The 57,671-nt window shown below is 57.7% G+C and carries 45 protein-coding genes and 1 pseudogene (1 of these 46 running past the window's edge); 22 read left to right on the top strand and 24 right to left on the bottom strand.

Annotation, left to right across the window (positions count from 1 at the left end):
- From MEB48_RS20420 to MEB48_RS20405, 4 genes are all read left to right on the top strand, one after another.
- Positions 1 to 106 carry the final stretch of an ATP-binding protein gene (locus MEB48_RS20420; protein WP_237885737.1) on the top strand. It extends 1,700 nt beyond the left edge of the window, so the window shows 106 of its 1,806 coding nt (coding positions 1,701-1,806); the start codon falls outside the window, past its left edge; it ends in the stop codon at positions 104 to 106.
- 493 nt (positions 107 to 599) lie between these two features.
- Positions 600 to 1,313 (top strand): hypothetical protein, encoded by a 714-nt coding sequence (locus tag MEB48_RS20415; RefSeq protein ID WP_237885736.1) that lies wholly within the window; start codon positions 600 to 602, stop codon positions 1,311 to 1,313.
- Positions 1,314 to 1,502: 189 nt separating this feature from the next.
- Positions 1,503 to 4,730, top strand: a complete 3,228-nt coding sequence (locus MEB48_RS20410; protein ID WP_237885735.1) for a hypothetical protein — start codon at positions 1,503 to 1,505, stop codon at positions 4,728 to 4,730.
- 558 nt (positions 4,731 to 5,288) lie between these two features.
- Positions 5,289 to 7,055 (top strand): hypothetical protein, encoded by a 1,767-nt coding sequence (locus tag MEB48_RS20405; protein WP_237885734.1) that lies wholly within the window; start codon positions 5,289 to 5,291, stop codon positions 7,053 to 7,055.
- Positions 7,056 to 7,554: 499 nt separating this feature from the next.
- Here MEB48_RS20405 and MEB48_RS20400 read toward each other — a convergent pair whose 3' ends face one another.
- Positions 7,555 to 7,881, bottom strand: a complete 327-nt coding sequence (locus MEB48_RS20400) for a hypothetical protein (RefSeq protein ID WP_237885733.1) — start codon at positions 7,879 to 7,881, stop codon at positions 7,555 to 7,557.
- Between the two features lie 306 nt (positions 7,882 to 8,187).
- On the opposite strand from MEB48_RS20400, the gene MEB48_RS20395 reads away from it, so the two are divergent.
- The 3 genes from MEB48_RS20395 (at position 8,188) to MEB48_RS20385 (ending at position 10,695) form a co-directional block, all read left to right on the top strand.
- Complete coding sequence (locus MEB48_RS20395) at positions 8,188 to 9,654, top strand: hypothetical protein (RefSeq protein WP_237885732.1); 1,467 nt, start codon at positions 8,188 to 8,190, stop codon at positions 9,652 to 9,654.
- A 248-nt stretch (positions 9,655 to 9,902) separates the two neighbouring features.
- A complete protein-coding gene (locus MEB48_RS20390) occupies positions 9,903 to 10,118 on the top strand; it encodes a hypothetical protein (protein WP_237885731.1) in 216 nt (71 codons plus the stop codon).
- 196 nt (positions 10,119 to 10,314) lie between these two features.
- Positions 10,315 to 10,695 (top strand): hypothetical protein, encoded by a 381-nt coding sequence (locus MEB48_RS20385; RefSeq protein ID WP_237885730.1) that lies wholly within the window; start codon positions 10,315 to 10,317, stop codon positions 10,693 to 10,695.
- A 172-nt stretch (positions 10,696 to 10,867) separates the two neighbouring features.
- Here the strand turns inward: MEB48_RS20385 and MEB48_RS20380 are convergent, their stop codons facing one another.
- The gene (locus MEB48_RS20380) at positions 10,868 to 11,488 is read right to left on the bottom strand and encodes a tyrosine-type recombinase/integrase (RefSeq protein WP_237885729.1); all 621 of its coding nucleotides are present in this window, start codon (positions 11,486 to 11,488) and stop codon (positions 10,868 to 10,870) included.
- A gap of 540 nt (positions 11,489 to 12,028) precedes the next feature.
- Between MEB48_RS20380 and MEB48_RS20375 the strand changes: the two genes are divergently transcribed.
- Together MEB48_RS20375 and MEB48_RS20370 are read left to right on the top strand one after the other, a co-directional pair.
- Positions 12,029 to 12,328: a hypothetical protein gene (locus MEB48_RS20375; protein ID WP_237885728.1), complete on the top strand. Its 300-nt coding sequence runs from the start codon at positions 12,029 to 12,031 to the stop codon at positions 12,326 to 12,328.
- A gap of 28 nt (positions 12,329 to 12,356) precedes the next feature.
- The gene (locus MEB48_RS20370) at positions 12,357 to 12,785 is read left to right on the top strand and encodes a hypothetical protein (protein WP_237885727.1); all 429 of its coding nucleotides are present in this window, start codon (positions 12,357 to 12,359) and stop codon (positions 12,783 to 12,785) included.
- Positions 12,786 to 13,154: 369 nt separating this feature from the next.
- Here the strand turns inward: MEB48_RS20370 and MEB48_RS20365 are convergent.
- The 6 genes and pseudogenes from MEB48_RS20365 to MEB48_RS20340 form a co-directional block, all read right to left on the bottom strand.
- Positions 13,155 to 13,469 (bottom strand): annotated as a pseudogene (locus tag MEB48_RS20365) (response regulator); the annotation flags it as partial.
- Positions 13,470 to 13,725: 256 nt separating this feature from the next.
- The gene (locus MEB48_RS20360) at positions 13,726 to 14,130 is read right to left on the bottom strand and encodes a response regulator (protein ID WP_237885726.1); all 405 of its coding nucleotides are present in this window, start codon (positions 14,128 to 14,130) and stop codon (positions 13,726 to 13,728) included.
- Positions 14,131 to 14,299: 169 nt separating this feature from the next.
- Entirely contained in the window at positions 14,300 to 15,631 is a 1,332-nt protein-coding gene (locus MEB48_RS20355) for a deoxyguanosinetriphosphate triphosphohydrolase (protein WP_237885725.1), read from the bottom strand.
- Between the two features lie 223 nt (positions 15,632 to 15,854).
- Positions 15,855 to 16,196: a hypothetical protein gene (locus MEB48_RS20350; protein WP_237885724.1), complete on the bottom strand. Its 342-nt coding sequence runs from the start codon at positions 16,194 to 16,196 to the stop codon at positions 15,855 to 15,857.
- Positions 16,193 to 16,582 carry a phage holin family protein gene (locus MEB48_RS20345; RefSeq protein ID WP_095055478.1) on the bottom strand — a complete coding sequence of 130 codons (390 nt, stop codon included), beginning with the start codon at positions 16,580 to 16,582 and terminating at the stop codon, positions 16,193 to 16,195. The genes MEB48_RS20350 and MEB48_RS20345 overlap by 4 nt, the downstream gene beginning before the upstream one ends.
- A 1-nt stretch (position 16,583) precedes the next feature.
- Positions 16,584 to 16,898, bottom strand: coding sequence for a DUF883 family protein (locus MEB48_RS20340; protein WP_008009371.1), 315 nt, complete (start codon positions 16,896 to 16,898; stop codon positions 16,584 to 16,586).
- A 305-nt stretch (positions 16,899 to 17,203) separates the two neighbouring features.
- Here MEB48_RS20340 and MEB48_RS20335 point away from each other — a divergent pair, with 305 nt between their 5' ends.
- Positions 17,204 to 18,412 (top strand): ammonium transporter, encoded by a 1,209-nt coding sequence (locus tag MEB48_RS20335; RefSeq protein ID WP_237885723.1) that lies wholly within the window; start codon positions 17,204 to 17,206, stop codon positions 18,410 to 18,412.
- A gap of 1 nt (position 18,413) precedes the next feature.
- On the opposite strand, the gene MEB48_RS20330 is transcribed toward MEB48_RS20335, so the two are convergent.
- A complete protein-coding gene (locus tag MEB48_RS20330) occupies positions 18,414 to 20,126 on the bottom strand; it encodes a cation:proton antiporter (protein ID WP_237885722.1) in 1,713 nt (570 codons plus the stop codon).
- A gap of 209 nt (positions 20,127 to 20,335) precedes the next feature.
- Between MEB48_RS20330 and MEB48_RS20325 the strand changes: the two genes are divergently transcribed.
- The 3 genes from MEB48_RS20325 to MEB48_RS20315 all read left to right on the top strand — a co-directional run bounded on the left by MEB48_RS20325 (position 20,336) and on the right by MEB48_RS20315 (position 22,022).
- Entirely contained in the window at positions 20,336 to 20,578 is a 243-nt protein-coding gene (locus tag MEB48_RS20325) for a glutaredoxin family protein (RefSeq protein ID WP_032835369.1), read from the top strand.
- 160 nt (positions 20,579 to 20,738) lie between these two features.
- Positions 20,739 to 21,059, top strand: coding sequence for a hypothetical protein (locus MEB48_RS20320; protein ID WP_007895054.1), 321 nt, complete (start codon positions 20,739 to 20,741; stop codon positions 21,057 to 21,059).
- Between the two features lie 72 nt (positions 21,060 to 21,131).
- Positions 21,132 to 22,022: a pseudouridine synthase gene (locus MEB48_RS20315; RefSeq protein ID WP_237885721.1), complete on the top strand. Its 891-nt coding sequence runs from the start codon at positions 21,132 to 21,134 to the stop codon at positions 22,020 to 22,022.
- Positions 22,023 to 22,111: 89 nt separating this feature from the next.
- Here the strand turns inward: MEB48_RS20315 and MEB48_RS20310 are convergent, their stop codons facing one another.
- Positions 22,112 to 22,333, bottom strand: a complete 222-nt coding sequence (locus MEB48_RS20310) for a YgdI/YgdR family lipoprotein (protein WP_237885720.1) — start codon at positions 22,331 to 22,333, stop codon at positions 22,112 to 22,114.
- Between the two features lie 76 nt (positions 22,334 to 22,409).
- The gene (gene mobA, locus MEB48_RS20305) at positions 22,410 to 23,012 is read right to left on the bottom strand and encodes a molybdenum cofactor guanylyltransferase MobA (RefSeq protein WP_237885719.1); all 603 of its coding nucleotides are present in this window, start codon (positions 23,010 to 23,012) and stop codon (positions 22,410 to 22,412) included.
- An 81-nt stretch (positions 23,013 to 23,093) separates the two neighbouring features.
- On the opposite strand from mobA, the gene moaB reads away from it, so the two are divergent.
- Both moaB and MEB48_RS20295 read left to right on the top strand, forming a co-directional pair.
- Complete coding sequence (gene moaB, locus MEB48_RS20300; protein ID WP_237885718.1) at positions 23,094 to 23,633, top strand: molybdenum cofactor biosynthesis protein B; 540 nt, start codon at positions 23,094 to 23,096, stop codon at positions 23,631 to 23,633.
- On the top strand, positions 23,617 to 24,843 hold the full coding sequence (locus MEB48_RS20295) for a molybdopterin molybdotransferase MoeA (protein WP_237885717.1): 1,227 nt from the start codon (positions 23,617 to 23,619) through the stop codon (positions 24,841 to 24,843). The genes moaB and MEB48_RS20295 overlap by 17 nt, the downstream gene beginning before the upstream one ends.
- Before the next feature lie 65 nt (positions 24,844 to 24,908).
- On the opposite strand, the gene MEB48_RS20290 is transcribed toward MEB48_RS20295, so the two are convergent.
- Positions 24,909 to 25,217 carry a hypothetical protein gene (locus MEB48_RS20290; protein ID WP_237885716.1) on the bottom strand — a complete coding sequence of 103 codons (309 nt, stop codon included), beginning with the start codon at positions 25,215 to 25,217 and terminating at the stop codon, positions 24,909 to 24,911.
- Positions 25,218 to 25,539: 322 nt separating this feature from the next.
- Between MEB48_RS20290 and yegS the strand changes: the two genes are divergently transcribed.
- The gene (gene yegS / locus MEB48_RS20285) at positions 25,540 to 26,457 is read left to right on the top strand and encodes a lipid kinase YegS (RefSeq protein ID WP_237885715.1); all 918 of its coding nucleotides are present in this window, start codon (positions 25,540 to 25,542) and stop codon (positions 26,455 to 26,457) included.
- On the opposite strand, the gene MEB48_RS20280 is transcribed toward yegS, so the two are convergent.
- The 3 genes from MEB48_RS20280 to MEB48_RS20270 all read right to left on the bottom strand — a co-directional run bounded on the left by MEB48_RS20280 (position 26,441) and on the right by MEB48_RS20270 (position 28,888).
- On the bottom strand, positions 26,441 to 27,100 hold the full coding sequence (locus tag MEB48_RS20280; protein WP_237885714.1) for a response regulator: 660 nt from the start codon (positions 27,098 to 27,100) through the stop codon (positions 26,441 to 26,443). The genes yegS and MEB48_RS20280 overlap by 17 nt on opposite strands.
- Complete coding sequence (locus tag MEB48_RS20275) at positions 27,097 to 27,990, bottom strand: sensor histidine kinase (protein WP_237885776.1); 894 nt, start codon at positions 27,988 to 27,990, stop codon at positions 27,097 to 27,099. The genes MEB48_RS20280 and MEB48_RS20275 overlap by 4 nt, the downstream gene beginning before the upstream one ends.
- 427 nt (positions 27,991 to 28,417) lie before the next feature.
- Positions 28,418 to 28,888: a hypothetical protein gene (locus MEB48_RS20270; protein WP_237885713.1), complete on the bottom strand. Its 471-nt coding sequence runs from the start codon at positions 28,886 to 28,888 to the stop codon at positions 28,418 to 28,420.
- Between the two features lie 464 nt (positions 28,889 to 29,352).
- On the opposite strand from MEB48_RS20270, the gene MEB48_RS20265 reads away from it, so the two are divergent.
- Positions 29,353 to 30,291: a chemotaxis protein CheV gene (locus MEB48_RS20265; RefSeq protein WP_237885712.1), complete on the top strand. Its 939-nt coding sequence runs from the start codon at positions 29,353 to 29,355 to the stop codon at positions 30,289 to 30,291.
- Positions 30,292 to 30,483: 192 nt separating this feature from the next.
- Positions 30,484 to 31,290, top strand: a complete 807-nt coding sequence (locus tag MEB48_RS20260; protein WP_237885711.1) for an MOSC domain-containing protein — start codon at positions 30,484 to 30,486, stop codon at positions 31,288 to 31,290.
- Between the two features lie 74 nt (positions 31,291 to 31,364).
- Here MEB48_RS20260 and ppnP read toward each other — a convergent pair whose 3' ends face one another.
- The 8 genes from ppnP to MEB48_RS20220 all read right to left on the bottom strand — a co-directional run bounded on the left by ppnP (position 31,365) and on the right by MEB48_RS20220 (position 40,781).
- Entirely contained in the window at positions 31,365 to 31,649 is a 285-nt protein-coding gene (ppnP, locus tag MEB48_RS20255; protein WP_095055494.1) for a pyrimidine/purine nucleoside phosphorylase, read from the bottom strand.
- Between the two features lie 74 nt (positions 31,650 to 31,723).
- Positions 31,724 to 32,272 (bottom strand): exonuclease domain-containing protein, encoded by a 549-nt coding sequence (locus MEB48_RS20250; RefSeq protein ID WP_237885710.1) that lies wholly within the window; start codon positions 32,270 to 32,272, stop codon positions 31,724 to 31,726.
- Between the two features lie 71 nt (positions 32,273 to 32,343).
- Positions 32,344 to 34,305 carry an acetyl/propionyl/methylcrotonyl-CoA carboxylase subunit alpha gene (locus tag MEB48_RS20245; RefSeq protein WP_237885709.1) on the bottom strand — a complete coding sequence of 654 codons (1,962 nt, stop codon included), beginning with the start codon at positions 34,303 to 34,305 and terminating at the stop codon, positions 32,344 to 32,346.
- 134 nt (positions 34,306 to 34,439) lie between these two features.
- On the bottom strand, positions 34,440 to 35,237 hold the full coding sequence (locus MEB48_RS20240; RefSeq protein WP_237885708.1) for an enoyl-CoA hydratase/isomerase family protein: 798 nt from the start codon (positions 35,235 to 35,237) through the stop codon (positions 34,440 to 34,442).
- Entirely contained in the window at positions 35,234 to 36,391 is a 1,158-nt protein-coding gene (gene atuD, locus MEB48_RS20235) for a citronellyl-CoA dehydrogenase (RefSeq protein ID WP_030132287.1), read from the bottom strand. The genes MEB48_RS20240 and atuD overlap by 4 nt, the downstream gene beginning before the upstream one ends.
- Before the next feature lie 55 nt (positions 36,392 to 36,446).
- Positions 36,447 to 38,063 carry an acyl-CoA carboxylase subunit beta gene (gene atuC / locus MEB48_RS20230; RefSeq protein ID WP_237885707.1) on the bottom strand — a complete coding sequence of 539 codons (1,617 nt, stop codon included), beginning with the start codon at positions 38,061 to 38,063 and terminating at the stop codon, positions 36,447 to 36,449.
- A 3-nt stretch (positions 38,064 to 38,066) separates the two neighbouring features.
- The gene (locus tag MEB48_RS20225) at positions 38,067 to 38,966 is read right to left on the bottom strand and encodes an SDR family oxidoreductase (protein ID WP_237885706.1); all 900 of its coding nucleotides are present in this window, start codon (positions 38,964 to 38,966) and stop codon (positions 38,067 to 38,069) included.
- Positions 38,967 to 38,978: 12 nt separating this feature from the next.
- Complete coding sequence (locus tag MEB48_RS20220; protein WP_237885705.1) at positions 38,979 to 40,781, bottom strand: acyclic terpene utilization AtuA family protein; 1,803 nt, start codon at positions 40,779 to 40,781, stop codon at positions 38,979 to 38,981.
- A 178-nt stretch (positions 40,782 to 40,959) separates the two neighbouring features.
- On the opposite strand from MEB48_RS20220, the gene MEB48_RS20215 reads away from it, so the two are divergent.
- The 3 genes from MEB48_RS20215 (at position 40,960) to MEB48_RS20205 (ending at position 43,586) form a co-directional block, all read left to right on the top strand.
- On the top strand, positions 40,960 to 41,586 hold the full coding sequence (locus tag MEB48_RS20215; RefSeq protein WP_237885704.1) for a TetR/AcrR family transcriptional regulator: 627 nt from the start codon (positions 40,960 to 40,962) through the stop codon (positions 41,584 to 41,586).
- A gap of 91 nt (positions 41,587 to 41,677) precedes the next feature.
- A complete protein-coding gene (locus MEB48_RS20210) occupies positions 41,678 to 42,472 on the top strand; it encodes a substrate-binding periplasmic protein (protein ID WP_237885703.1) in 795 nt (264 codons plus the stop codon).
- Positions 42,473 to 42,572: 100 nt separating this feature from the next.
- Positions 42,573 to 43,586, top strand: a complete 1,014-nt coding sequence (locus tag MEB48_RS20205; RefSeq protein ID WP_237885702.1) for a GNAT family N-acetyltransferase — start codon at positions 42,573 to 42,575, stop codon at positions 43,584 to 43,586.
- Between the two features lie 111 nt (positions 43,587 to 43,697).
- On the opposite strand, the gene MEB48_RS20200 is transcribed toward MEB48_RS20205, so the two are convergent.
- Positions 43,698 to 44,246 (bottom strand): RNA polymerase factor sigma-70, encoded by a 549-nt coding sequence (locus MEB48_RS20200; protein WP_237885701.1) that lies wholly within the window; start codon positions 44,244 to 44,246, stop codon positions 43,698 to 43,700.
- 290 nt (positions 44,247 to 44,536) lie between these two features.
- Here MEB48_RS20200 and MEB48_RS20195 point away from each other — a divergent pair, with 290 nt between their 5' ends.
- On the top strand, positions 44,537 to 57,520 hold the full coding sequence (locus MEB48_RS20195; protein WP_237885700.1) for a non-ribosomal peptide synthetase: 12,984 nt from the start codon (positions 44,537 to 44,539) through the stop codon (positions 57,518 to 57,520).
- Positions 57,521 to 57,671 lie beyond the last annotated feature (151 nt).

The following is a 57,671-nucleotide window of genomic DNA, read 5'->3' as shown; positions in this document are numbered from 1 at the left end:
CCAGGTAGACCGATTACCCCGTAACCAGCAACCGGCAAGTGAGGACGTCGACCTCGAAAAACTTTGGTGCGAACCAACTACTGACGGGGCGGCAGCTTCTGATTGAAAAAATGAGAGCTTTTCCTTGGACTGCACGCGTTGTATGACTCTACATTGCGTCCACCGCCATCCCCTGTGGCAGCGAAAAGCATCAAACTGCCTGACACCTTCTTCCATCCTGACTGTTGCCAGGTTCTATGGTCGGCAGTTATGGGTCGTATTGCAGCCCTCCACGACAGACAGCAATCGGCCAAAAGCGGACAGTTACGCAGGGTTAGCAGCCCTTCCTTGAAGCTTGAAGGCGTCTACAGAAGCAGGGGAGATTCAGGCTCAACGTTTTGCAGCAGCTGATCGGTCTGCCTCCAGAGGCCGGCACTGCGGGCATTGCGCCTATCTGAGCATTTGTGACAGCATCGCCCGATTATCCTCAAGAGTTTCCTGCTATCGCCATGGGACAATCAATCTCCCATAGGCGCGGGCGAAGGCTTGCCAGTGGCCAGTGGCCGGGGGCTGAGATGAGGCGGTAGCCAGGCCACCATTACACAAGGATAGTTTTGGTTATGTCGTACATTAACTTGCCCAGTGATCAGCAAGCTGCAATCAGCGACGTCGACGAGACGGTGCTTCGGGCAGCAGTACACAAGTGCCTAGATGAAGAGCGCGCAGGGCCGATTCATGGCCTTGATCTCAGTAACTGTGGGCCCTACGTGGCTACCAAGCTCCATGGGTTCCAACAAGCGATCGCTGAGTACAGCAAGGCCAAGTCCCATGCGAAGCGCGAACGGACTCGGCAAGATGCGCTGCGTGCCGGCAGTGACCTCGTTCACGCCGTGCAACAAATGAGGGGGCGGCTCGAAACTGAGCGCCAAGAGGGGGAGCTGTTTTACATTGACGATCAGATCAGGCCGCCTTTCCACCTCAGCAAGCGGCTATCTGTGCGAGTGCCGTTCCGCTGGCGAGCGCCACAGTCTGCGGACTGGAATCACGGGCAACTGACTTTCGTCTACGACTTTTCCCCTCAGCCCAACTACACCCAGTTGCCGCCCAAGCGCAAACCTAGCGCCGCCAAGGTCGCTAGGGATCTCGAAGATCGCCTGTTCGAAGAATGGGAGCGCTTGAAGATGCAGGCGCTCTTCTCTCTGAGAGAGTTCTTCCGCAAGGGTGGCGACGGTGATGCTGTGCCTGAGGTGTTCTTGGTCAGGCCTAGTCCCCACGGCGGAGGCCTGAATAACTTCAGTTGCAATTTTTGGCAGCCCGAGAGGCCGGCCCCATAAGTTCGAGCAAGCCATCAGCCATCAAGGCCGGTGGCTGGTGTAAACGATCGTCCGCTCACCATGTCTGCACGGACCTTCCCCAGCATCGTGAACCGCACACCATCACGATGACTCCGAGCCTTGCGTTGGCTCAGGGCCAAGGCGTTGATCGTAGCCGGGCGATGCCATTGATCATTTCAGGAGTGGATGATGGAAAAGGAACAATCGGCTTCCAAGATCGCTGGCCCTAAGCCGCAAGACTTCCTGCGAGCAAGACGTCCGGAGCAGTTCTCGGATACTGTAAAGCTACAAGAATCGACCATCGACCGCTCCATGCTGGAGTACCACTTTGAGACTCTGAACAATCGAAGCCAAGAGCTTCAGTTCGAGATATTCGTACGGAAACTTTGCGAGCGAGAAATCTGTCCCAACCTGGTTCCCCAGACCGGCCCAACAGCAGGTGGCGACGGCAAAACCGACACAGAAACTTTCCCTGTCACCAACCAGATCGCCTTCTTCTGGGGACTAAACGAGTCCCCGGAGTCCGAGCGATGGGCATTCGGTGTCAGCACCCAGAAAGATTGGAGGGCAAAATGCAGAAAGGATGTCGAGAGCATCATGTCGACAGGGCGTGGCTACGTCCGAATCTTCTGTGTCACCAGCCGTTTCATCAAGAACAGCTCCAGGGCAGAGCTCCAAGACGAGCTTTCCGAAAAGTATGACGTCAAGGTCACAATCCTCGATCGAACCTGGCTGCTTGATAAAACGCTGCAGCCCAAGAATCAGCACCTTGCTATCGATCACCTAGGTCTTACAGGCAGCATTGACAGCAAAATTCAGATCGGCCCATTCGATGCTGACAAGCAGATCCAGCTAGCAGAGATCGAACGCCAGATCGACCAGATTGAAGATCCAGTCCGTTTGACCATCCCCCAGGTCGACCTCTACACCAAGCGTGCCATCATCTACAAAGAGCTTGAGCGGGATGCCGCTGCTGTACAGCATCAGTTCGATATCGCCGTACGGACAGCGAAAAAATTTGGTACCCCAAGACAGCATTTTGATGCCCTTTATCAGCTGACATGGGCCGCGTACTGGTGGCTGGAAAATGCCGAACTCTTTGAGGAAACCTTTGAAAAAGCGCTTGGTGTGGCCCAAGAGACCGACAACGTTGAGGTATGGGAGAAAGTCGTAACGTTGTTCAATCTAGTGGTCACCACTCATCGAGACGGCAAATGCACCCTCGATGTGGTTTCCCTGGAGGCTGCCATTCGAGAGAAGTTGAACTCGATAGCCGAAGACGCGGATATGATAAGCGGTGCATTGCAGGCCAAGACTTCTTTGGCGCTTTTAGACCTGTTGACGGCTGAAAGTGAGGATCAAGTCAACACTACCTTTAACATCCTGAGCACTATAGTCGACAGCGCCCATAAGCTGATTGGTTATCCTATGGCTCGCCTCGTCAATTTGTTGGAAGCTCTCGATGTGGCCTTTGGAGATCTCAAGGCCTACGAAGATCTGATGGATAAGGTCATTGACGATGCCGGTGCACGGGAAAACAGCCGGATAAAGGCAGATAAGTACCTGAGGCGCGGAGCGCTGAGCAGCGACAAAAAGGATTACTACAGGGCGATCAAGTGCTTTGGGTTGTCCCTCTATGGGTTGTATAGCAGCGAGAGCAAGCGGGAAATTTTCGCTGCCCTTTATATGCTGTCCCATTCGTATGAGAAGCAGGGATTGCTCTGGGCTGCGCGCGGGGCAGCGATGATGGCAGCGTACCTTGCTACCGCTGATGCGCTGAAGGAACAGCGAAGCAGTGCTAAGCAAGCCGCTATTTACCAACGACTCATGTGGATTGAAGGTCAGCTAGGTCGCTTGGGCCAGTCTCTGACTTGGTATCACCTGGCTCATCTCATCTCTCCAATGCTGGATGAAAATCCTTGGACAGATAGTCAGAAGATCAATTATGAATGTTTGATTGGTAAGCTATTCCTCAATGCCAATTTTTCAGATATTGAGAGGCTGGCGTGGTTGCCGGATAAACTGAATCAATTGGATCTAGGACTCAGTGCGGACGCACTATTGGTTTGCTTGGGTCATGAAGATAAAGCGGGGCCTGAGGGCGAGCCAATTGATTTTCAATTTATGAACATGTGGCGCAGCATTGATATGGGAGCTCCGGTGGCTCCGCTCGACCTTTATCTAGACCGCTGGACGACCATAAGCTCCTACATCCTGGGTTGTAAGGTGTCTGTATCCTTCCCAGTGAAATCCCCCTGCATTGAGCTGGCGCAGCAATTGCTGGCTGTACTGGAAAGCTTTTGCGCACCGATGATGTCAGACCATGCAGCGGCTACAGTGCCCGCCGTGAATATTGATATCTTATTGGAAGATGAGGATGACTTCATACTGCAGCACAGATTCGATACTGCTGCGCAGGTGACTTCTGCTGAGATTCTCTGCTCGCCGTTCAGTATTGCCAATTTAACCGACGAGCAAAGAAGTAGAATCCAGAACTTTTATAGTGAATTCTGCCTTCACTTTGTCTCCATCGTTTGCCCTCAAATTGGCTGGTCGAAACTGGAAGAAATGCTTCGAGACGATAAGGCCTTGGAGCGCGCAGTTATCTTCAATTCTAATATTAGCTTGGATAGCTATTTCATAGGGCGCGATGCAGTACCAGGTATGGTTTCTCACAATGATGCGGTCTTCGAGTTGTACAAGCCAACACGAGAAGCCACTTGGTTTGAACATCACAACATAGAACCTATGGATTGGCGCCCTAAATCGAATGTGCGCGAGGAGCGTCCAAAACATCCGTTTCAGTTTTCAACAATGAAACATAGAGAGCTTAAAGTAGTTTCTCTCATTCAGGTGAGTCTGTGGGATCAAGCCGGTTGGAAGGGCTTAGGCTTCCAAACATGCGAAGGTGAAATTCCTTTGCTGATGTTTGGCTTCGAGCATGCCGCTGTTGGGAATAAAATATTCGAGAATATCGCAAAAACTATCGGGGACAAAGATCCCAATAACACTTTGCGCATCGCATTGATACGTGGCATTAGCAGGCAGAATCCTGCGCATTATCGTGTGGTTGTTACAAGCAATATTGATCGGTCTGATGATGGCTCTTCGAAAGTCCAAACAACCCTTTCTAGAATCCATACTATGACGCCAAGCTCTTCTGAAAATATTGACAGATTTTTGAAAGATTATGAGGTGCACAAGAAGTGTCATGTTGCTACGGTGAATGCCGAAGGAAAGCTCGTTAGCCATTTATTAACCTCTGGGGTTGTTGTCACGCATGCCTGGGAGATCGATGAGAACGACCAGGAGATTTCGGCTATCAAGCCTGACGACGATGTTCTTATTCCGGTAGGCATGGGAAACCCGCCAATCAGCCGTGCGCTGGCGAAGATTCGTTCATTTGAAGCCAGATAAGGGTTAGTCACTTGCGGCTGGCTGACCCATAAGGCCATCAACGGCGCCTGGGGAGCTTTGTGCCTTTGCGACGAACGACGCATTCGGCTGAAGTCAGATTGGTCCGAGCATCCGCTTCTGGCCGTTCTCTGCCCGTCGCGACCGGCGAAAACGACCCAAAGCGGTCGATGAGTCATCCGCGAAGACAGCACCAAATGGCAGTGACGAGAGGCATGGTGAAGACAGTTTCTTCCACAGTTACAGCGCAAGGCCTTGCTGTCGGCGTAGTCCCGTGGGAAACGGCCTGCCCGTGATGAGGTCAGCCCAGACAACCCAAAGCGGAAGCTCGCTCGGAGGAGATCTATGATTGCTTCGCAGCGTGAATGGTCTCTCCTATGAGACTACTCGTGAGCCGCCGCCGGCCAAAGGCTGGCGCTCGTCCATGACTGCTTTCTGATACTTCCAGCCCATCTTTTACCGATGTAGGTCTGGCTTCTCCACCTACGTTCAGCGAACATCTTCCGGGTCGCACTCTTGGATTGAGGCCGCGGCTGCTGACATCACTTAGAGAACCGATCTATGACCGAAGCCTGGATCCTTCAAACCTCTGAAATCCGGCGCCCGTTTTCGCGGGCGACCTGGATCCCCCTTCGTGCGTCGCTAAATGATGAGCGTGGCAACGTGAAAGACGTGGGGTATGTCGGGGACGTGTTCGCCTGCGGCTCCGTCGCCTTTCCAAAGCAGCATCAAGAGCTCGCCGAGCGCTTGAGCTGGAGTGACATCGGCATCGGGCACACCGTGGCTCCGTATGCATACTCAGACGGCCATTACTCGCCGATCGATGAGTATCAGTACAACGACAAGGAACCCATCGGGATCAATCTCGTTTTCGAGCATCCGCAGCCCGTGGTCGGAGGCCGGCAGTGGATTTTAAATCCGGACTTAGTGGTTGCGCTTGGCCTGATAAAGGAGGGGCCGAACTGGGTTAGGCCGGAAGAGGACTTTGTCGTGGTAGCAAGGGAGACGGTGGAAAGCGATGGCAGCCATCGCCTGATCGAGATCAAGCGGGAATTCCTAATGGATTACCTTGCCGCTCGCGGCCTATCCCTCCGCCTGTCTTATTACCGTCAGCGCGTCGAGAACGTCGCTAGCCTCAAGGACAGTCTCTATGCAGGTCTGAACGAGATCCAAGAGCAGCGTGAAGGCGGAAGATACGAATTGCGCATCAAGGAGCTGGACGCCGTTTTCGGCGGCAGTTGGGCGTTTTTCCGAATGTGGCGTACCGACGTCGACGGGCAGGAAGACGCACCTATCATGGGGCCCGAGACGGACGAGAACACCGCCTCGGAGAACGCCCAGGGCCATCGAAGCGGCTATCCTGGAGTACGCGTTGAAGGCGAGTTCTGGCGCGACGAGTGGATCGAACATCAAGGCAAGAGTACCCGAGTGCGCGGGGACCAAGATCAGAACCTGCCGCACTTCATTGTCGATACCGACGGCTCGCGCAGGTTCTCGGCCGAGCTTAGGGACGAAGACATTGGACGGTGGCTCTGGTTCCGCCCATCCGTTGTCACCGAACTCCTGACCCATCGAGGCTTCTCCCTGAAGTGGTACACGGCTGAAACCGGCGCGATCAACTCCACCTCGGGGTACTCAACCCATTTCGGGGTCAACGCCTCGGAGCTCATCACCGTCTACGCCTACGACATCGCCAAACTGCCCGCCTGGGAGCAATTTCTATGGGCCGCAAGTAACGCCGCACCGGAGGGCAAGGTCAGCGCCGAGCTGTTGGCCTCACAGGTCGAAGCGCAGCCGGCAGGCACCCATGCCGTGGAAGAGATGCTATTCGGGTGCATGCGGCTGCTGGAAGCCGAGTTTCACAAGGCATTTGGCGTGTCGCTGTTCTCACACGAGATCGACGATGACACGTCAATGCAGAACGTTTCTCGTTTTTCGAGCAAAGATCAGGCTTCGCTCTTGCGGCTGGCCAAGGAGCTCGTTCGCATTTTCTCGGATCGACTCGACGTTCGCTCTCTTCGAAAGCTGTCCAACCACCCTGACAAAGAGAAGTTGGGCTCTAACAAGTTGCTGCAAAGTATTTTGGCCCAGAAGGCCGGAGAGGCGCGGGCGCGCGAGGTCTTCGCTGCTATCGCCGGCGCCTACGACATGCGCCTTGGCGACGCGCACCCAACGAGCTCGAAGATTGGCGAAGCTCTCAAGCTCGCCGGCATCGACATAACGGCGTCGTATCTGCGGCAGGGCGAGCAGTTGATCCGCAACTTCGGCCACGCCATTTGGTGCACTGGGAGTCTGCTCTTCGGAGGCCACGAAAAGAGCGAGGTATGAGCCGTTCGCTGTCGGACGATACAATGACGGCCGGGCGGCGGATTGGAGATGAGCGGCGGCAACTAGGATCCGAGCAGATTCCAGCGGCCTTGTGAAGGGTTTCGGGCAGGCCCTTAATTGGCTGATTGTAGGACTGGGAGAGATGGCTTCTCGTGCTTGCGCGCTTTGCCAGCGTCCGACCAGTACAAGGCGATTATCATCGTCGAGGTCCTTGTATGCGGTGAATTGAAGGAGCAGTTCTTGATGGGCTGGCTACATTCGGCAGCGTTTTTCCGCTGCTACTCGCCCCTCTGCTTGCATTCCTGGTCGATAATCCCCGGCTGAGTGAGTGGCCCCTTTGGTTTACTCTGCATTCGACGGACAGACTCTCAGGACGGTGTCGTGCCCCATCATCGAATGACTGCTTCTGGCCGACTCCAGTCTGTCGCGATCGGTAGAAATCGGCCAAAAGGAGCTAGTCGCAAGTGTCCGAATCGGTGAGTAAACTTGATCGTCTCGTTCACGGTTTATCTGTCGATCTCCCGCCGTCGTTGAAGAAGTCGTCCACTGCGACCATGCCGAAATTGTCAGTTAATTTGTCCTTGTCGTCTTCACTGAACATCGTTTGGGTACGCCTTTCCTGCTTAAGGCTGGCAACTGCCTGGAAAAAGCAGCGTTCACACAGATGTATCTCATAGCGCTCACCATCGTGGGCGGAACCGTATCCCCAGTGGGCCTGCAAGATGGCGTATTGGAGGCTATGACCCTCGACGCGAGTGCTTTCGAGGCAGACATCGCACAGGATGTCGCTGACGATCTCAACTTCTTTCTTTTCTTTGATCTTCATCATCACCTCCCATAGCCCCAAACAAACCCACCTAGGAAAGCATAGTAGGTGCTGCAACGACCAAACACTGCCCATGGGAAGCCCATGCGCGCCTTCTTTCCGGCTTAGTCCCCTTGCAGTCTCGGATTCGTTGTTATGGCTTAGCCAGCCGCGATCGACCAATAGCGGACCTAGGAAAAATTTACCCTAAGCAACCGTTGACCCCAATGCCAACGTGTATGGCATTTTTTGTTTTGATACCGCACATTTAGCGAATGGCGTCTTCTCGCGATCGCATTGCCAGTCGCAGTGTTTGAGGGAATTAAAGTGACACGTTCAGCACGTAAATTGGCCTCTACTTTAGTTGGTGCATGTGCCATCACAATCGCGCTTCAGTGCATGGCGGAATCGACTCCTTCTAACGTGGAGTCGCTAATTATCGGCGACAACTGGAAGGAGGCATCGCGGGCGATTTTCCTGGAAGCCAAGCCGGTGGACCGTTTTGAGTGGACCATCCCCACAGGACAGGCCAAAGCCGGCTTTCTCGAAGATGCCCTCGATACGATTGCTGGCATGCCCCCGAACACGCAGCCTGGAGCACTTCTGGCACTTGTTGTCGATGTCCCATCAATTTCGCCGGAAATGAAAGCGGGGTTGGTTCAACGGGCATTAGATGCAGCCAGGAAAATTTCTGGAAAATCTGCGAACTACCTGAAATCCGGGGATCTAACCAAGGTCGCACTTTTCTATTCTCGGAACGGTGCAGAGTCTGAAACCCGAGCAGTCTTTGAAGAAGCGCTAAGAGCCGCCGAGAGCGACATAAATGAAGAAGGTAGTGGTGGATACCGACAGGTTACTGAAGCCATGGTACGCGAATCGACTGGTAACCGGGACTGGATGATTGCGTTAGTAAAGCAACACCTTCAGCGCACAGAGAAATCGGCCGAATCTGCATTTGCCTATCGAGATCTAGCCCAAGTCGCAGTACGGCTTCAAAGAAATGAACTGGCCATAGACCTCATTGAGCTAGGTATCTTATCAGCGAATACTATCAACCAAGCTCCTATGCAGAAGTTGGCGCTTGAGAGTTTGACTAGTGTTGCAGCAGAGGCGGGGTACACCAAGAGGCTGCCAGAGAAGTCTCCGTACGCAGTTGCCATTCAAGAGGCAAGGTCTGGTAATCCGCAAAAGGCTCACGCGATTGTTTCAGGGCTATCATCGAATCTATACGTTGACCATGCATTAGACGCCTTCAAGAGCGTGTTCGAAGATGCGGTGAGACGGGGAGACCTGACCACGGTGCTCTATTTTGCCGAGCATCCGGTGAGAAAAATTTCCTGGGTAGAGTCCAATGTCTGGCGACAAGTTGCTGAGATACAGGTAAAAAATGGAGTAAGAAAGGATGCTGCGGCTAGTTACCACCGGGCAGTACTAGCGATTTCAAATAATCCGGAAAAAATTCGTTACTTTGAGGAAGTAAAAGCAACGGTAGCTCTTGCGGAGTCCATGCGTCAAAACGGGTTTGATGCGGAAGGCGGTAAAGCAATCCTTGATGCTCTGGCCATGATTGACCTGATTCCAGAAAGACTTGCAGATGACCGTATCAAAGCATGTACGTTACTTTCCGAAGCACTTTGGCGCAGTGGAATGTACGCCGAGGCGAAGCAGCAAATTCTTCAAGCCTACCGGCTCGCTAACAGTTATGGAGGCAAGGCGGGCTCGGAGAAAAGTCGTCTACTTTCCGGAATAGGACGAGCCACCTCGACATTCATCCCTCAAGCTAGTGAGCAGTGAGTGTCAAACAACAATCAGAAGAAGTCGAAATAAAGTTCGTCATTCGAGGAAGCTATGACAGACTCTTTCCGCATGGCGAATACGCAGAGTCCGCACGGCCGCTTTCATAACAAGCGTCTGACCGCTTAGGGTCGAAAGTAGCCGGTGACAGCTTCATCAATTGACCATACTCCAATCAACCTATTGCAGGTTCCAATTGGGGGCACTGTCGCTGCTATGCTTGAGCTTTCTCGAAAGGAATCGACACCATGCCAAGCGATTATTCACTGTCGGATGTACTGGAAAGGCTGTTCGAAAATCAGCAGGCGTTAGAGGCGGCCATTATGGAGTTGACCCTGCTGATTGAGGGGCAAGGGGCACAGGAAGTGGGCGGAAATGTCCGTGGTGCACTGTGGACCATGGGTGAAAACGCCGGTCATATCAAACAAGGCCTGGCTCGATTGAAGAAATTGGACATCGGCTAGGTGCAACACCTTTGCCAAGGCTGCCTGAATCCGACTCCAAAGTGCCTATGGGCGCATCGTTCGAGTGTTCTGACGACGATCAGACGCTTGATGCCAAAAAGAGGCGGAGAGTTGATTCTGGCAAGCGATGAGCAGACATTTTTTTGCGATTTACTCTGATACGCTGCTGAAACACTCGTTTACAGGAGTTGTTCGCATGATTGGCAAGTTAATTTCGACGGGTTTCAGTTTGGCCACCTTGCCCGCCCGCCTGACTTTTCGCAGCGTCCGCGCCTTGGCCATGACGCCTGCCGAAGCCAGCCGCCTGCTGGCGGACATGCGTCAGGCATCGGATCAGGCGGTGCAGGAACTCCAGGGGCTGTTGGCCAACGTCGATGCGGACATGACCCACAAAACGGCGCACCTCAGTGCTGCCGACAAGCGCCTGGCAGCCGAACTGGCCCTGCACGCCGCCGAACAACACCTGAACATGGCCGCGATCAACATTCTGCGGGCCGTCTGGCTGACGCTTCACTCGACGCCGAACTTGCCGGCAAGCGAGCTTGATAAGCGGCTTGAACAGACACGTAACGACTAACAGATCGTCCTGCGGATCGGTCGATCCGAGCGAGAAATGGGAGCTCAGCATCCTTGAATCGGCGCTTCATGTGCAGGTGGGGTTTATGGAGCGCTTACAATTCGGTTAGTCAGTCCGGTTCTCCTCACTGGCAGCTATTGGCGACAGTTTAGTTGCGACCATCGCAGAGGAATTACACCTCCGTCTGTTCAGCCATTTCTAGGGCATCATCGACCTCGATACCCAGGTATCGGACAGTGCTTTCAAGCTTCGTATGACCAAGCAGGAGTTGCACAGCTCTCAGGTTCTTCGTCCTGCGATAGATCAGCGATGCCTTGGTTCGCCGGAGCGTGTGAGTACCGTACATGGTTGGGTCAAGGCCAATGGTTGTCACCCACGCTTCGACTATTCGAGCGTATTGTCTGGTGGATAGATGGTCTGAGCCGTGCAACCGGGTCGGAAACAAGAAGTCCTCGCTGCGGAGGCGGGCCTGATGCATCCAAGCCTCCAGAACCGTTCGGGTTTGCTCAGTAATTTCAAATTGCACTGGGTGCTGGGTTTTCTGCTGCATCACGATGGCTTGTGACGACACATGTTCCCCATGGGCTATGTCTCGTACTCGCAGCTTGGTTAAGTCACAGGCACGCAGCTTGCTGTCGATGGCCAAGTTGAAGAGAGCCAGATCCCGTGTTTTCTCCGCGAGCTGGAGTCTTACCCGAATGGCCCAGATATCTCTGACTCGGAGCGGGGCTTTCTGTCCGACTAGCTTTCCCTTGTTCCAAGGCTGATGAATATATGTAGCAATGATCTTCATGGTTTGTCCTCCACGTTGAGGGAGGACATGGGTGGATCAGTCATTGTGCGTGGTGGTCGCTAACCGACCCAATGCGGCCGGTCAGCATCGGTAGAGGCCGGACAGGAACAGCCAGACGGTAGTGGGTACCCGAGCCATATTGTGGCGATACTCGGCTGCGCTTTACGCACTCGGTGATGGTACACGCGCTGACTTTCTCCATAGAAAAAAAGTAAAAATCATTGAGCTTGAGCATTAGTTGGTATTTTTTAGGCTGCTTCCTCATTGTGTTTACAAAAAATCACTAAAGTAATAGCCTATTTCGTATGCTTACGAAATTTTGCTGTTGGCTCTGATCAGACACCAAAAATCTGAAAATTTACACAGGAGAGCTTGACGCGAAAAGCAAGGCATGTTGATCAAGCGAGATGTCGGTTCGGACTCTAGTATGAAAAGATGAAGGTGCTTTAACGCAATTATTTTTTGCTGGCTTATGTTGCCATGCCCATATAGGTTCAAATATTTATCATTCACTCTACAACCTCATATTGACGTGTCCAGATGAACTATCGCTTTTGTCAGCTATTAGAAAAAACCAAGTCGGCGATAGCTCTTTTTATAGGCTACTTATCGAAAGACCCAAAAGCAATATTTGACCATGTAAGAAATGTCGGTATAGCGGGGGCAATGATTCTAGGAGCAGGGCTGATACGAGAAAGGTTGGATTCAGAGCATCAGCCTCTTACATCATATATCCCATTAGCAATTTTGTTAGGTGGCGGTGTATTGCTGCTTATTATGAATCTACTATATGCTCAGAAGTCGATTGCCACAAAAAATATACGGAAAGAAAAGAGCTAGATCTTTTATAAAAGAAATACGCTTCACGATGCGGCTGGTCGCGCGCAAGAACAAATTAAGCCCTGTAAAAAAGCAGGCGATTGCAAAAATGATTTTAAGAAGGCAGCTTTTAAATTACGGTGCACAATGTGTATTGTTAATATACTTCGTGGTAATTGCGATGCTGATAGTGGTGCAGTACTACTCATCGAAAGACGCATCTTACTTTCAAAATACTAAAGAGACGTCACAGTATCGGCTCATAGAAAAACTAAATAACTCACTTTCTGAATCAATCCAAAAAAACCATGATTTAAACGACGAACTGAGGTCAATGCAGGTAAAGGTTGAAGCTCAGAATGCCGCGCTCAATATTAAAAATGAGACAATCAATGCTTTAATGAAAAAAATTAAAAAAATTACACATGTTCACGACTTGCCGCACCGACCTCCCATCGTAAAAAAATCGAACACCTAAGTCGCATCCTACCTGTCGATTATCGCCATTACCTACTATCTGCTTAAGCTCTACTTGGGGTTGAAACTGCTCGGCGTGAAGGTTGAACCACGGGAAACTATGCAGGCCATGACACCTCTCGCGGTCGAAATTTTTGGGCTAATGTTACTTCGTATCAATAAAATCAAAGAACAGAAGCGAATAATCTGAACTGGTCAGATCCTGGCATCTCGATTACGACAACACGGCAAGGTGCGGTACTTAGCCAACGAGCAATCCAGAGCGCATAGGTACACGGAATTCCCCGAGAAGAGCAATGGATTGGCTCGATGCTAGGCGTTTGTAATTCATTTTTTCTGAAAAAAATTAATTTTTCCTGAAAATGACCGCTTCCTGCTTGCATACATAGCCCGATGCACCGGACTGCATGCAGCGAATACCGAAAAGTGTCGGACACTGTGCAGTTAGTACAAGTGTTTTGAGAGGGGTGCTCATGGCGTTGAAACGGGCAAGAACTTCCAGACCATCCAGTTTGGGAATACTGATGTCGAGAATGATCAGGTCAGGCATGCATTCGCGAACCATCTGCATTGCATCGACCCCATTGTCAGTTTCGCCGACGACTTTGTAACCTTCATGTTCCAGCAGCATTCGAACGGCAAGACGGATGACAGGGTGATCGTCGACAATAAAAACGGAGTTCATAATCAAATCCCATACGTGCACAAATAAAGCGCGCACCTTAGCTCAGATAGTTGAGGGACCGCATGAACGGAGGGGGCTATAGCAGCAATATAGGAAAAGTCCTACAACTGAAGAAGAATAGGACTACGTATCAACTAGGTTTTGCATGAGGAAAGGCGAAAGTTCGGTAGGAGTAATTAAGGGGTTGAAAGCATTGAGCTAGAGGTTTGAATCTAAACATTGGTCATTGTTTTAGTGTGTTCGGGTTTTTGCGTTTTTATAGTGAAGCCAAGGTCAACAAGTTTCTGAAGTCTGATTGTTTCAATGGCTTGATCAAGTAGCCGAGCAAGGGCAGTCGATGTTCGTAAGCCATTACTTTAAGTTTGTCCAGTTCGGCGGGTGTCAGGCTGCTCAGAAGTATTGCCTGTCTGATCATTCCCCGGCGACTGGCATATTCGATCAAATCAAGGCCTGGAAGGTCGGGCAGGCATTGGTCGCACAGAAGAATATCGAATGGTTGCGCAGCGTTGATCATATGTTGCAAAGCGCTTTCGGCACTGTCAGTAGCGGTCAGCTGGGTGAAGCCATAACTCTCCAGCAGGTATTGAGTGGCTCGTAACTGAAAGGGATGATCTTCCACCAGCAAAATGCGCCAATCATGTTTGAACATAGGAGTTTTCATGCGTCATCTGTCGAGCCGGGAATGTGATTATTTCGCGAGACGGTCGAACAATCGATCAGTCAGCTCTGCACAAGGTGTAGGGCGATTCTGTCGACGTTGAAATACAGATGAATGTCGAGGAACTCGATCAGCCGTTCAGAATTCTCTGGCACGGCTGATCGGTACATTTTTATCGGTGGCTTGAACGACCGGTCATTTCCAGCGCCATTTCACCGGCATAGCTGTCGGTCATGCCGGCGATGAAATCAATCATGCGCAAGAAGGAGGTGTGTAAAGAGCCATGAGGATCGGGCGCATTGTTGCCCAACAGGTCGAGTATGCGGCGGTTCTTGAAGGAGGGCGTACGGCCGTTGTGCTGTTCCAGTGCCGCGCCGCAAAAGGCGTTGAGCAAGATTTCCAGGGTGGTGTAGGCCCCAATTTCGTGGAGTGTCTTGCGCTTGTCCTGGAAGATTTTTTTGCGCGCCATGTCCTTGGCATTCAAGACGCAGCGTTTGGCGGGGCCATGCATGTGTTCCACCAGGTCGCCAGGCAGCGTGCCGGCCAGTAGCGCGTCCTGTTGCTCAACGAACGCTCGGGCTGCTGCGTTAGTCAGGTGTTCGATGGCTTTGCCCCGCAAGATCGCCAGTTTGCGTCGACGCGAATCCTGTGGACCGAGCTGGCGATAGGTTTCCGGGAGATCGTCCCCCACCAGGTCCAGCAGCAGGGATTCGACTTCGGCGTATTCCAATAGCTCCATTTCCAAGCCATCTTCCAGATCGATCAGCGCGTAGCAGATGTCGTCGGCGGCCTCCATCAGGTACACCAGCGGATGGCGCGCCCAGCGCTGTTCGTCCAGCTGGGGCAGGCCGAGTTTATGAGCGATCTGTTCCAGCAGCGGCAGTTCGCTCTGGTAGCAACCGAACTTGTGCTTCTTGTAGCCCAGTGAGTCGGCGTGCCGGGCTGTCCACGGGTATTTCAGGTAAGTGCCCAGCGTGGCGTAGGTCAGCCGGGTTCCCCCTTCGAACTGGTGGTATTCAAGCTGGGTAAGCACTCGGAAACCTTGGGCATTGCCTTCGAAATTGAGGAAGTCATTGCGTTCGGTTTCGCTCATGGCATCCAGCCAGCCACGACCTGCGGCCTGCTGGAACCAGTGGCGGATGGCGTCTTCACCGGAATGACCGAAGGGCGGATTACCAATGTCATGGGCCAGGCAAGCCGATTGCACCACCATTCCCAAGTCGCTTGGTTCGCACCAGTCGGGCAGGGCGCTGCGGATGGTTTCACCGACACGCATGCCCAGCGAACGGCCGACACAGCTGACTTCCAGCGAGTGGGTCAGGCGCGTGTGGATGTGATCGTTGCTGGAGACCGGATGGACCTGGGTCTTGCGCCCGAGTCGACGAAACGCGCCCGAGAAAATGATGCGGTCGTGATCTTTATGGAAAGGGCTGCGGCCGAGTTCTTCCGGGCTGTGCACAGGCTTTCCGAGGCGTTCGCGGGTGAGCAGGGTTTGCCAATCCAAGGCTGGTTTCTCCGTCAGGTGACTGATCCCCTAGCTTCCCGGTTCGTGTCGGTACCTGCAAGGGGAACTACAGCCCTGCCGTATTGATATCGATGAGCAGCAGTCGCTCGCCGTAAGGTTTGGTTCCGGGTAAACCTGGACACCAGGCAGACACGCAGGATCAACCTCTGGTTAAAGAGGTTAATCCCGCAGGTATGGCAAGCATGCAGCCAGACAGGACTGATTAAGGTTTGCGCGAAGCGCTTTGCATGATCAGCTTGATCAGTGGCCCCAGCGTGACGCCCAGGCGAGCCAACCGAGTCAGGCTACCGATACCGCCACCCTTGGCACCCTTGCCGGTCAGAAAGCCCAACCCGATCACGGCCGCGATACCCCAGAGCGGGGCATGTTTAATGCCGAAGCCATCTTGCAGGTTTTGCGTCATGCCACGCACCCGTTGCAGGGGTTGCAGCAGGTGTTGGGATTCGTGGCGAATTTCCTGGCGATGCATTTCCATACGCAGGCGGATCAGCGCCTTGCGCATTTCCGTGCGTGAGCTGTTGCGGGGAAGTTCAGGCATGCTCATGGCAACAGACGCTCCCGATCATTGGCCAGCTCTTCCAGGGTGCCATTGAAGGGCGAGGACTCATCGAAAATCGCCGCTCTCAAGCGCATCGCACAGAACAACGCTGCGAGGGTGTAGAACACACAGAGCCCGATGATTGCTGCCAGACGATAGGTGTCCCAAAACAGGATCAACACCAGCGTCGACAAGCCCACCAGCAACAACAAGGCAAATACCAGCGTCAGGCCTGCAAACAGCAACAGGCTTACGGTGCGTGCTTTTTGTTCCTGCAATTCAATGCCGAACAGTTCGACATGACTGTGCAGTAGTCCAAGAAACGCGGCACCGAGGCGCCGCGGTGATGAGCCGGTGCCCGTCGAGGACGAGCCGGATTCGCCGATCGCCATATCAGCGCCGAGTAGCCAGCAGGCCGATCAGGAAACCCACGCCAGCCGCGATTCCGACCGATTGCCATGGATTGGCCTGGACGTAATCTTCCGTGGCGGTGACAGCGGCTTTGCCGCGCTCACGCACAGAGTCTTCGGTCAATCTCAGGGTTTCCCGCGCGCGCAGCAGACTGTCATGGATCTGCTGGCGCAATTCATCGGCTTGATCGCCAGCCAGGGATTTGGTGTGTTCCAGCAACCTTTCGGTGTCGGTGACCAGTGTCTGAAAATCTTCCATCAGAACTTCTTGAGCAGTCTTTGCTGTGGTGCGTGCCATTGGTGATCTCCGTGAGTGGCTTCTGAAGCGTTCGAGTATGAGCCTTGCGTGAAGGTTCAGTACAAATGACTGGTACAACTTTTGCTATGTCGTGGTGCGTCAGCCTGCGCCATTGCGCTGTTGCTGGGCATGATTTCAGGAAAACCTTAACTCAAATAATCAAAACTCGCGCAAAGGCTCCGTTCTTGTGCGCCAAAGCGGTTCATCCGGATTAACGCTTCAGTCTGGGTAGGCTGCAACTTGGTGCGCAAGCCAGTCGCGCGAACTGCTTTGGTGCTTTTTTCAGCCTTCAGGTCTGCCAATCCATGGAAAATCTGCAAAGCGCTGTGGACAGTCTGGTCCATAGCTCCAATACGTTGTTCATCCTCATCGGTGCCGTCATGGTTTTGGCCATGCACGCCGGTTTCGCCTTTCTCGAGGTGGGCACGGTTCGACAAAAGAACCAGGTCAATGCCTTGTCGAAGATCCTCAGCGACTTCGCTATTTCGACCCTGGCCTACTTCTTTATAGGCTATTGGATTTCCTACGGGGTGACTTTCATGCAGCCGGCGGCGGTAATCACTGCTGATCATGGCTATGGGCTGGTGAAGTTTTTCTTTCTGCTGACCTTTGCTGCGGCGATACCGGCAATCATTTCCGGAGGTATTGCCGAGCGCGCCCGGTTCGTCCCGCAGTTGTGTGCGACGGCGTTGATTGTGGCGTTCATCTATCCATTCTTCGAAGGCATGATCTGGAATGGCAACTTCGGTCTGCAAACCTGGTTGCTGGAACGCTTTGGCGCCAGCTTCCATGACTTTGCAGGCTCCGTGGTGGTTCACGCCATGGGCGGCTGGCTGGCACTCGCGGCGGTGTTGTTGCTCGGGCCAAGGCAAGGTCGTTATCGCGACGGACGACTGGTGGCATTCGCACCGTCGAGCATTCCCTTTCTGGCGTTGGGTTCGTGGATCCTGATCGTCGGCTGGTTCGGCTTCAACGTGATGAGCGCCCAGACGCTGCAAGGGGTCAGTGGGCTGGTGGCGGTGAACTCGCTGATGGCCATGGTCGGCGGCACTGTGGCGGCGCTGATCGCCGGGCGCAATGACCCGGGCTTCCTGCATAACGGCCCGCTGGCCGGGTTGGTGGCGATCTGCGCCGGATCGGATCTGATGCACCCGGTGGGCGCGTTGCTGACCGGTGCCATCGCCGGGGCACTGTTTGTCTGGTGCTTTACCGCGGCTCAAGGCAAATGGCGTATCGACGATGTGCTGGGCGTCTGGCCTCTGCATGGACTGTGTGGTGTCTGGGGCGGGATCGCTTGCGGCATCTTCGGTCAAACCGCCTTGGGTGGTTTGGGGGGCGTGAGCCTGATCAGTCAGTTGATCGGTACTTCTCTGGGGGTGATTGTGGCGCTGGCAGGTGGTTTTGCGGTGTATGGCGCGATCAAGACCTTCCATGGTCTGCGCCTGAGCCAGGAGGAGGAATATCACGGCGCGGACTTGTCGGTGCACAAGATCGGTGCCGTGAGTCAGGATTGAATCACTGTTCCTCATCGTCAGCGCCAGGGTAAAAACCATGCAGCAGGCGATAGCGGTCACGCCGTACCTGGTCGACCCGGTCTCGCACCTGTTGGCCGGGTATGCCCAGCATGATCAGCGCGTGGGAGGCGAGCATCAGGCTCGACTCCAGCAACTCGGGTACGACTTCGCTGGCGCCGGCCGCCTTCAACTCGGCCAACTGACTGTCATCCCGTGTGCGCACCAGGATCGACACGCTCGGGTTGAACCGGCGTGCCTCCTTGAGTATCAACAGTGCGATGTCCGTCTGGTCCACGGCGACCACCAGCAGTCTGGCGCGCTCCAGCCCGATCGCGACCAGCAGTTCACCGCGACGTGAGTCGCCGTAATGAACACAGTTTTCATTGACCGCTGCTTCCTGAACCCGCACCGGATCGGTATCCAGCGCAATGTAAGATTGATGGACATTACGCAGGACGCGCCCGATGGACTGACCTACGCGGCCGTAGCCACAGATCACTACGTGATTGTGCAAGCCCGCGTTGAGTGCGCTGATTTCTTCGAGTTCGGCTTCTTCGTTGGGCTTGCGGTGCAGGCGTGTGGCGATGTAGGGAGCGGCGCGCAGCAGTAAAGGCGTCACCAGCATCGAGCAGAGCGTGGCGGCCAGCAGCAGGCCACCGAGGTCGGCGGGCATCAGTTTGTTCTGCTGCATCTGTGTCATCAGGGCAAAGCAGAATTCGCCCCCTTGTGCCAATGCCAGGCCGCTACGCCAGGCGGTTTCGCCATCGCTGCCGCGCCATTTGACCAGCAGCGCGACCACGGTGCCTTTGATCAGCAATAACCCTAGCGTCAGACCGACAATCAGCAGGCCGTGGCTGGCAAACAAGCGCAAGTCGATCAGCATGCCGATGCTGACGAAGAACACCCCGAGCAGAATGTCGCGGAACGGACGGATGTCCGCCTCGATCTGATGTCGGTAGTGGCTTTCCCCCAGCAGCATGCCGGCGAGAAAGGCGCCCAGGGCAGGGGAGAGGCCGAGCAGGTGAGTCAGCCAGGCCGTCAGCAAAACGATCACCAGCGCCAACAGCACGAACAGCTCCGCGGAGCGGGACGCGGCGACTTCATGGAACAGCCGTGGCAGAAACCAGCGACTGACCAGCAGCAGACCGACGAACAGCACAATGGTCTTGCCCAGCGTCAATGGCAGCGCCCAATACCAGGCCTGGTCGCTGCTGCCGGCAAACACTGGCACCAGGGTCAGAAGCAACACCGCGACCACGTCCTGGAACAACAGCACAGCAATGGCATTCTGGCCGTGGCGGCTGAAAAGCTCACCCAGGCTGCTCAACTCCTTGCTGACAATGGCGGTGGACGACAGCGCCAAACCGGCTCCGAGTAGCAGTGCAGGCGTGGTCGGCATGCCGAACAGCATCAGCAACCCCCCCAGCACAATCCCGGAACCCAGCACTTGCAGGCTGCCCAGGCCAAATACCACTCGGCGCAGTGCGAGCATTTTCGCCAGGGAAAACTCAAGCCCGAGGGAGAACAGCAAGAACACCACGCCCAACTCGGCAAGATCGGGCAAATCTTCATTTTCATTCACCCAGTTGAACGCGGTCGGGCCGATCATCAGCCCCACGCACAGATAGCCCAGCACCGGTGGCAAGCGCAGACGCTGGAACAGTGCAATCACCACCAGAGAGGAGGTGAAGATGATCAACAGATTGGCGAACACTAAAAACTCCGGTGAGGGTTCTGACCACTCAAGCGTAGAGGCAAAAAAGACGCGAGCATCGCGCAACTGACAGTTGAGGCGAATGATGTGCGTCAGGAGTTTGCCGAAATCTCTTGAAATCAGCCATTGCTCGGACAGGTGGGGCGTCGGCTCGACTGCTTTTGATCGCGGGCCTAGAATGAGCGCTTACTTCGTTTGGTCTTGTCGTCATGCCTCCTGAATGTCAGCTGTTCGGCACCGTTGGTTGCCATCTTTGTGAAGTCGCCGAAGCCATGCTGATGGAGTTTGTCGAGCGTGGTCTGTTGGTGGAGCTGGTGGATATCGCTGACGATGAAACCTGGTTCGAAGCTTACAGTCTGCGCATTCCGGTGTTGCGACGAGTCGATACCGGCGCAGAGCTGGGTTGGCCGTTCGGTGCCGATGAAGTAGTGGCTTTCCTGCGCGAACCCTGATGCTGCTGGCGATGCCCCACCTGTCGCGATCCTTGTTTCCTCCATTGGCGAAAGGTTGGTTATTCGGTTACTGTATGCGCATACAGTTATTCCGATTGCCTGCCATGCTTCTCCCTGTTTCGGGTTTGGCAGCCGATCCCTGACGTCAGAGGGATGAACCTTGGTCAATGTCGAGCAATTGAAGAACAGCGTGAACCGGATGTCGGCGGACGTGGTGCGCGAGGCCGTCCTCGAATTGCGTCTGGATGGCCTGGTCACGGAGGGTAAAACGCCCTTCAACAAACTACATTTCAACACCTGTTTCGCCGAAATCGAAGCCTTGTTCCAGCGTGCGGGCTATCACCGACAGCTGGATGTCGTGGGTTATCAGGGGTTGTTGTATGCGCTTTATGATCCGGGTCGCTGGGAAGCGGTCGATGTGCTGCGCTGGCTCAAGGAGTTCACTGAAGCGGCCGCTCGAACACAGTCAATACCGGCCTGAGGATTCTCTTCTAGGTTCGTTCCGGCCACTGTTGGATAATGCCGCTCTGTATTGAGGGTTAGAGCTTTTCGTATGTCCACTTCATCTTTTTCTGCTGCACATAACCAGGCCAGCACGCTCTATCTGCCGCCGGGACCGTGGCAGACTGTACTCGATTGCCTGTGCGAACACTTCAGTGCCATCGGTCGAGAACAATGGCTGGACAGAATTGCTCGCGGTCGTGTCCTCGATGGGCAAGGCCTGCCGATCGCCTTGGACCTGCCTTACAAGGAAGGTCTGCGGATTCATTATTTTCGTGAGGTGCCGGACGAAAAACCGATCCCGGTGGTGGAGTCGATTCTCTACGCCGACGAGCATCTGGTGGTGGCGGACAAACCGCACTTTCTACCTGTGACGCCAGCGGGTGAATACGTTGAGCAGACATTGCTGCGACGGCTGATCCGTCGCCTGGATAACCCGCATTTGGTGCCTTTGCATCGGATCGACCGGCATACGGCGGGGTTGGTACTGTTTTCAGCCAACCCTCAGAGTCGGTCGGCGTATCAATCCTTGTTTCCTGCACGCCAGATCGAAAAGCGCTATGAGGCAATCGCCCGGGCATTGCCAGAACACTCCTTCCCGCTGGTCCATAAAAGTCGACTTATTGATGGCGAACCGTTTTTTCGCATGCAAGAAGGTCCGGGTGTCAGCAACACCGAGACGGCTGTCGAGGTCAGGGAAAAAAATGGTGAACTCTGGCGTTATGCGCTGTACCCCGTGACAGGCAAGAAACATCAGTTGCGAGTTCACATGACAGCTCTGGGGGCCAGCATCTGCAATGATCCGTTCTATCCGCAGGTGCTCAAGGGCATAGAAGATGACTATGCCAACCCCTTGAAGTTGTTGGCCCAAGGGTTGCGATTTGTCGATCCGGTCACGGGGCAGGAAAGAGAATTCGAAAGCACGATCACGTTGCAGTGGTAATCACGGGGCTAACGACTCTGCTTTTCTTCACCCACGAAAAAGCCCGCTTTTAAAGCGGGCTTTTCTGTATCTGGTTGTCGCCGTAAAGATTACAGATCTTTAACGGTACGGACCTGATCTTTGTTGACGCGGGTGTGCTTGCCATCCAGTTGTTCGAATTCGTAAAAGCCCGACTCTTCATCGTACTTAGGCGCGTCGACGGCCTGGATTTCTCGACCGTCATTCAAAGTGATCACGGTAGGCGATGCGCAACCGGCGAGATTCGCAAGGCCCAATGCGAGCATGAAAGTGGCGAGGGTCCGTTGGGTCATGGGTGTGTCTCCGAATGGGAATTCTTTTGGTTGCTGAGCTTGAGACGTGTACAACGCACGCAAGTTCCTTCGCATGTCAGTCTGACACAGTGTGGTGTGTGCTTAACAGTTCCGGCGTATTGAGATTGGCCAGGCGGGGGTCGTTGTCCGGGCATTGCAGGGCTGTGGCGCCCAGCTTGCGCATAAGGCGACCCGGGCTGCGCTCGCCTTCGTTCCAGGCAGTCTCGAAAGCCGCTGAAAGGGCGACAGGAATGATGCACAACAAGGGTTCCCAATGTTCGCCATGGCGCAACATCAGCGGTTTGTCCGGATGCTGTCCGGCGGTTTCGCGCATGTTCTGGAGCAGCGCGGCATCGATGCGTGGTACATCGCAGGGCAGCACCAGTAAGTGAGTGTGGCGGGCGGCTTTCAAGCCTGCGCGAATACCGGCCAATGGTCCTGGAAAGTCGCCTTCGTCGTCATGGACCAACTGATCCGCATAAGGCGCATATTTTTCCAGGTTTCTGTTGCAGGAGATGATCAGGTCATCACTCAGCGGACGCGTCTTGCGGTGCAGATGCGCGATCAGCGGCTCGCCGTGCCATTCCAGTAAGCCCTTGTCCTGACCGCCCATGCGTTGGCCACGGCCGCCGGCCAGGAGCAGAATGGAGCAAGGCGCCAGAGGTGTATTCGAGGTCATCGCACTTCTCCATGGGGGCGGCGAAAAAATGAGGCGCTGTGATATAACACCGGGCTGTTTCTCCTACAACTGGACGAGCCTATGAAAGCCAAGGCTGATGTACCTTTCGCACCGCTCAACATCGCGGTGCTGACTGTCAGCGATACCCGTACCCTGGAAACCGATACCTCAGGCCAGGTCTTTGTTGACCGTTTGACCGCTGCCGGTCATAACCTGGCGACCCGTGTATTGCTTAAAGATGACCTCTACAAAATCCGCGCGCAAGTCGCCAGCTGGATTGCCGATGAGGTCGTGCAAGTGGTGTTGATCACCGGCGGTACGGGATTCACCGGTCGCGACAGCACGCCCGAAGCCGTGAGTTGTCTGCTGGATAAGCAAGTCGATGGTTTTGGTGAATTGTTCCGGCAGATATCGGTTGCGGATATTGGCACCTCGACGGTTCAGTCCCGGGCCTTGGCCGGTCTGGCCAATGGCACGCTGGTGTGCTGTTTGCCGGGCTCGACCAACGCAGTGCGCACCGGTTGGGACGGCATTCTCGCCGAGCAACTGGATTCGCGTCACCGTCCGTGCAATTTCGTGGCCCATCTGAAACAGGCGGCACCCTGTGAATCCCGCGGGTAAGCCAGGCAAGACTGGCAACCTGATGGTTGTCGAGGAAGCACTGGCGCGTTTACTGGAAATGGCCGACGCCTCGAAGATTTGTGAGCGCGAACGCTTGCCGTTGGCGCAGGTTCAGGGGCGTGTACTGGCCGCTGACCTGGTATCGACACTGGATTTGCCGCCCTGGCCCAACAGTGCCATGGACGGTTACGCCTTATGCCTGTCCGACTGGACGGGAGAGCCGTTGGTGGTCAGTCAGAAGATTTTTGCAGGCCAGGCCCCGGAGCCCTTGAAGCCGGGTACCTGCGCGCGGATCTTCACCGGCGCACCAGTGCCCGCAGGTGCCGACTGTGTCGAGATGCAGGAGAACGCCGAGGTTCAGACGGATGAGCGGGTACGTTTCACCGAGATCATGAAACCGGGACAGAACATCCGTCCACAAGGTCAGGAGGCCACCGTTGGTGAGCTGATTTTGCCCGCCGGAACGCGTCTGGGGGCTATCGAGCAGGGGCTGGCGGCATCGCTGGGATGCGCTGAGCTGGACGTGGTTCGCAAGATTCGTGTTGCGGTCTTGTCTACCGGTGATGAGTTGATTGAGCCGGGCCAGACCCTTGGGCCGGGACAGATTTACAACAGCAATCGGGTATTGCTCTGCAGCTGGTTGCAGCGCTTGGGTTGTGAGGTGATCGATGCCGGCATTCTTCCCGATGATTTAGCGACCACTCGTGCTCGCCTGGGTGAGTTGAAGGATGTCGACCTGATTCTCTCGACGGGTGGCGTATCGGTGGGAGAGGCCGACTTTCTAGGCATCGCCTTACGGGAAGAAGGCGAATTGACCTTATGGAAGCTTGCCATCAAACCAGGTAAGCCGCTGACGTTCGGGCATTTTAGCGGCGTGCCTGTGATTGGTTTGCCCGGCAATCCGGCGTCGACACTGGTGACTTTTGCTCTGTTGGCCAGGCCCTACCTTTTGCGCCGCCAAGGCGTCAAAGAGGTTGAGCCCCTGAAGTTTCAGGTGCCGGCAGGGTTTGTCTGGCCAAAGGCTGGTAACCGACGTGAGTACCTGCGCGGACGTCTGGAGAATGGCCGGGCAATCATCTACAGGAATCAGAGTTCTGGCGTACTGCGCAGTGCAGCCTGGGCTGACGGTCTGGTTGAAGTGCTGGAGGGCCGTACGCTGATCGAGGGTGATGATGTGAGCTTCATCCCTCTAAGTGAAGTCTTGAGCTGAACAGGCGCTGGTTTTGCCACGCAAGCCCGGGGTGATCGCCTTGGGCTTGCATGCATGACCATTCCTTAATGTGCCAGAAGTGTCACGACCTGGTCGAAGCGGCTGTTGGCGATCCAGGCCAGAAGTCCCAGGATCACGGCTGTTCCGCCAGCTGAGTAGGCAAGCCTGTGTTTGATGGCTTTGACGTCATCCCGGACTTCTTCCATAGCTCTTCGGATGTACTTGAGGTGTGCTTCCAGTTCAACGATGCGAGGTTCCATATCGACTTCTCCGGCGGGCTTTGCGCTGTTTTTGAATTCAGCCTGATGATTTGCGTGATTTTCTGCGAACGGCGCGACTGGAGTTACCGGTAGTCTGAGTTCATTGTTTTGCATGGAGGAGGGGGCTCCTTGCGTTAAAACCATTCAAGTGGTCGATACCGTTGCTTGCGCTTTTTGAAGGTCTTAAGGGAATTCTATTCATTGTTTTTCACGTCCCTGTGGCAATTAACGGGTGATGGCTGAGAACCGAGACACAACGGTGTATCAATTGCCCAAGTGGGTCAATTGAGCCGATTCCTCACGTTTTGTAAGAAAAAATACCACTCTGTAGGACTCACGCTTCCTTCCGCTGGAAATAATTCAAATTTTTGCGACTTTTATAAGGGGCTGCGAGGTCAACATATCCCATGGAATTGCGGATATGGGAGTGGCAAAAATGAGTGAGCGCAAGGCGCTGTTGATTCTGCATGGCAAGCAGGCACTCAATGAGGAGGTCCGTGCAGCCGTCGAAGGCAAGCGCCAGCAGGGCTGGGAACTGGCTGTTCGACTGACCTGGGAGGCCGGTGATGCACAGCGGTTGGTAGAGGAAGCGCTGACGTCAGGTTATATGCAGCTGATTGCCGGCGGCGGTGATGGCACCTTGCGTGATATTGCCGAAGCCATGGCGGCGCATTCGACGCAGGCCAGTCTGGTGCTTTTGCCCTTGGGCACCGCCAACGATTTTGCTCGCGCTGCCGGTGTGCCTCTGGCGCCCGCCCAGGCGTTGGACCTGCTGGAGGCTGCCCCTCGAGCCATCGATCTGGGAGAAGTCGGCGGGCAGGTTTTCCTGAATATGGCCACCGGCGGCTTTGGCAGTCAGGTCACGGCCAATACCTCCGAGGATCTGAAAAAAATTCTCGGAGGCGCCGCTTATCTCTTCACGGGTTTATCGCGCTTCAGTGAGTTGCATGCGGCTTATGGCGAGTTGCAGGGGCCGGATTTTCACTGGCGCGGCGAATTGTTGGCATTGGGTATTGGCAATGGCCGTCAGGCTGGCGGTGGTCATGTGTTGTGCCCACAGGCGCTGGCTGACGATGGCCTGCTGGATATCAGCATTTTGCCCGCGCCACAGGAAGTGGTCAGTACCTTGAAAGACCTGCTGACCGATGGTTTCGGAATCGACAACATGTTTGTGCGAGCTCGCTTGCCATGGGTCGAGATAAAAGTCTCGGAGGGGCTTTATATCAACCTTGATGGTGAACCTCTGGAGGGTGATAGTCTGCGTTTCTCGGCGCGTCCGGCGGCATTGCGTGTGCATTTGCCCGAGGGTTCGCCGCTGCTGAGCGTCTCGAACCCGGCTAATCGTCCAGACTGATGATTTGCTCGCGTACAGCGAACAGCACCAGGCCGGCCACATCGTAGATCTGCAAGCGTTTCATAATCTGCGAGCGGTGGGTTTCGACGGTCTTGATGCTCAGGCTCAGGCCATTGGCGATTTCCCGGGTGGATTTTCCGCGAACAATCAGTCGCAGGATTTCCAGTTGACGTGGCGTCAGGTTGTGCGAGTCCTGGTTTTGCGCCTGATTTTTCTGGTGTCGGGTCAGCGCCTGGTTGATGACGGTATGAGCAATGGCCGGACTCAGATAGCGTTCGTTATTGCGCAAGGCATCCAGGGCATGCTCGAGTTCGCTGGCCGTGGTGTCCTTGAGCAGGTAGCCATGAGCCCCTGATTCCAGTGCCTGCATGATCAGCGCCGGGTCGGTGTGCATCGACAGAATGAGCACTTTGCACTGCGGACGTACTCTTTTGAGTCGTTGCAAGGCTTCAAGGCCACCGGTTTGCTTCATGGAGATGTCCAGCAGAATGATGTCCGGGGATAGCTGCTCGACCATCTCGACCAACTGCGAGCCATCATTGGCCTCCCCGATTACCGCATAACCGGGAATATCCAGCACCAGAGCCCGCACGCCAGCCCTGATAAGCGAGTGGTCGTCCACCAGAAGTAAGTTACAAGTCAATGCATAACCTTATTCGTACTGGCCCGTTCCAGCGCACGGGGCGCCCAGGGGAAGAGTGCTTCTATTTGAGTGCCTTTGCCCGGTTCGCTGGTCACCGTCAGTGTGCCACCCAACTGATCGGTCCGTTCCGACATCCCGGCCATTCCGCGTTGCCCCTCGCGTGCGGGATCTGCCGCGGGCGAGAAACCCAGGCCGTCATCGCTGATCAACAGCGTCAGGCCCTGGGGCAGGCGTTGCAGGCGGACCAACAGATTACTGGCCTCTGCGTGACGCAATATATTGGTAATCGCTTCTTGAGTGATTCGAAAAGCCGCCACTGCCATTTCCTCCGGAATGCCTGTCAAGCGTTGATGGCATTCCAGGCTCCAGTGCACGGAGGTATTGGCCAGGGTTTTGAGCAAATGCGCACGCAAACTGGCTTCCAGTCCGAGACTGGCCAATTGCCGCGGATTCAGGATGGCTGAAACGTCACGCACCTTGGTCAGGGTTTCGTCCAACGTTTCGCAGAGTACCGAACACTGCCCCTGCAGTTCTTCGGGCAATCGTCGTTTGAGCCATTCACTTTGAAGTTTGGCGGCGGTCAGCAATTGACCGATGTCATCATGCAACTCACGGCTGAGCCGGTGGCGTTCGTTTTCCTGCACTTGCAGAAGACGGTCAGCCAGTTCTTGAGGTTGAAACTTTATCGATTTGCGCGAGAGGCGATGTCCCACCCAGACACAGGTCAACGCCGCACTATTGAGTACCAGCAAACTCACCGGCAGAGGCATGGACAAGCTGTAGACCAGCAGGCTGCCGAGCGCCGAGCAGACGCACAGTAAAAGCGTGAACCGGCGCGCGTTTTTTCGGGAAGGTGGCCACGGGGCCATTGACTTGAGGCTGGCGTACATAGCGGATGGAGCCAATGAATGTTCGCTGCGGGCAGACCGGCCATAAGGGCTGACGGGTCTCTGGGGTGGAAATCTGTTGTGTGAGTTCGCCTTCAATGGCAGCGGTGCAAGTGCTTGAAATTCCAGCCTTCAATGTGCTCGTCTGGAATGACTCTGTCATTAATTGACGTCAATTAACGGTCGGCATACTACCACTTAAGATACCGTTGGTCGCGTTCGGTATATAGCGCCATACCGACAGGAAATATAGTGTTTGGACAATCGTTCCATAATGGAAAAAGCGTCGAATTTTTATCGTGAAAAGATATCGATTGCCTGACAAGCTCAGGGGATTATTTGTTTCGAGCTATCGTTGACTGGAATGAAATATTCAATTGCGACGAGCACATCAAATGACGGCGAGCGTCATGGCAATACGCGGGTGATTTTAAGTTGGTCGTTCCGAGAACGAAACGAGCCCGAACGGTCTGGAGTGGCTGAACGGCTGAAACTGACTTTGCCCCACTTGAAACGCAAACGCTTCAATTAGCGAGCTCTGTTCACTGTCATCGAGACCGAGTTGGCCGGTAGTGTGATCGATGAGTTCGAGTTGCCAAGCCATTAATGTGAAGCAGTCCTTGAGTGCATCCAGGGCTTGATCGTGCAGGTCCATGCGGTTCTGCGCGCGGCTCAGCAATCCATGAATATGCAGCGAGAACTCCGAGACCGACGCCAATGCCAGGGCATCGGCCTTGCTGGACAGCTTGAGAAGGGTACTGAGCATGCAATCGATGGCGTCCTTGTCATTGCTGATCAGTTGCAAATGACTCAGGCATTCCTCGGATTTGGCCAAGAGTGTTTCAGCCTCGACGAGAAACTCTGGAAATCGTTGAGCCCACTCTTTGCTGTCGTTCGGCATGTTTATCTCCACAACGTCATGTCAGATAAGGGAATGTCGTGTGTGCCGATGGGACACACTACGTGTCCCGGCGCTGCCATGCCTTTGTGAGATCGCGCTCTGGCAGGTGTGAGTGCCGACAGGGAACTCGAGAGGGTGGATGGCCACTGAACTGCGATCGCACACAAAAGCCTGACTCCGTTCATGCGATGAGAATGGCGTCACATTAATGGCTATTGGATATTGCGAATATCAGGTTGGGCCTGATTGTCACTAGGGGAATCCCTTACGCAAGGGAACCTAACGTGCAAACCGAGGTCGCGCGGCAGGGAATGAAGCAGATGAAAATCACGGAGTCAGTAAAGCATGATGTTAATGTGACATCAATGCTGGGTCGTGGCATTTTGTCTGGGAGTCAAGGTCCGGCAAAAACAGCCGATAACTCCCTTTAGTGAATTCATCAGAACAAGCCCAGGAGTCATTAAATGGCCGGCATTCTCGACACGGTAGACCAACGCACGCAACTGGTGGGTGAGAATCGCCTGGAAATTCTCATGTTTCGGTTGGCCGGACGGCAATTGTTTGCGATCAATGTCTTCAAGGTCCAGGAAGTGTTGCAGTTGCCGAAGCTGACCCTGATGCCGCAACGCCATCCCTTTGTTTGCGGTGTGGTCAACCTGCGTGGCCAGACGTTGCCGGTGATCGATTTGTCTCAGGCCATCGGTATGCGCCCGCTGGTGCCAAGCCCCACCAGTACCATCATCGTCACCGAGTACAACCGCTCGGTGCAGGCGTTTTTGGTCGGTGGCGTGGACCGCATTGTCAACATGAACTGGGAGGCCATTCTGCCGCCGCCGACCAGTGCCGGTCGCCAGCATTATCTGACCGCCATCAGCAAGGTCGATGACCAACTGGTGGAAATCATCGATGTTGAAAAAGTCCTGGCCGAAATCGTTCCGTACAACGCCAAGGTATCGCGCGACAAACTCGACGATCCGGTTCTGGAGCGCGCCCGTGGCCGTGAAGTGCTGCTGGTGGATGACTCGAACGTAGCCCTGTCGCAATTGCGCGACACCTTGGGTCAACTGGGCGTGAAGATGCACATCGCCAGCGATGGCTTGAAGGCGTTGAACATGCTCAAGGCCTGGGCCGATACGGGCGAAGTCATGACTGACAAGCTGCTGATGATCTTCACCGATGCGGAAATGCCGGAGATGGACGGCTATCGCCTGACCACCGAAATCCGCAACGACCCCCGTTTGCGCGGCCTTTATGTGGTCTTGCACACCTCGCTGTCGGGCAGCTTCAACGACTCGATGGTCAAGAAGGTCGGTTGCGACAACTTCCTCTCCAAGTTCCAGCCCGACAAACTCGTCGACGTGGTGCGCCAGCGCTTGATGCTCGACGCAGTGCCGGTAAGTTGAGCGACGAAAATCCTGTAGGAGCGTGGCTTGCCCGCGAAGGATGCACCGCGGTTTTTCAGGTATTACGCGTCATCGTTCTTCGCGGGCAAGCCACGCTCCTACAGGTTCTGCGCAGACCCCCTCGCCACAGGGCCTTTGATTCGGCAATCAAGCTCGTATAGGGTGGCGTTTTTACCCACCAGGGAGTTGGCCATGCTGCGTCTGAGCGCGCTTTATCGTTTTCCGTTGAAATCCGGCCAGGGCGAGACCCTCAATCAGGTCAGTCTGGACAAACTGGGACTAGACGGTGATCGACGCTGGATGCTGGTGGACGAGGCCAGTGGGCGCTTCCTGACCCAGCGCGCGGTCGCGAAAATGAGTCAGCTGTCGGCGTTGTGGAATGCCGACGGCGGCTTGACCCTCACTGCCCCGGGCCATTCACCGATCGATATTGCGTTGCCTGATGGCGATGCCGATCTGCGTGGCGTGACCATCTGGCGCGACACCTTGCGCGTTCCCGATGCGGGCGATGCGGCGGGTGCCTGGGTCAGTGAGTTCATCGGCAAGCCGACGCGCCTGGTGCAAGTGCCGCTTGATCGCGCGCGGATCACCCAGGCTGGCTATGGCAAGGACGATGATCAGGTAGCTTTTGCCGACGGCTTTCCGTTGTTGCTGATTGGTCAGGCGTCGCTGGAAGATTTGTCGAGCAAGGTCGGGCGGCCGCTGGAGATGTTGCGTTTCCGGCCCAATCTGGTGATCGAGGGCAGTGAAGCGTATGCCGAAGATAGCTGGAAGCGTATCCGTATTGGCGATGTCGAGTTCCGCGTGGTCAAGTCCTGCTCACGCTGCATTCTGACCACTATCGACCCGCAGACCGGCGAACGCAGCGAAGATCGTGAACCGCTGGTCACATTGCAGAAATACCGCACCGAGGCCGACGGCGCGATGTTCGGACAGAATCTGGTCAACGACGGTAACGGCCGCCTGGAAGTCGGCATGCCGGTGACGATCCTCGAATAAAAACCCTTCAAAATGAAAAAATGCCCGTGTCCTTGGACACGGGCATTTTTTTGTCGCAGTGAAAACCCAGGGGGTTAGCCGCGGTATTCGCACAGGTAAGCGGTGTCGACGGCCACTTTCAGCTGGAATTTGCTGTTGGCGGGCACGTTGAACTGGCTGCCGGCGGCGAAGGTTTCCCAATTATCGCTGTCAGGCAGTTTGACGGTCAGGGCGCCGGACACCACGTGCATGATTTCACGCTGGGCAGTGCCGAATTCGTATTCGCCCGGTGCCATGACGCCGATGGTCGCCGGACCTTCAGCGGTGCCAAAGGCGATCGACTTGACGGTGCCGTCGAAGTACTCGTTGACTTTAAACATGGGCGGTTCCTCGAAAAGGGCTAAAAAGGGCCGGCCAGTATGCACAAGGTGTCGATAGGCGTCACCTCCTGCACTCAAGGATTAGCGGGGAAAATCAGCGGTAACAAACGCGCAGTATTTCGCGCGTCTTCCAGTGCCCGATGCTGCTGACCGTTGAACTGCAGGCCCGCCAGTTGCAAGGCTCCATTGAGGTTCAGCGGGCGCTCGAGCCGACAAGCCTTGGCGAAGCGTTGCTTGAGGTTCATGTGCGGCACCCGGCTCAGGGCGCTGTCGAGTTGCAGGCGCTGCCAGTCCTGAAGCAGTTGTTTGCGGTCGTAATCGCCCCAACTGGCCCAGCCTTCCAGGCGCGCGTGATGTTGGCCGAGCCAGCGTTCGAACAACGGCCAGACGTCGGTGAGCGGCTGTGCGACATCGATATTGGCCTGGGTGATGTGGGTCAGCTCCCGGCAAAACGGCGTCAGTAAGGGCCGGCGCAACGGGCGCACGAAGCACTGGAAGTGATCCAGTTCCTGGCCCTTGCGGTCCACGAGGGTGGCACCGATTTCGATGATTTCCATTTCCGTTACTGGCCAGCCACCCTCATCGGTGGTGGCTTCCAGATCAATGACCAACCAGTGAGGCATCGCAGGGTTCCTGGTATCCGCGTCCTGATAGGGCTTGAGCGTAGCCAAACCCGACGGATCCGCCTAGCGGCTTATTCGACCTCTAACAAAATCTGACGATTTTTGACCTGATCGCCGACTCTGACCTGCAAGCGTTTGAGTACGCCGTCGATACCCGATTTGAGCGGATGCTCCATTTTCATCGCTTCGAGCACCACCAGCAGTTGACCTTTGCTGACCGGGCTGCCCTCACTGACCAATACATCGACGATCGCCCCGTCCATCGGCGCCTTGAGCGTGCCGGAACTGACACTAACCTGTCCGCTGACCAGCGCCTGGGTCCGATCGACCAGCCGCAGGCTGCCGGGGTGCGTGAACAGCCAGAGTTGCCCGGCTTCCAGGCGGTAGGCATGGCGTTGGCGGATGCCATCGATTTCCAGGGTAGCCCAGCGTCCGTCGCACCCAATAACCTTCACTTCGAGGGCGCGAGTGCCAACCCGAGCACGGTAGGGTTTGCCAGGCTCAGCGTTCAATTCCACCGGCCAATCCTGATCCTCCAGACCTATCCGATAGTGCAAAGGCACGCTGGCGTTGTTGCGCCAACCGGCCAGCGGGCCGCGATGAACCTGCGCCGAGGCCTGATAGAACAGCGCCGCGGCGATGGCCAGTTCTTCGGCGCTCGGCACGTGAGGATGCAGGCAGGGATGATCGACGAAGTACGTGGGGATGAACCCGGTGCTGAACTCGCCGCTGATGAACTGCGGATGTTCCAGCAGGCTGGCGAGCAAGCGCTGATTGCTTTGCACGCCCAACAGTACGCTGTCCTGCACCATCCGCAATAACTTGCGTCGGGCTTCTTCGCGGGTGGCGCCGTGGGCGATGAGCTTGCCCAGCATCGGGTCATAGAACGGGCTGACAGACTGGCCTTCGATCAGGCCGTGGTCGATCCGCACGCCGCCCTGCAACGCAGGCTCCCAGGCTGCAATTCGTCCGGTTTGCGGCAGAAATCCCTGGGCTGGATCTTCGGCGTACAGGCGCACCTCCATGGCATGCCCGTTGAACTGCACCTGCTCCTGTCGCAACGGCAGTGGCAGCCCTTCGGCGACGTGTAACTGCCAGGCCACCAGATCGAGGCCGGTGATCAGTTCGGTCACCGGGTGTTCCACTTGCAACCGGGTGTTCATCTCCAGAAAGTAAAACTGCCCGCGAGCATCCAGCAGGAATTCCACTGTGCCAGCGCCGACGTAATTCACCGCGCGACCCGCCTTGAGCGCCGCCTCGCCCATGGCCTGGCGCAACTCGGTGGTCATTATCGGACAGGGCGCTTCTTCGATGATTTTCTGGTGGCGGCGCTGGATCGAGCAGTCGCGCTCGCCGAGGTAGATCAGGTTGCCATGCTGATCGCCGAACACCTGAACCTCGACGTGACGTGGATCGATCAGGGCTTGCTCGAGGATCAGTTCGCCGCTGCCAAACCCGTGCAGCGCTTCGGAACGCGCGGTGCGGATTTGCTCCAACAACTCTGCAGCGCTGTGCACCAGGCGCATGCCACGACCACCACCGCCAGCGCTGGCCTTGATCATCAGCGGGTAGCCGATGCGCTCGGCTTCGCGGCTCAGGGTCGCGTCGTCCTGCTCGCTGCTCTGATAGCCGTTAATGCAGGGCACGCCCGCTTTGATCATGGCGAGTTTCGACAGACGTTTGCTGCCCATCAGCTCGATAGCCTCGGGGCTCGGACCGATGAAGATGATGCCGGCCTGTCGGCAGGCGAGGGCGAATTCTGCGTTTTCCGAGAGGAAGCCGTAACCGGGGTGAATCGCATCGGCACCGGTACGCCGGGCGGCGTCGATGATTGCCGGGATATTCAAATAAGACTGCTGCACCGGGGCTGGGCCGATGTTTACGGCTTCGTCGGCCATCTGCACATGCAAGGCATCGGCGTCGGCATCGCTGAACACGGCGACGGTGCGGTAGCCCAGTGCTTGCGCGGTGCGCTGGATGCGGCAGGCGATTTCACCGCGGTTGGCGATCAGTATTTTGCTGAAGGCGGGCATAGGATGTTTCCATTTTATTGCGGTGAATGTGAAGGCCTCTTCGCGGGCAAGCCTCGCTCCTACAGGTTCAGCGATTGCCGCGTGATTTGGGCTCGACACAAAACCTGTAGGAGAGAGGCTTGCCCGCGAAGCTCTTAAAGGGCCCACCCCGGTTTACGCTTCTGCACAAAAGCCATCGTTCCCTCGACGCCTTCATCCCCGGTTACCGCTTCGCTGAACCACTCGGCCGCCTGATCCAGCAGGCCATCCGAGAGTTGCCCCGCACTCGCCAGCAACAGTTTTTTGGTCACCGCATTCGCCCCCGGCGCGCAACACAACACATGGGCCAGCACTTCATCGAGGCGCTCGGCCAGGGCTTGCGGATCATGCTCGACAAAATGCACCAGCCCCATCCGTCGTGCCTGGGTGCCATCGAACCGTGCGGCGGTCAGGGCCAGTCGGCGGGCCTGGGTCAGGCCGATGCGCTGCACCACGAACGGCGCGATCTGCGCCGGTAACAGGCCGAGGCTGGTTTCCGGCAGGCCGAATTGCGCCTGATGATCGGCCATGGCGATATCACTGACGCAGGCCAGACCGAAGCCGCCGCCAAGCACCGCGCCTTGCAGCACGGTGATGACCACTTGCGGCGCGTGCTGGGTTTCTTCCAGCAGAGCGCCGAACGCACGGTTCAATTCGCGGTAGGCGGTCGGGTCTTGAGCGCGGGCATTGGCCATGTCCTTGATGTCGGCACCGGCACAAAAATGCCCGCCGGCACCGCCGATCACCAGTGCGCGAACCTCTCGGTTATCCCGCACCGCCGCCAGCACCGCACGCAGTTCGGCGACCATTTGCAGGCTCATGGCGTTGCGACTGTCGGGACGATTAAGGGTGATGTGCAGAACGCCGTTGTGCCGTTCGAGCAACAAGGTCTGACAAACAGGGAGGGTGCTCATTTCTTTTTCCCCGGCAGGATGCCCATGAGTTTGCAGATGATCCCCAACATGATTTCGTCGGCACCGCCGCCGATCGATACCAGCCGCACGTCGCGGTAAGCCCGCGCCACCGGGTTATCCCACATGAAGCCCATGCCGCCCCAATATTGCAGGCAACTGTCGCTGACTTCCCGGCCCAGCCGCCCGGCCTTGAGTTTGGCCATCGACGCCAGACGGGTGACGTCCTGGCCTTTGATGTATTGCTCGGTGGCCTGATAGACCAGCGCCCGCAGGCATTCGATTTCGGTTTGCAGTTCGGCCAGGCGGAAATGAATGACCTGGTTGTCGATCAGCGCATTGCCGAAGGTTTTGCGCTCCTTGCAGTACTCGATGGTGCTGTCGACGCAGTACTCCAGGCCTTTGATCATGTTCGCCGCGCCGAACAGCCGTTCTTCCTGGAACTGCAGCATCTGCATCATGAACCCCGCGCCTTCGTGGCCGATGCGGTTGCGTTGCGGCACGCGCACGTTGTCGAAGAATATCTGGGCGGTTTCCGAGCTGCGCATGCCGAGTTTGTCCAGGTGCGAGCTGAGGCTGATCCCAGGGCTGTTCATCGGCACCATGATCAGCGACTTGTTGATGTGCGGCTTGTCGTCCGAGGTGTTGGCCAGCAGGCAGATGAAGTCGGCGCTCGGCGAGTTGGTGATCCACATTTTGCTGCCGTTGATTACGTAGTCGTCGCCGTCCTTGCGGGCGGTGGTTTTCAAACCTGCCACATCGGAACCGGCGCCGACTTCGGAAACGCCAATGCAGCCGACCTGCTCGCCAGTGATCGCCGGCCGCAGGAACTCATCACGCAGTTCATCGGAGCCGAATCGCGCCAGGGCTGGGGTGCACATGTCGGTTTGCACGCCAATGGACATCGGGATGCCGCCGCAATGAATGGTGCCGAACTCTTCGGCAGCCACAATCGAATAGCTGTAATCGAGCCCCATGCCGCCGAATTTTTCCGGTTTGGAAATCCCCAGCAGACCGAGGTCGCCAGCCTTGCGGAAGATCTCATGGATCGGAAAACGCCCGGCCTTTTCCCATTCCTCGACGTGAGGATTGATCTCGTGATCGACGAATTGCCGGACGGTGCGGCGCAATGCTTCGTGTTCCTGGGTGAAGATCATTTTTTATTGTTCTCCTGGCGGGCTGCATTCCCACGCAGAGCATGGGAACGATCAATCAAAACCTCGCGACGCCAAAGCTGTTGGGTTGCAACGAACGAACCTCGGCCTCATGGCAGATGTCCAGCAAATACCCGAGCAGCGTGCGGGTATCCCGCGGATCGATCAGCCCGTCGTCCCACAAATTGGCGCTGCCATATAGCGCGGTGGACTGGCTGTCGAGTTTCTGCGCGGTGACCTGTTCCAGCATGTCGAGCATTTTCGGGTCGGGCACCAACCCGTCCTTCAGCTGTTTGGCTTCGGTGACGATCCGTAACACTTTGCCGGCCTGAGCGCCACCCATCACCGCAGTGCGGCTGTTAGGCCAGGCGAAGATGAAGCGCGGGTCGAGGCCACGGCCGCACATCGCGTAGTTGCCGGCGCCGTAGGAACCGCCGACGACGATCGTCAATTTAGGCACCCGAGCATTGGCCACCGCTTGAATCATCTTCGCGCCATGTTTGATCACACCTTGCTGTTCCGACTCGGTGCCGACCATGAAACCGGTGGTGTTGTGGAAAAACAGCAGGGGCGTCTGGCTCTGGTCGCAGAGCTGAATGAACTGTGCAGCCTTGCTCGCACCTTTGGGCGTAATCGGGCCGTTGTTGCCGATGAAGCCGCAGGCGCGACCCTGGATCTGCAAATGTCCGCAGATTGTTTGCTGGTCGAACTCGCCCTTGAATTCGAGGAAGTTCGAAGCGTCGGCAATCCGGGCGATGATTTCGCGCACGTCGTAGGGTTTTTTCGGGTCATCCGGGATCAGACCCAGCAGTTCGTCGATGGGGTAGAGCGGTTCTTCCCAGCGATGTTCGGGTAACCATGGCAGCTGATCGTTCCACCGCAACAGGCTCATGATTTCGCGTACCAGGCGCACACCATCGGCATCGTTCTCGGCCAGGTATTCGGCGGTGCCGGCGGTTTGTGCGTGCATCTCGGCGCCGCCCAGTTCTTCATCGGTGGCGACTTCGCCGGTGGCGGCCTTGAGCAGCGGCGGCCCGGCGAGAAACAGCTTGGCCTTGCCGCGCACCACCACCACGTAATCCGACAATCCCGGCTGATAAGCACCGCCCGCCGTGGCCGAGCCATGGACCACGGTGATTTGCGGCAGACCCATGGCCGACATCCGCGCCTGATTGGCAAAGCTGCGCGCACCTTCGACGAAAATCTCCGCCGCGTAATTGAGGTTGGCGCCGCCGCTCTCGGCGAGGGTGATCACCGGCAGTTTGTTTTCCATGGCGATCTGTTGCAGGCGCAGGGACTTTTTCAAACCGCTGGGGGAAATGGTTCCGCCCTTGATCGCGCTGTTGTTCGCCACCACCAGCACCCGTGCGCCGGACACGTAACCGATCCCGGCGATCAAACCGCCGCCGGCCGAGCTGCCATCCTTGTCATCGTGCAACTTGTAGCCGGCCAGGCTCGCCAGTTCGAGGAACGGCGCGCCGGGGTCGAGCAATAGATTAAGGCGTTCACGGGGCAGCAGTTGCCCGCGCTTGTCGAACCTGGGCTTGGCTTCGGCGGCTTTGCTCAGCAGGTTCTGTTCGAGCTGACGGACCTGCTCGATGCCGGCCAGCATGGCCGCCCGATTGCGTGCGAACGGTTCGCTGAACGGGTCTACCTGGGACTGGATGGCCGGCATGGGTTATTCCTTGTCCTTGAGCTCGTCTGGCTTGAGCGCGTCGGGTTTGAGTACTTCGGGTAAATAGGCGCGGTGAAAGCCGTTGTACGAATGACTGTTCTGCGCCTTGTGCATCGGCCAGGCCCGCCCACCGAGGCTGGCGGCACCGTCGATGCGCAACGTGCTGCCGCTGACAAAAGCGGCTCCCGGGCTGAGCAGGAAAACAATCGCCGCGCTGACTTCCGATTCGGTGCCGATGCGCTTGAGCGGCACGTGTTCACACAGGGTCGGGATCACGGCCCGGAACGCACCTTCGTAGGTGTCCATGCCACTGGAGGCGACCCAGCCCGGCGCGACGGCGTTGACCCGCACGCCGGCATAGCCCCATTCGAACGCGGCGGTCTTGGTGAAGTTGTCCATGCCCGAGCGCGCTGCGCCCGAGTGGCCCATGCCGGGCATGCCGCCCCACATGTCGGCGAGCATGTTGACGATGGCGCCGCCGTGCTTGCTCATGGATTGATTGAACACTTCCCGGGCCATCAGAAAACCGCCCACCAGGTTGGTGCGCAGTATGGTTTCGAAACCTTTCTGATTGATCGACGCCAGCGGCGAGGGGTACTGCCCGCCGGCATTGTTGACCAGCCCATGAATCGGCCCATGTTTGCGGATCAATTCGCTGACCAGTTGCGTGACGGAGTCTTCATCGCGGATATCGCAGACCTGCCAACTGGCTTTACCGCCGTCTTCGGTGATTTCAGCGGCGACCTTTTTCAGTTTCTCGGCATTACGCCCCACCAGCAGCACCTGCGCGCCGAGAGCGGCGAGTTCGTGGGCGGTGCAACGACCGATACCGCTGCCGCCGCCGGTGACGATGATGTTTTGGCCAGCGAACAGGTCGGGTTTGTAAATCGAGTCATAAGCCATGGCGACGGTCCTCTAGTTGACCTGATCGGCGATACGCTGCGTCACCGGAATCTGGATCTCCAGCAGTTGTTGCGCGAATGCCTTGCCTTGCGGATCGATCCGCAGGCTGGCCACGCCACCGCCGCCGAGCGCGTTCTCCAGAAGAAAATTAAAGCTCTGAGTGCCGGGTAAATACCAGCGTTCGACACGCCCGTGGATCGGATCGAGGACATGACTCATCCAGTCGACCAGCACCTCGGGTGTCAGCGCTTCGGCGATCCACGGCAGGTAGTCGGGATGGCGGGCCATGACGCCGATATTGCTGTGATTGCCCTTGTCGCCGGAGCGCGCCACGGCGAGTTTGATCAGGGCCACGCTGGCGTCGGCGCGTTCTGTGGGTTGCGGCGGGTCGAACGGCAGGGGCAAGTCATCCGGGTTGAGTTCATCAAGGGCGGGCAGGGCGCACGGATGGCGCGCACCGGCGAGGTCGATTTCCAGGGTGCAGGCAGTTTTGTCGATCAGGAATGAAAACAGCCGGATCAGCGGGTACACAGTCGGCCGCCCGCCGACGATCCCGGTCAATCCCGGCGCCATGCCGGTGGCGGCCTGGGCGATTTCCCGGGAGAACAGAATCAAGGCCTGCTTGCCCGGATGGCGCACGGCGAGTTTGATGACCACTTCGCGGCTGTCCTGGCGCTGGCCGTGGGGGCCATAAGTGGCTTCGCTGCCCAGCAGTTCGATGTTCACTTCGCTGTAGGGCGCCCAGCCGCGCTGGCCGAACATTTCCGAGGTCTTGTTGATGATCGCCTGGCTGACCCGTCGGGCCTTGGCCACGGCATCGATCCCGGCGATCAGGCAACTGGCGGTGCAGCGGAAACCGTCCGGATACGTGGCGCTGACCTTGTATTGACCGGTCGGCGGCAAGCCTTTTGCGCCATGCACCTGCACCGCGTTTTTGCCTTGTTGCACGAGTTTGACCTGACTGAAATCGCACACCACATCAGGCAGCAAATAGGCCTGCGGGTCGCCTATTTCATAAAGCATCTGCTCGCCTACGGTCAGGGGCGTGACCAGACCGCCGGAACCGTCGGGTTTGCTGACAATAAACTGGCCGTCGGCGCCGACTTCGACGATCGGAAAACCGATGTGTTCGTAATCGGGCACGTCGTGCCAATCGGTGAAATTGCCGCCGGTGCACTGGGCGCCACATTCGATAAGGTGCCCGGCCAATGCGGCCTGGGCGAGTTTGTCGTAGTCGTGCCACGACCAGCCGAACTCATGCACCAGCGCGGCGCTGACCACGGCGCTGTCGACCACGCGCCCGGTAATCACAATGTCGGCGCCCAGACGCAGGGCTTCGACGATGCCCGGCGCGCCGAGGTAGGCGTTGGTCGACACGCACATCGGCGGCAGGGGCACTGCACTGAACATCTCATGGAGGCCAAGGCTGCTCAGGTACTTGAATTGTGGTTGCAAATCATCACCCGACAGCACGGCGATCTTCAACGTCACCCCGGCCTTGTCGCAGGCCGCTTGCAGGGCCGCGGCACACGCCTGCGGATTGACGCCGCCGGCATTGCTGATGACGCGGATCTTCTGTTCCGCGAGCTGGTTGAGGAGAGGGCTGAGGACTTCGATGAAGTCGCTGGCGTAGCCGGCCGCCGGATCTTTCATCCGCGCCCCGGCCATGATCGACATCGTGATTTCGGCCAGATAATCGAACACCAGATAGTCCAGCCGCCCACCTTCCACCAGTTGTTCGGCAGCGGTCGAGGTGTCGCCCCAGAAAGCGCTGGCGCAACCGATGCGGATTGTTTTGGGCGCAGCCAATTCCATAACCACCTCCGACTGAAGTGCTTCGAGACTACCAAGCAAGCGCTTGGTTTGTAAATGGCTGAAATATCTTCTGCCCAAGCGCTTGCTTGGTCGCCCCCGCCAGCTTAAATTGCCCGCGCAACCCCGCTGTTTTAGCGGGCAGCGGTGCAATTGATTGATCGACTGTAGGAGAGAACGGGTGGACGAGCAAAAAGCCCTGAGGGTGATGCGCGAATTGGTCGACAACGGCCAATTGACCGACCCGGACAGCGCCCGTGGCAAACTGCTGCAAGTGGCCGCTCACCTGTTTCGCAACAAAGGTTATGAACGCACCACCGTGCGTGATCTGGCCGGTGCGGTGGGCATTCAGTCAGGCAGCATTTTTCATCATTTCAAAAGCAAGGACGAGATCCTGCGGGCCGTGATGGAGGAGACCATTCGCTACAACACCGCATTGATGCGCGCAGCCCTCGCCGAGGCCGGCAGTGTGCGCGAGCGGGTTCTGGCGCTGATTCGCTGCGAATTGCAGTCGATCATGGGTGGCAGCGGCGAAGCCATGGCGGTGCTGGTGTATGAGTGGCGTTCGCTGTCAGCGGAAGGCCAGGCGCAGGTTCTGGCGCTGCGTGATATTTATGAAGACATCTGGTTGCAGGTACTGGGTGAAGCCAAGGACGCCGGTTTTATTCGTGGCGACGTGTTCATCACCCGCCGTTTCCTGACGGGCGCGTTGTCCTGGACCACCACCTGGTTTCGTGCCGATGGCAGCATGAGCCTCGATCAACTGGCCGATGAGGCGTTGATTCTGGTGCTTGAAGAACGGCAGTGAGCCGTCTATCTCGGCAAGAAACTGGCTAAGTCGGCGAAACCGCCTAGCTTGTATGCATTGATGAGTATTTTTTGGGGAGTGGGCTGTTTTGATGTCTTCGCCAATTCGAACGGCGTCGCGGCTTTTGCTGGCGGCGCTTGCAGTGTGCTGGGTGTTGCCGTCTCAGGCCGCGCAACTGGTGCGGGTCGGTGCCGCGCATTTTCCACCCTATACCGTGCGCCCGGAGTCCGGTGCCGACACCGGTCTGTTGCCGCAATTGGTGGAAGCACTGAATCGGTTGCAAACCGACTATCAATTTGTGCTGGTGCCCACCTCGATTCCTCGACGTTTCAACGATTTCAAGGAAGGCCGTGTCGACATGGCGATTTTCGAGAACCCGGATTGGGGCTGGAAGGACATCCCGCACACCCTCGTCGACATGGGCCTGGAAGATGCAGAAATCTTTGTCGCGCAGAAGAAACCCGATCGCGATGAGAGTTACTTCAAGGACCTGACGGGCAAGCGCCTGGCGCTGTACAGCGGCTATCACTACGAGTTTGCCAATTTCAATGCCGATCCCAAGTACCTGGCCGACGCCTACAAGGCCACGCTGACCTATTCCCATGACAGCAACTTGCTGATGGTGCTGCGCGCGCGCGCAGATATTGCCTTGGTGACACGTTCCTACCTGAGCGATTACCTGCTGCGTAACGAGAAAGTCGGCGAACAATTGCTGGTGTCGCAACGCATCGATCAGGTCTATCACCATTACGCGCTGATCCGCCCGCAGGCGCCAATAACTGGCGACGCATTTGGCAAGTTGCTGCAGGGGTTGAGAAATAACGGCCAGATGCTGAAGATTTTCGATCCATACAAGATTGCCGTAGTACCAGTGGGCAATCCCTGAATCGCGCCATGGGGTGGGGTCATTGGCGATCACGCTTAAATTTACTGCCCCGGCTCACGTCACATCGTTGAACTGTCGACGATTACCGTGAGCCCGACCCATGTCCAATCTGAATGAACTGACCACCCTGGCCTTGCCGTCAGGCAACTGTCTTGTAGCCGATGAAACCGCCAGCCGCCTGAGTCTCAGCCTGCAAGGGCAGCCGCTGATCGAACTGCGGCTTTCCCGCGAGCCCGCGTTGCATCTGCGGCTGGAGGAGCGTTTCGGCCGTCCTGACGGGCAGGCATTCTGGGCGGCCTGCTATTGGCTGTTTGCCCGTGACGCGGCTTGTCAGCGTCTGACCTGGCACCTCGATGATGTGCCTACCGAAGCCTTGCTCAGCGGGTTGCTGATTGCGACCGACGTCATCGGTCAGTATCACTGCGAACGCACACTGTTCTGGCAATTGCCCCAGCCTTGGCTGGGTGAGTCGCATACCGGCAGTTATCCGCAGCAAATGGTCATCAGTGGCGGCAAACGCCATCCATTGCGTGCGGTGAAACCCCGTGGTGAGGTGTATCGACGCTTCGATGCGCGACTCGGTGCATGGGTCTCTCTGCGCACGGTAGAAATCGAGCATGACCTGGCGCGTTTCAACCGCTGGCAGAACATCCCGCGGGTGGCGAGTTTCTGGCAGGAGGAGGGCAGTCTCGAGAAGCATCGGGACTACCTGAGCAAGCTCGAAGCCGACCCGCACACCCTGACGCTGATCGGTTGCTTCGATGATCAGCCATTTGCCTATTTCGAAGCCTATTGGGCCAAGGAAGATCGCATTGCGCCGTTCTATGACGCCGGCGATTACGACCGTGGCATTCACATGCTGGTGGGCGAAGAACATCACCGCGGCCCGCACAAGGTGGCGAGCTGGCTATCGGCGCTGGTGCATTACCTGTTTCTCGATGATCCACGCACTCAACGGGTAGTCGCCGAGCCTCGCGCCGACAACGCGAAGATGATCGGGCATCTGCACAATCAGTGTTTCCACTGCGAAAAAGAGTTCGACTTCCCGCACAAGCGCGCCGCGCTGATGATGCTGGGGCGTGAGCGGTTTTTTGATCGGTGTTCGTTGGTGTGAGGTGGATGGCTCAAGGGCTGTTGCGGTTTTTAGTCAGTCTTCGCGGGCAAGCCTCGCTCCTACAGGGGAAATGCGATTTCCCTGTAGGAGCGAGGCTTGCCCGCGAAGCTTTTAACGGCGCGCAAAGGTATCCGCACGATTGCCCGACACCTTGCGGCAATGCACCAGCGCATCACGAATCATGAAGTTCACCAAGGTTGGCGAGACGCCGAGTTCCTTGGCGATGTCTTTTTGCGGCACGCCGTGCAGGCGGTACATCTCGAAAGCATAACGGGTGCGGCTGGGCAGTTCCGTCAGCGCATCGGCAATGTTTTCCAGGGTCGATAAATTCATGTGCGAGGTTTCCGGCGAAGCGCCCTGAATCACTACGTTCAGACCTTCCTCTTCCGGGCCCGAGTACTTCTGCTCCAGCGCTTGTTTGCGGTAATGATCGATCGCCAGGTTGCGCACGATCTGGAACAGGTAACTGAGCTGCGCCTTGATTGACGAGGTGATCTGCGGCGCCGATTGCAGACGGAAGAACGCATCCTGCACCACGTCTTCGGCACGGGATCGGCAGCCGGTGATGCGGGCGGCAATCTTGACCAGAATCAGTCGGTTGTCGACGAAGGCCTGAAGTAGCGGTGAATCGCACCTGCCTGTGGATACTTGTTCCGTCATTGGAAATCACCTTGCTGCAAATAGGGTCGAGGACGACAGGGGAATGGATGTCGTCCTGCTCATCGAGGGCCAAATTATTCTTAATGATAATTATTGTCAATTGAGAAATAGAATTATTAGCCAACAAAAAAGCAAGCCGAGAACAGCGACACATTGACGTGCCTGCTGGCCGGCAAGCGCCGCTGGCACTTGAGCCAGGCGACTAACTATTTCAAAACCTCATCCGTTCTCTTGGGTGAAGACTGTGGGCGCAAGCCCCGGCCCAAACAGCATTCCAGGCAGGAAACCTCATGACCGACGCGTTCGAACTCCCCAGCACACTGGTCCAAGCCCTTCAGCGCCGCGCGGTGCTGACGCCGGACCGGGTGGCCTTGCGTTTTCTCGCCGAAACCCAGGATCAGGCTGTGGTGCTCAGTTATCGCGAGCTGGATCGGCGGGCGCGAACCATTGCCGGCGCGTTGCAGGCCGAGACTTCGTTCGGCGATCGCGCGGTGCTGCTGTTTCCCAGCGGCCCGGATTACGTTGCGGCGTTTTTTGGCTGCCTGTACGCAGGCGTCATCGCGGTGCCGGCCTATCCGCCCGAATCGACCCGTCGTCATCATCAGGAACGTCTGCTGTCGATCATTAGCGATGCCGAACCGCGCGTGCTGTTGACCAGTGCTGATCTGCGCGACGCGTTGCTGCAAATCAACGAGGCGCCACCGCTTCTGTGTGTCGACACCCTTGACAGCGCCCTGGCCGAACGCTGGGTCGCGCCGGACTTGCACGGCGAGCACATCGCCTTCCTGCAATACACCTCGGGCTCCACCGCGTTGCCTAAAGGCGTGCAAGTCAGTCACGGCAACCTGGTGGCCAACGAACTATTGATTCGTCATGGCTTTGGCATCGATCTGAACCCCGACGACGTGATCGTCAGCTGGCTGCCGCTGTACCACGACATGGGCCTGATCGGCGGCCTGTTGCAGCCAATTTTCAGCGGTGTGCCGTGTGTGTTGATGTCGCCGGCGTACTTTCTCGGCCGGCCATTGCGCTGGCTGGAAGCGATCAGCGAATACGGCGGCACCATCAGTGGCGGGCCAGATTTCGCCTATCGACTGTGCAGCGAGCGGGTCAGCGAATCGGCGCTGGAGCGCCTCGACCTGAGTGGCTGGCGCGTGGCGTATTCCGGTTCCGAACCGATTCGCCTCGACACCCTGGAACGCTTCGCCGAGAAATTTGCGACCTGTGGTTTTACGCCGGACAGCTTCATGGCTTCCTACGGCTTGGCGGAAGCCACGTTGTTCGTTGCCGGCAGCCCTCGCGGTCAGGGGATTGGAAACCTGCGGGTGGATGATCAAGCCCTGGCGCAGAACCGAGCCGAGCCGGGCGATGGCAGTCCGATCATGAGTTGCGGCATCAGCCAGCGGGATCACGCGGTGCTGATTGTCGATGCCGTATCGCTCGAAGAACTCGCCGACAACGCGGTCGGCGAAGTCTGGGCCGCCGGGCCGAGCATCGCCCATGGCTACTGGCGAAAACCCGAAGCCACGGCCAAGACGTTCGTCCAGCACGCCGGCCGCACCTGGCTGCGCACCGGCGATCTCGGTTTTTTGCGTGACGGGGAATTGTTCATCACCGGGCGTCTGAAAGACATGCTGATCGTGCGCGGTCACAACCTTTATCCGCAGGACATCGAGCAGACCATCGAGCGTGAAGTGGAGGTGGTGCGCAAAGGTCGCGTGGCTGCATTCTCGGTCAACATCGAGGGGCAGGAGGGCATCGGCATCGCCGCGGAAATCAGCCGTAGCGTGCAGAAAATCCTGCCGCCCGAAGCGCTGATCAAAGCCATCCGTCAAGCGGTGGCCGAGGCGTATCAGGAAGCACCGAGTGTGGTGGTATTGCTCAATCCGGGAGCGCTGCCGAAGACGTCCAGCGGCAAGTTGCAACGCTCGGCGTGCCGCAATCGCCTGGCCGATGGCAGCCTCGACAATTATGCGTTATTCCCCTCGGCAGACATCGCAAGCACGTCTGAAACCAACACCGGCGCAGAGTTGCAAATCCTGATCGGCCAGATCTGGTGTGAGCAATTGCAGGTCAAGCAGGTCAACGCCGATGACCATTTCTTCCTGCTCGGCGGCAACTCCATCGCCGCCACTCAAGTGGTCGCACGCCTGCGTGAAAAGCTGGGGCTGGAGCTGAATCTGCGCCTGTTGTTCGAAGCGCCGACCCTCGGCGCATTCGCCGACTCGATCGCCCGGCAACAACAGGACGGTGGCTTGGCCCAAGGCACGATCATGCCCTTGTCGCGTAGCGACGCCATGCCGCAATCCCTGGCGCAAAACCGTTTGTGGATCACCTGGCAACTCGATCCGCAAAGCAGCGCCTACAACATTCCCGGTGCCTTGCACCTGCGCGGCGAATTGGACGAAGACGCCTTGCGCGCCAGTTTCCAGCAACTGATCGAACGTCATGAATCCCTGCGCACACGGTTTTTCGAGCGTGACGGCGTAGCCCTGCAACAGGTCATTGCCGCCGGCGAATTCAACCTGCAAGTGATCGACATCAGCGACCTGCCAGCCGCCGAGCGTGAAGCCCGCGCGCAGCAGATCCGTGAGGACGAAGCCCGCAGCCAGTTCGATCTGGAAAAAGGCCCGCTGCTGTGGGTGACGCTGGTGCGTCTTGACGATGAAGACCATCAACTGCTGGTGACGATGCACCACATCATCGCCGACGGTTGGTCGATGAACGTGTTGATCGACGAGTTCTCGCGCCTGTATGCGGCGGCCTCCCAAGGCCAGACCACCAGCCTTCCAGCCTTGCCGACGCAATACGCCGACTACGGCAGTTGGCAGCGCCAGTGGTTGGCGCAAGGGGAGGACGAGCGTCAACTCGCTTACTGGAAAGAGCAGTTGGGCGTTGATCATCCGACCCTGAGCCTGGCCACCGATCATCCGCGTTCGGCGCAACACACCCACAGCGCCGCCCGTCACACGCTGCGTTTGGATGCGCGCCTGAGCGATGCCATTCGCCAGACCGCCCAGGCCCATGAGGCAACGCCGTTCATGCTGTTGCTCGCGGCATTCCAGAGCCTGCTACATCGCTACAGCGGCCAACGTGACATCCGCATCGGCGTGCCGAATGCCAATCGTCCGCGCCTGGAAACCCAAGGGCTGATCGGCTTCTTCATCAACACTCAGGTACTGCGCGCCGAGGTGGATTCGCGACTGCCGTTCGTTGAGTTGCTGGCGCAAACCCGTCAAGCCGCGTTGGGCGCGCAAGCGCATCAGGATCTGCCATTCGAACAACTGCTCGAAGCCTTCCCGCAGGCCCGCGAACAAGGCCTGTTCCAGGTCATGTTCAACCATCAGCAACGTGATCTCAGTACATTGCGCCGCTTGCCGGGACTGCTCGCCGAAGAGCTGCCGTGGCACAGTCGCGAAGCCAAGTTCGACCTGCAATTGCACAGCGAGGAAGATCGCAACGGGCGTTTGAGCTTGTCGTTCGACTACGCCAGCGAGTTGTTTGACGTGGCGACTATCGAGCGACTGGCCGAGCATTTCGCCAACCTGCTGCGAGCCATTTGTGAGCAACCGAAAACCGCCATCGGCGACCTGCAACTGCTGACCCCGAGTGAGCACGATCAGCAATCCACCTGGAGCGCCGCGCCGTGTACACCAGCCAATCAATGGCTGCCTGAGTTGCTCAACGAACAAGCGCGCCAGATCCCGGAGCGCACCGCGCTGCTGTGGGACGGCGGCAGCCTGGATTTTGCCGAACTGCACACCCGGGCCAACCGCCTGGCGCATTACCTGCGCGACAAAGGCGTCGGCCCGGACGTGTGCGTGGCCATCGCCGCTGAGCGTTCGCCGCAGTTGTTGATCGGTTTGCTGGCGATCATCAAGGCTGGCGGCGCTTATGTGCCGCTGGACCCGGATTACCCGGCCGAGCGTCTGGCCTACATGCTCAGTGACAGTGGCGTCGAACTGCTGCTGACCCAAACCGAACTGCTCGACCGCCTGCCGGCCACCGACGGCGTCAGCGTGATTGCCATGGACGCCCTGCATCTGGAGAGCTGGCCAAGCCATACGCCGGGTCTGCACCTGCACGGCGACAATCTGGCCTACGTGATTTACACCTCCGGTTCCACCGGTCAGCCGAAGGGCGTTGGCAATACTCATGCGGCGCTCGCTGAACGGCTGCAATGGATGCAAGCCACTTACCGTCTGGACCAAACCGACGTGCTGATGCAAAAAGCGCCGATCAGTTTCGACGTGTCGGTGTGGGAATGCTTCTGGCCGTTGATTACCGGTTGCCGCCTGTTGATCGCCGGCCCCGGTGAACACCGCGATCCGCATCGCATCGCGCAATTGGTTCAGCAGTACGGCGTGACCACGTTGCACTTCGTTCCGCCATTGCTGGCGTTGTTCATCGACGAACCGCTGAGCGCCGAATGCACCAGCCTGCGTCGAGTGTTCTGCGGCGGTGAAGCCTTGCCCGCCGAACTGCGTAACCGGGTATTGGAAAACTTGCCGGCGGTGCAACTGCACAACCGCTATGGCCCGACCGAAACCGCGATCAACGTCACCCACTGGCAGTGCACAACCGCCGACGGCGAGCGCTCGCCGATTGGCCGGCCATTGGGCAACGTGCTGTGCCGCGTGCTCGACAGCGACCTCAATCCGGTACCGACCGGTGTGCCGGGTGAACTGTGCATCAGCGGTATCGGTCTGGCCCGAGGCTATCTGGGTCGTCCAGGCCTGACCGCCGAACGCTTCGTGGTCGATCCGCTGGGCGAGCTGGGGGCTCGTTTGTACCGCACCGGCGACCGTGCCCGCTGGACCGCCGACGGCGTGATCGAATACCTCGGTCGTCTCGATCAGCAAGTCAAACTGCGCGGTTTTCGTGTCGAGCCGGAAGAAATCGAAGCGCGTCTGTTGGCGCAGTCTGGCGTCGCCCAAGCGGTGGTGTTGGTGCGCGAAACGGCGGCGGGTGGGCAGTTGATCGGTTACTACACCGCCACTGAAATCAGCGAAACCATCGATGCTCAAACCACGCGCCTGAAAACCGCGCTGGCCGCTGAGCTGCCGGAATACATGGTCCCGGCACAACTCATGCGTCTGGACGAAATGCCCCTGAGCCCGAGCGGTAAACTCGATCGCCGCGCCTTGCCGGAACCACAGTGGCAAGTCCGTGAACACGTCGAACCGGTCACTGCCCTTGAGCAACAAATCGCCGGCATCTGGCGTGAAGTGCTCGGCCAAACACAGATCGGCCTGCGCGACGACTTCTTCGCCCTCGGCGGCCACTCGCTACTGGCCACGCAAATCATTTCCCGCACCCGCCAGGCCTGCGACGTCGAATTGCCGTTGCGGGCGCTGTTCGAGGCCAGTGAACTGGGCGCTTTTGCCGAGCAGGTTCGCTTGATCCAGGCCAGCGGCAAAACCAACAAACAGCCACCGATCGAGAAGGTCGATCGCAGCCAACCGGTGCCGCTGTCCTATTCCCAGCAACGCATGTGGTTCCTCTGGCAGATGGAACCGGACAGCCCGGCCTACAACGTTGGCGGCATGGCGCGGTTGCGTGGCGTGCTGGATGTCGGGCGTTTCGAAGCAGCGCTGCAAGCGCTGATCATGCGTCACGAAACCCTGCGCACGACATTCCCGAGCATCAACGGCGTGGCCCGGCAACAGGTTCATCCGGACATCCGCCTGCGCATGGACTGGAAGGACTTCACCACGCTGGACGCCGATGGCCGCGAATGGCAGGTCCAGCAACTGGCCGATGACGAAGCCCATAAGCCTTTTGATCTGGAAACCGGACCGCTGCTGCGCGCCTGCCTGGTCAAGACCGCCGAGCAGGAGCATTACTTCGTCCTGACCCTGCATCACATCGTCACCGAAGGTTGGGCGATGGACATCTTTGCCCGGGAATTGAGCGCGCTCTACGAAGCGTTCGTCGATGACCGCGATTCGCCGCTGCAACCGCTGCCGGTGCAGTACCTGGATTACAGCGTGTGGCAGCGTCAGTGGCTGGAATCCGGCGAACGTCAGCGCCAGCTCGATTACTGGACCGCACAACTGGGCCGCGAACACCCGCTGCTGGAATTACCGGCCGATCGTCCGCGTCCGCCGGTGCAAAGCCATCAGGGCGAATTGTTCCGCTTCGACCTCAGCGATGACCTCGCGGCACGGGTTCGTGCCTTCAACGCACACAACGGTCTGACTCTGTTCATGACCATGACCGCTGCGCTGGCGGTGCTGCTTTACCGCTACAGCGGGCAGACCGATCTGCGCATTGGCGCGCCGGTGGCCAACCGCATTCGCCCGGAAAGCGAAGGGCTGATCGGCGCGTTCCTCAACACCCAGGTGCTGCGTTGCCAGCTCGACGGGCAGATGTCGGTCGGCGAGTTGTTCGAGCAGGTTCGCCATACCGTGATCGAAGGCCAGTCCCATCAGGACCTGCCATTCGATCATCTGGTGGAAGCCTTGCAACCACCGCGTAGCGCGGCGTACAACCCGCTGTTCCAGGTGATGTGCAATGTGCAGCGCTGGGAATTCCAGCAGAGCCGAACCCTGGCCGGAATGACCGTCGAGTACCTGGTCAACGATGCGCGAGCGACCAAGTTCGACCTCAACCTGGAAGTCACCGACCTCGACCATCGCCTGGGTTGCTGCCTGACTTACAGCACCGATTTGTTCGATGAGCCGCGCATTGCGCGCATGGCCGGGCACTGGCGCAATGTGCTGGAAGCGTTGCTGAGCGATCCGCAACGGCGCTTGAATGAACTGCCATTGCTGGGGGCCAGCGAACAGCAAAACCTGCTCGACAGCCTCGGCATCGAGCCGGGCGAACATCGTCTGGATCAATGCATCCATCACCTGTTCAGCGAGCAAGCCCTGATGCGCAAGGACGCGCCGGCCCTGACGTTCGCCGGGCAAACCTTGAGCTACGCCGAGCTCGACAGCCGCGCCAATCGTCTGGCCTGGATGCTGCGTGAGCGTGGAGTCGGGCCGCAGGTGCGGGTCGGTCTGGCGTTGGAGCGTTCGCTGGAGATGGTCGTCGGCCTGCTGGCGATCCTCAAGGCTGGCGGCGCCTATGTGCCGCTGGACCCGGAATATCCGCTGGATCGCCTGCACTACATGATTGAAGACAGCGGCATCGGTTTGCTGCTAAGTGATGCGCCGATGTTCGCGGCGCTCGGTGAATTGCCGATCAGCGTCGGTCGCTGGTGCCTGGAAGACGACGCCGTTGCACTGGCCAACTACCCGGCCAGCGAACTGCCGTTTATCAGCCTGCCGCAGCATCAGGCGTATCTGATTTACACCTCGGGCTCCACCGGCAAACCGAAAGGCGTGGTGGTGTCCCACGGTGAGATCGCCATGCATTGCCGCGCGGTGATCGAACGCTTCGGTATGCGCCCGGACGACTGCGAATTGCACTTCTATTCGATCAACTTCGATGCCGCGACCGAGCGTCTGCTGGTGCCGCTGTTGAGCGGTGCTCAGGTTGTGCTGCGTGCGCAAGGCCAGTGGGATGCGCAAGAAATCTGCGGGCTGATTCGCCGTCATAACATCAACATTCTTGGTTTCACCCCAAGCTACGGCAGCCAGTTGGCGCAATGGCTGGCAACCCAGGACGAAACCCTGCCAGTGCGCATGTGCATCACCGGTGGCGAGGCGCTGACCGGCGAACACTTGCAGCGGATTCGCACGGCGTTCAAGCCGAGCCTGTTTTTCAACGCTTATGGCCCGACCGAAACCGTGGTCATGCCGCTTGCCAGCCTGGCGCCCGAGCAACTGGAGGAGGGGCTGGGCAGCGTGCCCATTGGCAGCGTGATCGGCGCTCGCGTCGCCTACATCCTCGACGCCGATCTGGCGTTGGTGCCGCAAGGCGCGACGGGCGAGTTGTATGTCGGTGGTGCCGGTCTGGCGCAGGGGTATCACCAGCGTCCGGGCATGACCGCCGAGCGGTTTGTCGCCGATCCTTTTGCAGTGAACGGCGGACGTTTGTACCGCACCGGTGACCTTGTCCGTCAGCGCGCTGATGGTCTGGTCGAATACCTCGGCCGGATCGACCATCAAGTGAAGATCCGTGGTTTCCGCATCGAACTGGGCGAGATCGAAACCCGTCTCCTGGAGCATGAATCGATCCGTGAAGCGGTCGTTCTGGCACTCGATGCACCGAGCGGCAAACAACTGGTTGGCTATCTGGTCACAGACGTGGCCGAGCAGGACGAAGCGCAACAAACTGCATTGCGCGAAGCGTTGAAGGCGCACCTCAAATCGCAGTTGCCGGATTACATGGTGCCGATGCACTTGATCCTGCTGGCCAGCATGCCGCTGACCGCCAACGGCAAGCTCGACCGTCGCGCGTTGCCGGCCCCGGACCCGGAGTTGAATCGTCAGCAGTACGTGGCGCCGAGCAACGAACTTGAGCTGACGCTGGCTGGCATCTGGTGTGAAGTGCTGAACGTCCAGCAGGTGGGTCTCAACGACAACTTCTTCGAACTGGGCGGCGATTCGATTCTATCGATCCAGGTGGTCAGTCGTGCGCGGCAGCAGGGCATCCACTTCAGCCCGCGTGACCTGTTTCAGCACCAGACTGTGCGGACGCTGGCCGCCGTCGCGACCCGCACCGAGCAGGTCACGGCTGAGCAAGGTTTGCTGACGGGCGAATCGCGTTTGACGCCGATTCAACACTGGTTTTTCGACACTGAAATCCCGCAGCGTCAACACTGGAACCAGGCGTTGCTGCTGGAGCCGACCGTGACGCTGGAGCCGAATCGTCTGGAGCAAGCGCTGCTGGCGGTGATCGAACAGCACGACGCCTTGCGTTTGCGTTTCACCAAAGTCGCCAGTCAATGGCAAGCCGAGCACCAAGCGGATTCTGATACCGCAGTGCTGTGGCAGGTACACGTGCCGGCCATGGACAGATGCACGGCGTTGTTTGCCGATGCCCAACGCAGCCTCGACCTTGAGCAAGGGCCGCTGATACGGGCGCTGCTGGTGGATGATTCTGCGGGGCAACAACGGCTGTTCATCGCCATTCATCACTTGGTGGTGGACGGGGTGTCGTGGCGGGTGCTGCTGGACGATCTGCAAACGGTTTATCGTCAACTCGAGTCCCGACAGTCAGTAAAACTGCCGGCGAAAACCAGCGGCTTCAAGGACTGGGCCGCACGGTTGCAGGCTTACGCCGGCAGCGAATCCCTGCGGGAAGAATTGAGCTGGTGGCAGACGCAACTGGCAGGCCCCAGCGCTGAATTGCCGTGTGATCGTCCGCAGGGTGGTCAGCAAAATCGTCACGCGCAAACCGTCAGCGTGCGCCTCGACAGCGAGCGTACTCGTCAACTGTTGCAACAGGCGCCGACGGCCTATCGCACCCAGGTCAACGATTTGCTGCTGACTGCATTGGCCCGTGTGATGTGCCGCTGGAGCGGTCACGAATCGGCGTTGATTCAACTCGAAGGCCACGGTCGCGAAACCCTGTTCGATGAGATCGACCTGACTCGCACCGTCGGCTGGTTCACCAGCGCTTATCCGCTGCGCCTCACACCTGTGAATGAACAGGGTGCGTCGATCAAAGCGATCAAGGAGCAACTGCGCGCGGTGCCTCACAAAGGTTTGGGTTATGGCGTGCTGCGTTACCTGGCCGACGGTGTGTGCCGTCAGACCATGGCCGCGCTGCCGGTGGCGCCGATCACCTTCAACTACCTGGGGCAGTTCGATCAGAGCTTCGGCAGCGATGCGCTGTTCCGTCCGCTCGATGAACCGGTGGGCGCGGCCCACGATCCACACGCGCCGCTGCCTAACGAGCTGAGCGTTGACAGTCAAGTCTACGGCGGTGAGTTGGTATTGCGCTGGACCTTCAGCGCCGAACGTCACGATCTGCAAACCATCACCGAACTGGCGGACGCGTACCTGGGTGAATTGCAAAGCCTGATCCAGCATTGCCTGAGCGATAACGCGGGTGGCCTGACGCCATCGGATTTCCCATTGGCCAAATTGACGCAGCCGCAACTCGACGCATTGCCAGTGCCGGCGGCGATGATCGAAGACGTCTACCCGCTGACCCCGATGCAGGAAGGCATGCTGCTGCACACCTTGCTCGAACCGGGCACCGGCCTCTATTACATGCAGGACCGCTACCGCATCAACAGCGAACTCGACCCGCAACGTTTCGCCCAAGCCTGGCAAGCGGTGATCGCCCGTCACGAAGCCTTGCGCGCGTCGTTCTGCTGGAACGTCGGCGAAGACATGCTGCAAGTGATCCACAAACCGGGCAGCACGCCGATCGAGTATCTGGACTGGAGCGCGGTGGCCGAAACCGAGCAAGAGCCGAAGTTGCAGGCGCTGCTGAAAAGCGAGCGTGAGGCCGGGTTCGATTTGCTCAATCAGGCACCGTTCCACCTGCGCTTGATCCGTGTGGGCGCGGCGCGTTACTGGTTCATGATGAGCAACCACCACATCCTCATCGATGCCTGGTGCCGCTCGCTACTGATGAACGATTTCTTCGAAATCTACACCGCCCTTGGCGAAGGGCGGGAAGCGCAGTTGGCCATGCCGCCGCGTTATCGCGATTACATCGGCTGGCTGCAACGCCAGCGCCTGGCCGAAGCGCGGCAGTGGTGGCGGCAGAACCTGCAAGGTTTCGAGCGCACCACGCCGATTCCGAGTGACCGGCCATTCCTGCGTGAACATGCCGGCGACAGCGGCGGCATGATCGTCGGCGACCGCTATACCCGACTCGATGCCCGCGATGGTGCGCAATTGCGCGAACTGGCTCAGGCGCATCAGCTGACCATCAACACCTTCGCCCAAGCGGCGTGGGCGCTGGTGCTGCGTCGCCTGAGCGGCGATCGCGACGTGCTGTTCGGGGTCACGGTGGCCGGGCGCCCGGTGGACATGCCGCAGATGCAGCGCACGGTCGGGCTGTTCATCAACAGCATCGCCCTGCGGGTGAAAATGCCCGAAGACGATCAGCGTTGCAGCGTTCGTCAGTGGCTCAGCGGTTTGCTCGACAGCAACATGCAACTGCGCGAGTACGAATACCTGCCGCTGGTGAGCATTCAGGAAAACAGCGAGTTGCCTAAAGGCCAGCCGCTGTTCGACAGCCTGTTCGTGTTCGAAAACGCCCCGGTGGAAGTCTCGGTGCTGGACCGTGCGCAAAGCCTCAACGCGACGTCGGATTCAGGCCGCACCCACACCAACTTCCCGTTGACGGCGGTGTGTTATCCGGGCGATGACCTTGGCTTGCACCTGTCCTATGACCAGCGCTATTTCGACGAATCCACGGTCGAGCGCATGCTCGGTGAATTCAAGCGGCTGCTGCTGGCGCTGGTCGAAGGCTTCCATGGCGACATGGCCGACCTGCCGCTGTTGGGCACTGAGGAACAGGACTTCCTGATCCATGGCTGCAACCAGAGCGAACACGACTACCCGCTGGAGCAGAGCTACGTCTCATTGTTCGAAGCACAGGTTGCCGCGCATCCGCAGCGAGTCGCCGCCTGTTGCCTGGATCAGCAACACAGCTACGTTGAGCTGAACCAGCGCAGCAACCGTCTCGGCCATGCGCTGATTGCGGCCGGCGTCGGCCTGGATCAACCGGTGGCGCTGCTCGCCGAACGTAACCTCGATCTGCTTGGCATGATCATTGGCAGCTTCAAGGCCGGTGCCGGTTACCTGCCGCTGGACCCGGGCCTGCCGAGTCAGCGTCTGAGCCGGATCATCGACCTGAGCCGCACGCCATTGCTGGTTTGTACTCAGGCATGTCGTGAACAAGCCGTCGCGCTGCTGGAAGAGTTTGGTTGTGCCAACCGACCTCGATTGCTGGTCTGGGAAGACGTGCAGGCTAGCGATGTTTCGATTGCCAATCCGGGGATTTACAGCGGCCCGGATAACCTCGCCTACGTGATTTACACCTCGGGTTCCACCGGATTGCCGAAGGGCGTGATGGTCGAGCAGCGCGGCATGCTCAATAACCAGTTGAGCAAGGTGCCGTACCTGAAACTGAGCGATGCCGATGTGATCGCCCAGACCGCTTCGCAAAGCTTCGATATTTCCGTCTGGCAGTTCCTCGCCGCGCCGTTGTTCGGTGCTCGGGTGGACATCGTGCCGAACAGCATTGCCCACGATCCGCAACGCTTGTTGGCTCACGTTCAGAGCCATGGCATCACCGTGCTCGAAAGTGTGCCGTCGCTGATTCAGGGCATGCTCGCCCAGGAGCGCATGAGTCTCGATGGCCTGCGCTGGATGCTGCCGACCGGTGAAGCAATGCCGCCGGAACTGGCCCATCAATGGTTGCTGCGTTACCCGGAGATTGGTTTGGTGAACGCCTATGGCCCGGCGGAATGCTCGGACGATGTGGCGTTCTTCCGCGTCGACCTGGCTTCGACGCGCGGCAGTTATCTGCCGATTGGTACGCCGACGGACAACAACCGTTTGTACCTGCTCGATGGCGCGCTGGAACTGGTGCCGTTGGGTGCGGTGGGTGAGTTGTGTGTGGCTGGCACCGGCGTGGGTCGTGGCTATGTGAGCGATCCGTTGCGTACCGCTCAGGTGTTTGTGCCGAACCCGTTTGGCGTACCGGGTGATCGCCTGTATCGCACCGGCGACCTGGCCCGACGTCGCAGTGACGGCGTGCTGGAATACGTCGGGCGCATCGATCACCAAGTGAAGATTCGCGGCTACCGCATCGAACTGGGTGAAATCGAGGCGCGACTGCGTGAGCAGCCGGAAGTCCGCGATGCGGCGGTCGGTGTGCAGGAGGGCGTCAACGGCAAGCATTTGGTCGGCTATCTGGTTGCAGCGGATTCAGCGCTGAGTCCGAACGAACGACTGGAGCGTATCAAGCAACGTCTGCGCGCCGAATTGCCGGAATACATGGTGCCGCTGCACTGGTTGTGGCTCGACAAGCTGCCGCTCAACGCCAATGGAAAACTTGATCGCAAGGCCTTGCCGGTGCTGGAAATCGGCCAGTTGCAAAGCCAGGACTATCAGGCGCCATGCAATGAGCTGGAACAGACCCTGGCGGATATTTGGGCTGAGGTGTTGAAGGTCGAGAAGGTCGGCGTGCGTGACAACTTCTTCGAACTCGGCGGGCATTCGCTGTTGGCCACACAGATCGCCTCGCGGGTGCAAAAAGCCCTGCAACGCAACGTACCGCTGCGGGCGATGTTCGAGTGCAGCACGGTGGCGGAGTTGGCCGGGTACATTGATGGGTTGGCGGCGAGCGACATGACTGAGGAGAAGGTGGATCGGTTGAATGATTTGATGGCGGAGTTGGAGGGGCTGTAGTTTTTTAGCGTCGGTGAGGGCCTCTTCGCGGGCAAGCCTGTTGTGGTCCAGTTTTTTTGGACCGCTCTGTAGGAGTATTAGGCCGCCCGCTCTTCAAAAAGGGCTGGCGGCAGGTTATTCGAGGCTGTGTGGCAACGGCGATGGTTGTAAT

The sequence above is a fragment of the Pseudomonas sp. PGPR40 genome (assembly GCF_022014505.1).
GTDB lineage: Bacteria > Pseudomonadota > Gammaproteobacteria > Pseudomonadales > Pseudomonadaceae > Aquipseudomonas.
The sequence above is the reverse complement of the archived record's forward strand: the minus strand, read 5'-3'. Positions and strand labels throughout refer to the sequence as shown.

Coding starts and splice junctions, on each gene's coding strand:
- MEB48_RS20340 (WP_008009371.1), bottom strand. CDS start 16,898: ATGGCACGCACCACAGCAAAGACTGCTCAAGAAGTTCTGATGGAAGAT.
- MEB48_RS20360 (WP_237885726.1), bottom strand. CDS start 14,130: ATGAAAACTCCTATGTTCAAACATGATTGGCGCATTTTGCTGGTGGAA.
- MEB48_RS20225 (WP_237885706.1), bottom strand. CDS start 38,966: ATGGCTTATGACTCGATTTACAAACCCGACCTGTTCGCTGGCCAAAAC.
- MEB48_RS20400 (WP_237885733.1), bottom strand. CDS start 7,881: ATGAAGATCAAAGAAAAGAAAGAAGTTGAGATCGTCAGCGACATCCTG.
- MEB48_RS20245 (WP_237885709.1), bottom strand. CDS start 34,305: ATGCCCGCCTTCAGCAAAATACTGATCGCCAACCGCGGTGAAATCGCC.
- MEB48_RS20415 (WP_237885736.1), top strand. CDS start 600: ATGTCGTACATTAACTTGCCCAGTGATCAGCAAGCTGCAATCAGCGAC.
- MEB48_RS20275 (WP_237885776.1), bottom strand. CDS start 27,990: ATGTACGCCAGCCTCAAGTCAATGGCCCCGTGGCCACCTTCCCGAAAA.
- MEB48_RS20405 (WP_237885734.1), top strand. CDS start 5,289: ATGACCGAAGCCTGGATCCTTCAAACCTCTGAAATCCGGCGCCCGTTT.
- MEB48_RS20250 (WP_237885710.1), bottom strand. CDS start 32,272: ATGCCTCACTGGTTGGTCATTGATCTGGAAGCCACCACCGATGAGGGT.
- MEB48_RS20410 (WP_237885735.1), top strand. CDS start 1,503: ATGGAAAAGGAACAATCGGCTTCCAAGATCGCTGGCCCTAAGCCGCAA.
- MEB48_RS20240 (WP_237885708.1), bottom strand. CDS start 35,237: ATGAGCACCCTCCCTGTTTGTCAGACCTTGTTGCTCGAACGGCACAAC.
- MEB48_RS20325 (WP_032835369.1), top strand. CDS start 20,336: ATGCCTCCTGAATGTCAGCTGTTCGGCACCGTTGGTTGCCATCTTTGT.
- atuD (WP_030132287.1), bottom strand. CDS start 36,391: ATGATCTTCACCCAGGAACACGAAGCATTGCGCCGCACCGTCCGGCAA.
- ppnP (WP_095055494.1), bottom strand. CDS start 31,649: ATGTTTAAAGTCAACGAGTACTTCGACGGCACCGTCAAGTCGATCGCC.
- MEB48_RS20210 (WP_237885703.1), top strand. CDS start 41,678: ATGTCTTCGCCAATTCGAACGGCGTCGCGGCTTTTGCTGGCGGCGCTT.
- MEB48_RS20345 (WP_095055478.1), bottom strand. CDS start 16,582: ATGGCGATCGGCGAATCCGGCTCGTCCTCGACGGGCACCGGCTCATCA.
- MEB48_RS20205 (WP_237885702.1), top strand. CDS start 42,573: ATGTCCAATCTGAATGAACTGACCACCCTGGCCTTGCCGTCAGGCAAC.
- MEB48_RS20370 (WP_237885727.1), top strand. CDS start 12,357: ATGCGGCTGGTCGCGCGCAAGAACAAATTAAGCCCTGTAAAAAAGCAG.
- MEB48_RS20265 (WP_237885712.1), top strand. CDS start 29,353: ATGGCCGGCATTCTCGACACGGTAGACCAACGCACGCAACTGGTGGGT.
- MEB48_RS20375 (WP_237885728.1), top strand. CDS start 12,029: ATGAACTATCGCTTTTGTCAGCTATTAGAAAAAACCAAGTCGGCGATA.
- MEB48_RS20260 (WP_237885711.1), top strand. CDS start 30,484: ATGCTGCGTCTGAGCGCGCTTTATCGTTTTCCGTTGAAATCCGGCCAG.
- MEB48_RS20290 (WP_237885716.1), bottom strand. CDS start 25,217: ATGCAAAACAATGAACTCAGACTACCGGTAACTCCAGTCGCGCCGTTC.
- MEB48_RS20310 (WP_237885720.1), bottom strand. CDS start 22,333: ATGACCCAACGGACCCTCGCCACTTTCATGCTCGCATTGGGCCTTGCG.
- mobA (WP_237885719.1), bottom strand. CDS start 23,012: ATGACCTCGAATACACCTCTGGCGCCTTGCTCCATTCTGCTCCTGGCC.
- MEB48_RS20200 (WP_237885701.1), bottom strand. CDS start 44,246: ATGACGGAACAAGTATCCACAGGCAGGTGCGATTCACCGCTACTTCAG.
- moaB (WP_237885718.1), top strand. CDS start 23,094: ATGAAAGCCAAGGCTGATGTACCTTTCGCACCGCTCAACATCGCGGTG.
- MEB48_RS20385 (WP_237885730.1), top strand. CDS start 10,315: ATGATTGGCAAGTTAATTTCGACGGGTTTCAGTTTGGCCACCTTGCCC.
- MEB48_RS20380 (WP_237885729.1), bottom strand. CDS start 11,488: ATGAAGATCATTGCTACATATATTCATCAGCCTTGGAACAAGGGAAAG.
- MEB48_RS20195 (WP_237885700.1), top strand. CDS start 44,537: ATGACCGACGCGTTCGAACTCCCCAGCACACTGGTCCAAGCCCTTCAG.
- MEB48_RS20315 (WP_237885721.1), top strand. CDS start 21,132: ATGTCCACTTCATCTTTTTCTGCTGCACATAACCAGGCCAGCACGCTC.
- MEB48_RS20270 (WP_237885713.1), bottom strand. CDS start 28,888: ATGCCGAACGACAGCAAAGAGTGGGCTCAACGATTTCCAGAGTTTCTC.
- MEB48_RS20390 (WP_237885731.1), top strand. CDS start 9,903: ATGCCAAGCGATTATTCACTGTCGGATGTACTGGAAAGGCTGTTCGAA.
- yegS (WP_237885715.1), top strand. CDS start 25,540: ATGAGTGAGCGCAAGGCGCTGTTGATTCTGCATGGCAAGCAGGCACTC.
- MEB48_RS20335 (WP_237885723.1), top strand. CDS start 17,204: ATGGAAAATCTGCAAAGCGCTGTGGACAGTCTGGTCCATAGCTCCAAT.
- atuC (WP_237885707.1), bottom strand. CDS start 38,063: ATGCCGGCCATCCAGTCCCAGGTAGACCCGTTCAGCGAACCGTTCGCA.
- MEB48_RS20220 (WP_237885705.1), bottom strand. CDS start 40,781: ATGGAATTGGCTGCGCCCAAAACAATCCGCATCGGTTGCGCCAGCGCT.
- MEB48_RS20350 (WP_237885724.1), bottom strand. CDS start 16,196: ATGAGCATGCCTGAACTTCCCCGCAACAGCTCACGCACGGAAATGCGC.